46 protein-coding genes and 6 pseudogenes (1 of these 52 running past the window's edge) are annotated in these 57,671 nt (G+C 60.2%); 29 read left to right on the top strand and 23 right to left on the bottom strand.

The features are described 5' to 3' along the window. The 6 genes and pseudogenes from JQ632_RS21630 to JQ632_RS40480 all read left to right on the top strand — a co-directional run. Positions 1 to 553: the 3' portion of a LysR family transcriptional regulator gene (locus JQ632_RS21630; protein ID WP_212404595.1), read on the top strand. It extends 407 nt beyond the left edge of the window; 553 of the gene's 960 nt are visible here — the last part of the coding sequence; its start codon lies off the left edge, out of view; the stop codon is at positions 551 to 553. A 16-nt stretch (positions 554 to 569) separates the two neighbouring features. After that, positions 570 to 1,265 (top strand): peroxiredoxin-like family protein, encoded by a 696-nt coding sequence (locus JQ632_RS21625; protein ID WP_249152393.1) that lies wholly within the window; start codon positions 570 to 572, stop codon positions 1,263 to 1,265. A 487-nt stretch (positions 1,266 to 1,752) separates the two neighbouring features. Beyond that, on the top strand, positions 1,753 to 2,388 hold the full coding sequence (locus tag JQ632_RS21620; RefSeq protein ID WP_409363503.1) for a nitroreductase family protein: 636 nt from the start codon (positions 1,753 to 1,755) through the stop codon (positions 2,386 to 2,388). A 21-nt stretch (positions 2,389 to 2,409) separates the two neighbouring features. Further along, the gene (locus tag JQ632_RS21615) at positions 2,410 to 2,955 is read left to right on the top strand and encodes a carboxymuconolactone decarboxylase family protein (protein WP_212404592.1); all 546 of its coding nucleotides are present in this window, start codon (positions 2,410 to 2,412) and stop codon (positions 2,953 to 2,955) included. 344 nt (positions 2,956 to 3,299) lie between these two features. Next, a complete protein-coding gene (locus JQ632_RS21610; RefSeq protein ID WP_212404591.1) occupies positions 3,300 to 4,217 on the top strand; it encodes an NADP-dependent oxidoreductase in 918 nt (305 codons plus the stop codon). A 507-nt stretch (positions 4,218 to 4,724) separates the two neighbouring features. Next, a pseudogene (locus JQ632_RS40480) lies at positions 4,725 to 4,895 on the top strand (glutathione S-transferase family protein); the annotation flags it as partial. A gap of 421 nt (positions 4,896 to 5,316) precedes the next feature. On the opposite strand, the gene JQ632_RS21600 reads toward JQ632_RS40480, so the two are convergent. Beyond that, entirely contained in the window at positions 5,317 to 5,919 is a 603-nt protein-coding gene (locus JQ632_RS21600; RefSeq protein WP_212404589.1) for a sulfite oxidase-like oxidoreductase, read from the bottom strand. Between the two features lie 152 nt (positions 5,920 to 6,071). Beyond that, on the bottom strand, positions 6,072 to 6,623 hold the full coding sequence (locus JQ632_RS21595; protein ID WP_212404588.1) for a PAS domain-containing protein: 552 nt from the start codon (positions 6,621 to 6,623) through the stop codon (positions 6,072 to 6,074). 553 nt (positions 6,624 to 7,176) lie between these two features. Here JQ632_RS21595 and JQ632_RS21590 point away from each other — a divergent pair. Together JQ632_RS21590 and JQ632_RS21585 are read left to right on the top strand one after the other, a co-directional pair. After that, positions 7,177 to 12,021 carry an AAA family ATPase gene (locus JQ632_RS21590; protein ID WP_212404587.1) on the top strand — a complete coding sequence of 1,615 codons (4,845 nt, stop codon included), beginning with the start codon at positions 7,177 to 7,179 and terminating at the stop codon, positions 12,019 to 12,021. Between the two features lie 447 nt (positions 12,022 to 12,468). After that, positions 12,469 to 13,200 (top strand): annotated as a pseudogene (locus JQ632_RS21585) (IS5 family transposase). Between the two features lie 553 nt (positions 13,201 to 13,753). Here the strand turns inward: JQ632_RS21585 and JQ632_RS21580 are convergent. Then, positions 13,754 to 14,155 carry a hypothetical protein gene (locus JQ632_RS21580; protein WP_212404586.1) on the bottom strand — a complete coding sequence of 134 codons (402 nt, stop codon included), beginning with the start codon at positions 14,153 to 14,155 and terminating at the stop codon, positions 13,754 to 13,756. Positions 14,156 to 15,045: 890 nt separating this feature from the next. On the opposite strand from JQ632_RS21580, the gene JQ632_RS21575 reads away from it, so the two are divergent. After that, the gene (locus JQ632_RS21575) at positions 15,046 to 15,408 is read left to right on the top strand and encodes a hypothetical protein (protein WP_212404585.1); all 363 of its coding nucleotides are present in this window, start codon (positions 15,046 to 15,048) and stop codon (positions 15,406 to 15,408) included. 535 nt (positions 15,409 to 15,943) lie between these two features. Here JQ632_RS21575 and JQ632_RS40475 read toward each other — a convergent pair. From JQ632_RS40475 to JQ632_RS21560, 3 genes and pseudogenes are all read right to left on the bottom strand, one after another. After that, positions 15,944 to 16,783, bottom strand: a pseudogene (locus tag JQ632_RS40475) (transposase). Positions 16,784 to 17,080: 297 nt separating this feature from the next. Continuing rightward, positions 17,081 to 17,305: pseudogene (locus JQ632_RS40310) on the bottom strand (hypothetical protein). Then, entirely contained in the window at positions 17,286 to 17,534 is a 249-nt protein-coding gene (locus JQ632_RS21560) for a hypothetical protein (protein ID WP_212404584.1), read from the bottom strand. Before JQ632_RS21560 ends, JQ632_RS40310 begins: the two are co-directional and overlap by 20 nt. 1,139 nt (positions 17,535 to 18,673) lie before the next feature. Here JQ632_RS21560 and JQ632_RS21555 point away from each other — a divergent pair. After that, positions 18,674 to 19,009 (top strand): cupin domain-containing protein, encoded by a 336-nt coding sequence (locus JQ632_RS21555; protein ID WP_212404583.1) that lies wholly within the window; start codon positions 18,674 to 18,676, stop codon positions 19,007 to 19,009. 281 nt (positions 19,010 to 19,290) lie between these two features. Here the strand turns inward: JQ632_RS21555 and JQ632_RS21550 are convergent, their stop codons facing one another. From JQ632_RS21550 to JQ632_RS21530, 5 genes are all read right to left on the bottom strand, one after another. Further along, on the bottom strand, positions 19,291 to 19,761 hold the full coding sequence (locus JQ632_RS21550; RefSeq protein WP_212404582.1) for a carboxymuconolactone decarboxylase family protein: 471 nt from the start codon (positions 19,759 to 19,761) through the stop codon (positions 19,291 to 19,293). A 128-nt stretch (positions 19,762 to 19,889) separates the two neighbouring features. Further along, the gene (locus JQ632_RS21545; protein WP_212404581.1) at positions 19,890 to 20,159 is read right to left on the bottom strand and encodes a hypothetical protein; all 270 of its coding nucleotides are present in this window, start codon (positions 20,157 to 20,159) and stop codon (positions 19,890 to 19,892) included. 59 nt (positions 20,160 to 20,218) lie between these two features. Continuing rightward, entirely contained in the window at positions 20,219 to 20,638 is a 420-nt protein-coding gene (locus JQ632_RS21540; protein ID WP_212404580.1) for a cupin domain-containing protein, read from the bottom strand. A gap of 49 nt (positions 20,639 to 20,687) precedes the next feature. Further along, positions 20,688 to 22,115, bottom strand: a complete 1,428-nt coding sequence (locus JQ632_RS21535; RefSeq protein ID WP_212404579.1) for an MFS transporter — start codon at positions 22,113 to 22,115, stop codon at positions 20,688 to 20,690. A 143-nt stretch (positions 22,116 to 22,258) separates the two neighbouring features. Further along, positions 22,259 to 22,615, bottom strand: a complete 357-nt coding sequence (locus JQ632_RS21530) for a hypothetical protein (RefSeq protein ID WP_212404578.1) — start codon at positions 22,613 to 22,615, stop codon at positions 22,259 to 22,261. Positions 22,616 to 23,163: 548 nt separating this feature from the next. On the opposite strand from JQ632_RS21530, the gene JQ632_RS21525 reads away from it, so the two are divergent. The 4 genes from JQ632_RS21525 to JQ632_RS39525 all read left to right on the top strand — a co-directional run bounded on the left by JQ632_RS21525 (position 23,164) and on the right by JQ632_RS39525 (position 26,485). After that, positions 23,164 to 23,784 (top strand): redoxin domain-containing protein, encoded by a 621-nt coding sequence (locus JQ632_RS21525; protein WP_249152391.1) that lies wholly within the window; start codon positions 23,164 to 23,166, stop codon positions 23,782 to 23,784. Positions 23,785 to 23,814: 30 nt separating this feature from the next. Next, on the top strand, positions 23,815 to 25,257 hold the full coding sequence (locus JQ632_RS21520) for an MFS transporter (RefSeq protein WP_212404577.1): 1,443 nt from the start codon (positions 23,815 to 23,817) through the stop codon (positions 25,255 to 25,257). Positions 25,258 to 25,635: 378 nt separating this feature from the next. Then, entirely contained in the window at positions 25,636 to 25,989 is a 354-nt protein-coding gene (locus tag JQ632_RS39530) for an AraC family ligand binding domain-containing protein (RefSeq protein ID WP_312015644.1), read from the top strand. A gap of 40 nt (positions 25,990 to 26,029) precedes the next feature. After that, complete coding sequence (locus tag JQ632_RS39525; RefSeq protein WP_249152382.1) at positions 26,030 to 26,485, top strand: AraC family transcriptional regulator; 456 nt, start codon at positions 26,030 to 26,032, stop codon at positions 26,483 to 26,485. Between the two features lie 93 nt (positions 26,486 to 26,578). Here JQ632_RS39525 and JQ632_RS21510 read toward each other — a convergent pair whose 3' ends face one another. Both JQ632_RS21510 and JQ632_RS21505 read right to left on the bottom strand, forming a co-directional pair. Continuing rightward, positions 26,579 to 26,854 carry a DUF1993 family protein gene (locus JQ632_RS21510; protein ID WP_212404576.1) on the bottom strand — a complete coding sequence of 92 codons (276 nt, stop codon included), beginning with the start codon at positions 26,852 to 26,854 and terminating at the stop codon, positions 26,579 to 26,581. A 1-nt stretch (position 26,855) separates the two neighbouring features. After that, positions 26,856 to 27,896 carry a hypothetical protein gene (locus JQ632_RS21505; protein ID WP_249152380.1) on the bottom strand — a complete coding sequence of 347 codons (1,041 nt, stop codon included), beginning with the start codon at positions 27,894 to 27,896 and terminating at the stop codon, positions 26,856 to 26,858. A gap of 851 nt (positions 27,897 to 28,747) precedes the next feature. Here JQ632_RS21505 and JQ632_RS21500 point away from each other — a divergent pair. The 7 genes from JQ632_RS21500 (at position 28,748) to JQ632_RS21470 (ending at position 37,858) form a co-directional block, all read left to right on the top strand. Beyond that, the gene (locus JQ632_RS21500) at positions 28,748 to 29,077 is read left to right on the top strand and encodes a DUF3551 domain-containing protein (protein WP_212404575.1); all 330 of its coding nucleotides are present in this window, start codon (positions 28,748 to 28,750) and stop codon (positions 29,075 to 29,077) included. A 173-nt stretch (positions 29,078 to 29,250) separates the two neighbouring features. Next, complete coding sequence (locus JQ632_RS21495; RefSeq protein WP_212404574.1) at positions 29,251 to 29,694, top strand: hypothetical protein; 444 nt, start codon at positions 29,251 to 29,253, stop codon at positions 29,692 to 29,694. A gap of 126 nt (positions 29,695 to 29,820) precedes the next feature. After that, positions 29,821 to 30,948, top strand: coding sequence for an efflux RND transporter periplasmic adaptor subunit (locus tag JQ632_RS21490; protein WP_409363504.1), 1,128 nt, complete (start codon positions 29,821 to 29,823; stop codon positions 30,946 to 30,948). Then, complete coding sequence (locus tag JQ632_RS21485; protein ID WP_212404573.1) at positions 30,945 to 34,118, top strand: efflux RND transporter permease subunit; 3,174 nt, start codon at positions 30,945 to 30,947, stop codon at positions 34,116 to 34,118. Before JQ632_RS21490 ends, JQ632_RS21485 begins: the two co-directional genes overlap by 4 nt. A 68-nt stretch (positions 34,119 to 34,186) precedes the next feature. Beyond that, positions 34,187 to 35,104 carry an NADP-dependent oxidoreductase gene (locus JQ632_RS21480; RefSeq protein ID WP_212404572.1) on the top strand — a complete coding sequence of 306 codons (918 nt, stop codon included), beginning with the start codon at positions 34,187 to 34,189 and terminating at the stop codon, positions 35,102 to 35,104. A gap of 89 nt (positions 35,105 to 35,193) precedes the next feature. Then, on the top strand, positions 35,194 to 35,649 hold the full coding sequence (locus JQ632_RS21475; protein ID WP_212404571.1) for a (2Fe-2S)-binding protein: 456 nt from the start codon (positions 35,194 to 35,196) through the stop codon (positions 35,647 to 35,649). A 4-nt stretch (positions 35,650 to 35,653) separates the two neighbouring features. Then, positions 35,654 to 37,858 (top strand): xanthine dehydrogenase family protein molybdopterin-binding subunit, encoded by a 2,205-nt coding sequence (locus JQ632_RS21470; RefSeq protein WP_212404570.1) that lies wholly within the window; start codon positions 35,654 to 35,656, stop codon positions 37,856 to 37,858. A 291-nt stretch (positions 37,859 to 38,149) separates the two neighbouring features. Here the strand turns inward: JQ632_RS21470 and JQ632_RS21465 are convergent, their stop codons facing one another. The 3 genes and pseudogenes from JQ632_RS21465 to JQ632_RS21455 all read right to left on the bottom strand — a co-directional run bounded on the left by JQ632_RS21465 (position 38,150) and on the right by JQ632_RS21455 (position 39,506). Then, positions 38,150 to 38,683: a DUF1993 family protein gene (locus JQ632_RS21465; RefSeq protein WP_212404569.1), complete on the bottom strand. Its 534-nt coding sequence runs from the start codon at positions 38,681 to 38,683 to the stop codon at positions 38,150 to 38,152. Positions 38,684 to 38,882: 199 nt separating this feature from the next. Further along, positions 38,883 to 39,026: pseudogene (locus JQ632_RS40090) on the bottom strand (cytochrome C); the annotation flags it as partial. Between the two features lie 102 nt (positions 39,027 to 39,128). Further along, positions 39,129 to 39,506, bottom strand: coding sequence for a c-type cytochrome (locus JQ632_RS21455; protein ID WP_212404568.1), 378 nt, complete (start codon positions 39,504 to 39,506; stop codon positions 39,129 to 39,131). Positions 39,507 to 40,378: 872 nt separating this feature from the next. Here JQ632_RS21455 and egtD point away from each other — a divergent pair. The 3 genes and pseudogenes from egtD (at position 40,379) to JQ632_RS21440 (ending at position 43,103) form a co-directional block, all read left to right on the top strand. Then, a complete protein-coding gene (gene egtD, locus JQ632_RS21450; RefSeq protein WP_212404567.1) occupies positions 40,379 to 41,353 on the top strand; it encodes an L-histidine N(alpha)-methyltransferase in 975 nt (324 codons plus the stop codon). A gap of 117 nt (positions 41,354 to 41,470) precedes the next feature. Further along, positions 41,471 to 41,693: pseudogene (locus tag JQ632_RS21445) on the top strand (S16 family serine protease); the annotation flags it as partial. 456 nt (positions 41,694 to 42,149) lie between these two features. Continuing rightward, positions 42,150 to 43,103, top strand: a complete 954-nt coding sequence (locus tag JQ632_RS21440) for an AraC family transcriptional regulator (RefSeq protein WP_212404566.1) — start codon at positions 42,150 to 42,152, stop codon at positions 43,101 to 43,103. A gap of 3 nt (positions 43,104 to 43,106) precedes the next feature. Here the strand turns inward: JQ632_RS21440 and JQ632_RS21435 are convergent, their stop codons facing one another. The 6 genes from JQ632_RS21435 to JQ632_RS21410 form a co-directional block, all read right to left on the bottom strand. Then, entirely contained in the window at positions 43,107 to 43,526 is a 420-nt protein-coding gene (locus JQ632_RS21435; RefSeq protein WP_212404565.1) for a transaldolase family protein, read from the bottom strand. A gap of 66 nt (positions 43,527 to 43,592) precedes the next feature. Next, the gene (locus JQ632_RS21430; protein ID WP_212404564.1) at positions 43,593 to 44,108 is read right to left on the bottom strand and encodes a hypothetical protein; all 516 of its coding nucleotides are present in this window, start codon (positions 44,106 to 44,108) and stop codon (positions 43,593 to 43,595) included. 359 nt (positions 44,109 to 44,467) lie between these two features. After that, positions 44,468 to 44,623 carry a hypothetical protein gene (locus JQ632_RS21425; RefSeq protein WP_212404563.1) on the bottom strand — a complete coding sequence of 52 codons (156 nt, stop codon included), beginning with the start codon at positions 44,621 to 44,623 and terminating at the stop codon, positions 44,468 to 44,470. A 449-nt stretch (positions 44,624 to 45,072) separates the two neighbouring features. Beyond that, positions 45,073 to 45,243 carry a hypothetical protein gene (locus JQ632_RS21420; protein ID WP_212404562.1) on the bottom strand — a complete coding sequence of 57 codons (171 nt, stop codon included), beginning with the start codon at positions 45,241 to 45,243 and terminating at the stop codon, positions 45,073 to 45,075. Next, positions 45,240 to 46,175 (bottom strand): LysR family transcriptional regulator, encoded by a 936-nt coding sequence (locus JQ632_RS21415; protein ID WP_212404561.1) that lies wholly within the window; start codon positions 46,173 to 46,175, stop codon positions 45,240 to 45,242. The genes JQ632_RS21420 and JQ632_RS21415 overlap by 4 nt, the downstream gene beginning before the upstream one ends. A 122-nt stretch (positions 46,176 to 46,297) precedes the next feature. Then, complete coding sequence (locus tag JQ632_RS21410; protein WP_212404560.1) at positions 46,298 to 47,242, bottom strand: LysR family transcriptional regulator; 945 nt, start codon at positions 47,240 to 47,242, stop codon at positions 46,298 to 46,300. Between the two features lie 444 nt (positions 47,243 to 47,686). On the opposite strand from JQ632_RS21410, the gene JQ632_RS21405 reads away from it, so the two are divergent. Next, positions 47,687 to 53,596, top strand: a complete 5,910-nt coding sequence (locus JQ632_RS21405) for an AAA family ATPase (RefSeq protein WP_212404559.1) — start codon at positions 47,687 to 47,689, stop codon at positions 53,594 to 53,596. Here JQ632_RS21405 and JQ632_RS21400 read toward each other — a convergent pair. After that, positions 53,562 to 53,963 (bottom strand): response regulator, encoded by a 402-nt coding sequence (locus tag JQ632_RS21400; protein WP_312015643.1) that lies wholly within the window; start codon positions 53,961 to 53,963, stop codon positions 53,562 to 53,564. The two genes, JQ632_RS21405 and JQ632_RS21400, sit on opposite strands and share 35 nt — an antisense overlap. Before the next feature lie 1,028 nt (positions 53,964 to 54,991). On the opposite strand from JQ632_RS21400, the gene JQ632_RS21395 reads away from it, so the two are divergent. From JQ632_RS21395 to JQ632_RS21380, 4 genes are all read left to right on the top strand, one after another. Then, positions 54,992 to 55,627: a response regulator transcription factor gene (locus JQ632_RS21395; protein WP_212404626.1), complete on the top strand. Its 636-nt coding sequence runs from the start codon at positions 54,992 to 54,994 to the stop codon at positions 55,625 to 55,627. A 583-nt stretch (positions 55,628 to 56,210) separates the two neighbouring features. Continuing rightward, positions 56,211 to 56,672: a transcriptional regulator gene (locus tag JQ632_RS21390; protein WP_212404558.1), complete on the top strand. Its 462-nt coding sequence runs from the start codon at positions 56,211 to 56,213 to the stop codon at positions 56,670 to 56,672. A gap of 244 nt (positions 56,673 to 56,916) precedes the next feature. Further along, a complete protein-coding gene (locus JQ632_RS21385; protein ID WP_212404557.1) occupies positions 56,917 to 57,225 on the top strand; it encodes a hypothetical protein in 309 nt (102 codons plus the stop codon). A gap of 90 nt (positions 57,226 to 57,315) precedes the next feature. Continuing rightward, positions 57,316 to 57,671: ClpX C4-type zinc finger protein (locus JQ632_RS21380; RefSeq protein WP_312015642.1), on the top strand; the 356-nt coding region annotated here is incomplete at its 3' end.

The following is a 57,671-nucleotide window of genomic DNA, read 5'->3' as shown; positions in this document are numbered from 1 at the left end:
GTTAGAGGGCGAAGTAAATCTCGCCTTGGTTGGTGATCTCGACGATAAGCCAGATCGAATCGACGATTGGGCGCTGTTCGAAGAGCGTTATGTCGCAGTGCTCGCCCCGTCGCATGAACTCGCGGGCCTTCCGGTGATCGGAATGAAAGCGCTTCGCGAAGCTACCATTCTGGATCGCTTCAACTGTGACGTAGCTCCGAAATTTCAGCGTCTCTGCTTTCCCGACACGCTGCCGCATTACAATCATCGCAGCAGCCGGGATCTACACCTGCAACATTTGGCGGCGGCGGGGTTCGGAATCGTCCTCGCCCCGGAGCATATGCCCCGGTTACCCTCTTTAAAGGCTCTTCCGATCGAGGGGGATCCGGTATGGCGAGAGGTCCGGCTTCTCGTCGTGCAGGGCCGCCGCTACTCACCGGCGCTTGACGCCTTCGTAAAGGTCGCGAGGCTGCGCGACTGGTCTCTTCACGCGGGATCGCCTCTCCAAGCTGAGCATCGCGGCCACCTCGAAGCGAGCGGTATGTTCGCGCGATTCGGATCGCCCATTTCTTGAGATGTCCGGTGTGCAGATGAACATCGAATTGGATTTAAGCAAGCCCCTCAATCAGGTGCGTCGCAAGCTTTTGGCCGGGTTCAGTGACACGGACCGGGACGCGTATGCCCATCTCGTCGATTGGCTTCGCAAGACTGATGTCGCGGCGGGCGCATTGCAGGTTGGCGATACGGCGCCGGATTTTCTCCTGCCTGATGTGCATGGACAACTTCATTCGTCCGAGCACCTTCGCGGTGAAGGGCCGCTTGTAGTGAGCTTCTATCGTGGTGGATGGTGTCCATTCTGCAATGCAGAGCTTCGCGCTCTTCAGGCAGTCAAGGCCGAATTTGACAGTCTAAAGGCGAACCTTGTTGTGCTGTCGCCCGAGACCGGTGATTTGCCGAGGCAGCTGAAAAGGCAGTTGAACCTTGACCTGACGGTGCTCGCGGACGTCGACCATGCCGTGGCTATATCCTACGGCGTGCTATTTCGTCTACCTGACGAAGCCAAGGCGCACTACGCGGGGCAAGGTTACGACTTCGGGCGCCGTCATGGGTCGACCGAGTGGATGCTGCCTATCCCGGCGACTTTCGTGGTCGATCAAGGCGGCATCGTCAGAGGCGCCTTCGTCGAGCCCGATTTTACGATCCGCCAAGAACCATCCGACATCCTCAGCAAGGTTCGCCAACTTGCGAGATCTCAGGCTGAGGATGCGGCTGCATTCGACGAATGATGTCGGCCCAGAGGATATCTCCGCTACTAGTGTGATGCTGCGAATTGGACTCGTGTGTTTCTGACAGGCGCGCTGCCGAGATAGAGATCAGCGGTAGCCATTTTGGAGGGCCGATACGCCTGTCAGCATAGCCACGTTGATTTTGCGCCGCCGCTCGATGGCATCGATTCCATAACTAATGGTCATTGGTCCATCGAGTTTGCCCGCAATACTTTCGTTCGTGTGCAAAGGAATTCGGAAGTTACGACCCCACCCCACAAAAACAGGTGGACGATGAAGACAATCGTTGTGACGAACCAGGCGGCGAGCGCGGATAGCCGACGCCGTACGGATCGTCCGACCGCGTTCTATCAGACCCGTCGGGGGTAACCTGGGAAACTACCCATGCCCCTGCATGAGTTGTCGAACGGGCTCCATCGCCACAACATTTTCAGCCCGCGTAGGAAGGACCATGACTAACGGAACCACCACGACTAACGGAATCGCTATGACCAACGGAATCACCATGACCAACGCCGTCATCGAATGTATCCTGAGCCGAAGCGCCGCCAAGTATTACGACCCGGCCGCCACCTTGAGCGACGACCAAATCCGCGAGCTGGTGCGAATCGGCACCACCGCGCCGACATCTTTCCACTTGCAGAACTGGCGCTTCATCGCCGTGCGCACGCCGGAAGCCAAGGCTCGGCTGAGTCCGATCGCTTGGAGTCAGCCCGCGATCACCGAGGCGGCCGTTACCTTCATCGTCTGCGGCCAATTGGCCGACTCTAGTGTAGTACCAGAGCGTTTGGCGCCGCTGGTGGAAGCGGGCATCATGCCGCCGGAGATGGTGCCGGAATGGGAAATCCCGGCTCGCGATCTGTACATGGAGTATCCGCAGCGCCAGCGCGACGAGGCAGTACGCACCGGAACCTTCGGTGCGGCGGCGATGATCTATGCGGCCCGTTCGCTGGGCCTTGGTTCGACGCCGATGATCGGCTTCGATGCCGAAGCGGTGCACCGCGAGTTCGGACTAACCAAGGACGAAGTACCGGTCATGCTGTTGTCCGTAGGGGCGGAGCGTCCGGGAAATTGGCCGCAGAAGCCCCGCCGTCCGGTGGCCGATGTGCTGGATCTCGTTTAATTGTTAGTTACGGAGACCACGATGCCAAGAAGCGCAGCTCTAAAGTCGGAACAGGTGCCGGCCGATTGCAAACCGACTCTCGATGCGTTCACCAAGAACATCGGGTTCACGCCAAATATGATGGCGACCTTCGCGCAGAGCCCGATTGCGTTCAACGCCTGGGCCACCCTGCTTGGCTCCTTGAGCAAGGCGCTCGACGTGAAGACGCGTGACAGCATCGGCCTCGCTGTCTCCGAAGTAAATCGCTGCAACTATTGCCTGACGGTTCACAGCTTTACGGCTGAGCATATGGCAAAGCTGCCGTCTGATGAAATCATTCTCGCTCGAAAGGGCCATGCCACCGACCCGAAGCGGGACGCCGCCGTCCAGTTTGCGCGCAAAGTCATCGAGACCCGAGGCAATGTCAGTGACACCGATCTGAAAGCCGTCCGCGATGCCGGCTACACGGATGCCAACGTCATGGAGATCGTCGCGCTGGTGGCCATGTACTCCCTGACAAACTTTTTCAACAACGTGTTCGATCCCGAGAAGGACTTTCCTGTTGTTACGCCGGCCGGTTCACTCTGAATTCTATCCGATCGCCTCGATCATCTCCGAGCCGGCTTTGGGGATACATGCGATGCGAGCGTAACGGCAAAACCCAGATGCACCCAGGAAAGATTCTTGGGGACGCGTCTGGGCTTTTTGTATGTGCCGACGGCCGCGCGCTGGGGACCGCGCTGCCCTCATTCCTTGAAGGCCTAGCCTGGTGGAAAGCGGCCCGGGCACCGCACCTTTGACTTTCGCGCGCTGCTCGATGGCATCGATTCTATAGCTACGAGTCATTGGATCATCGAGTTTTGCATCGTATTTTTGGTGGTGTGCGAAGGCATTCGAAGGAAGACGACATACCGCACTAAAAAAGGTGGACGATGAAAGCGATAGTGGTGACAGGCCGGGCTGCGGGAACGGCCGGAATGAAGCTGGTGGAGCCGCCCGAGCCGCAGGCGGCGATAAACGACGTCGTCGTTCAGGTTCATGCGTCGGGATTCGTCGGGACTGAGTTGGAGTGGCCCTCGACCTGGACCGATCGCCTCGACCGTGCCCGAACACCGTCGATCCCTGGCCACGAGCTGGCCGGAGTGGTCACCGCCCTCGGCTATGGCACGACAGGGCTGTCGGTCGGACAGCGAGTGTTCGGCCTCGCCGACTGGTATCGCGACGGCACCCTAGCCGAGTACGTGGCAATCGAGGCGCGCAACCTCGCGCCGCTGCCCGGCGACGTCGACTTCACCGTGGGCGCAAGCCTGCCGATCTCGGGCCTGACAGCGTGGCAGGGACTGTTTGAGCACGGCCGCCTTCAGGCAGGGCAGAGCGTCCTCGCGCACGGCGCGGCCGGCGCAGTCGGTTCGATCGTGACCCAGCTCGCACGTGAGGCCGGCGCCTACGTCATCGGCACCGGACGTGCCGCCGACCGTCAGAAGGCGCTCGACTTCGGCGCGCAAGAGTTCGTCGACCTCGCGAACGACCGTCTCGAAGACGTGGGCGGCGTCGACTTAGTGTTCGATCTCATCGGTGGCGACATCGGGAAGCGGTCCGCGCGCATGGTTCGAGCCGGAGGGTCGCTGGTGTCCATCGTCGGGCCAAGCGAGGCACGGCCGGCCGACGGTCTAGCCGTCGACTTCGTTGTCGAGTCCGATCGTGCCCAACTGGCTGAGATCGTCCAGCGGGTGCGGGACGGACGACTGCGGACGAACATCGGCACCGTCTCGACCCTCGATGACGCCGTCGCCGCCTTCAATCCGACCAAGCGGATCAACGGGAAGACGATTATCCGCGTTCGTCCGTGAGTGACACGCGCCTACCGATGCACGCGGCCGACCGGCGCTGTCTAGGCTGTGTATCTATAAAACCGGCGGCGTCATGTGACTGGTGACTACGTTCGCTTTGCTCCTATAGCGACCAAGTTCGTGCGGCAGCGCAGAATGTCGCGATGGGCCACTTCCAGACTCATGCAGCGCAGTGAGGGTGGACCAGCTGTGGATTACGTCGATACGGGCCAAGGTCGCGAAATGCTTCGCAGACCGATCAGGCTGGTAGATCCGATACACGCCGCCTGTGATGGTGCGCGCCTGCGTGGGGTTGTCGCCCGGATGGCGAAGGGTATTCTTTCAGTTAGCGGATCGGTCCTATCCCGAACGGAAAATCGCATGCTCAAGATTTATGGCGCGCCTCACTCCCGTGCGTTTTTGCGTCATCTGGCTCGCAAACGAGATCGGCATTCCCTACGAACTCATTCCTGAAGTTCAGCGTGCCAAACGCGCAATGCAAAGAACCCTGGTCTCTCGAACCCGAACGGACTTGTGCCCGCTATCGATGACGGGGGCTTTGTCATGTGGGAGACCGCGGCGATTAACCTCTATCTCGCCGAGACCTACAAGAACTGCCTATATCCGTCGAAGCCGCAAGGTCGCGGACGGATGCTTCAGTGGGATTCTTTGCGACCACCGAGGTCGAACCGGCGCTGATAACGCTGTTCAGAAATCGGATCTTCTTTCCGCCGGAGCAGCGGACCGAGATCTTGGCCGTTCAGGCAGAAGAAGCCCTGCGAGAGACTCGCGATACTTGAGCATCATCTCGTCAAAACTCAGTTTTTCGGCGGTGGCGATGGACATGGCCGATTTTATGGTTGCGTGCGGTGCGTTCTCGCCCGTCTAAAGTTGGACCTCACGTCCTACCCAAGACTTGATGCTTGGCTGACTGCGAGCCTCAATAGACCGGCGGCGCAGGCAGCTCGCAAATTACGAGAATAGAATTATCGCGGCCATTGCGGGCGCCTCATCCGCTCGCTTCGCGGCGGCACTTACCCAGGTTCACCGCGGCGACCTCGTCCAGAACGACATCAAATCCGCCAATATCCTCGACAACCGGGCGACCGTCCACCGTCCCTCAGCTCGAAGATCGTTGCTCTTTGAACGGGTCGCCGTAAATGTGATATCCGTTAAACTCCCATAAGCCTGGCATTTCGCGATCCAAAAACTCGATGCCGCGCACCCACTTCACGCTCTTATACGCATAGAGGTTTGGCACCACGAGGCGCAGCGGGTAGCCATGCTCAGCCGTGAGGAGTTCGCCGTCATGGCGCAGGGCGAAAATCGTCGTCGGGCGCAGAAAATCCGAGATTGGCAGGTTTGCCGTGTAGTTGTTCTCGCCATGGACGATCACATGCCGCGCCTCCGGCCGCAACTTCACTAGCTTCATCAATTCTGTGGCGAGCAATCCTCCCCAACAGTTGTCGAAGCGGCTCCAGCTGTTGACGCAATGCATGTCCGTAAATATCTCCGTCTGCGGCAGATTGGAAAATTCTTCCCACGAAAGCCGCAGTTGCGCTTCTACTAAGCCGAACACGCGAAAATCCCACGTCCGGGGACGAAAGAGCGGCACCGAGCCCACATGTATGACCGGCCACTTGAGCGTCGGCGACTGTCCTGGGGGCAGCCGCCCAGCGGCGCGCATCTCACGCTCCCATTCGCGTCGGTCCTTCGATTGCACAATTAGCTCCACCACAAGGTATAGCGCGGCCTCGTCGACGCACGTCGTAATTCTGAGGCCGCGGTCAGCCGATTGACGGACACCCAAACATCGGGCTTCCGAGAAGCAACCTATCGAGATGCCCGTCCAGCTCTAAGCGGCGAAGGCGAGCCTCACTGCTCCTCCTCCGAGGTCTTTGAGTTAGAATCCCCTCCAGACTCGGAGGATAGGCCAGGAACAGTCTTGCTAGTATTGTGACGGAAAATGTTGACTGCTCCGATCACTTCGTCCTCGTTGTCGCGAATAGGAAAGACATTGACGAGAGCCAAAAGACGATAACCGTTGGGCTGCTCGCAAATCACATCCGCGTTCCGAACGGTGCCCCCGTTGTTGATCACCACGGAAGGTGGTGCAAGTTCGTGCGGCATCACTTCTCCTGAAGGGTAACGAAGAACGTGTGACCCGCAATACTTTTCCGAGGTTCCCAGAGAGGGCGTGCGTCCCCAACCGGCGATTGCAGCTTTGTTGCACTTGACGACGGTGGCATCCTTTTCGAGGACGTATATCCCTACTGGGATGGAATCCATTGCCGCCTGATCTGCAAGGATTCCTTTTGCGACGAGGTGCCCGTCGACGATTTCTCCTCGGAAGTCGATCTTGTCGAAATCGCCATCCAAGATCATGGTGCTTGTTGCTAAGCCACTCTCAGTCACGCTGGTTGTCATTTTCAACCTCCTTTGCGCGAACGGCTAATATAAACGATGCGCCATTCGGCTCGGTTGTCAAGAGGACGCTTCAGGACTACGCCCAAAGTCCAATCTTGCGTGAACTCTTCCAGTCCTGAGTAACGGGTTTTGCGGAGACAGACCGCAACATCTTCGATAGCGAGATGAGGGCCAGGACGAAGGATAGCGCGCGACGCGGGAAGAACGTGAAAGATCGCGGGTAAAGGCAGTTCACCGTGCAACAGTGCACACAAAACAGGTTCCTAATCGCAGTTGCGGCAGGCAGCGTTGAGGGGCGGCGGAACATGTCCAAGGCGCCACGATCCAAGAAGAGGAGCGTCGCAGATTTCACTTGGCCTTATGAGCAAACGATCCGCTGGGCTAACCGTCTGCGACGGCTTTCCGCGCAGAGCTCGTTGAAAAGTTCCAGCTCCTAGAAAGATCGAACCAACTTTACAGTCGGCGCGGCCATCGATATTTGGTTCCTGTTGACATCCTTCTAGCGCCTTGTCCAAATGGACCATTCCGAGGTCGTGATGCCGTGGCGACAAGAATGTCACCTATCCCGGGGCTGTCGGGGTACGTGCTGGTGCCCCTGCGGGAAAGCTCGGACTTTACCCTCTACCGCGGCCGAAAGCACGACGACTCCTCACCGGTTCTAGCGATAGCACTTTTTGAACAGCCGTCGCCTCAGAGCATCGGGCGGCTCATGCACGAATACTCGTTCGCGGCCGAACTCGATCCCGCGTGGGCTGCCAAGCCTCTGGCCATTACTCGTCACGAAGGTCGGACGGTACTCCTACTGAAGGACCCCGGCGGTCAGCCGCTGGATCAGATTCTCGAGTGTGACCAGGGGCAACCGCTCGACCTGACTCGCTTCCTTAGCACCGCCATTGGGTTGGCAAGAACGCTCGGTCAAGTCCATCAGCGCGGCTTCATACATAAGGATGTCAAGCCTGCGAATGTCCTCGTCGACAACGCCGGCAATGCGTGGCTCACCGGATTCGGAATCGCGTCCCAACTTCCGCGCGAGCGCCAGTCACCCGAACCTCCCGAGCTCATCGCGGGAACGCTCGCCTACATGGCACCCGAGCAGACAGGACGAATGAACCGTTCGATCGATTCTCGGAGCGACCTCTACTCACTTGGAGTGACGTTTTACGAAATGCTGACCGGGGGTCTTCCATTCACGGCCTCCGACCCGATGGAATGGGTGCACTGTCACATCGCGAAACAACCACCCGCACCCAGTGAGCGAGTGGGAACGGTGCCGGCGTCGATCTCTGCGATCACGATGAAGCTGCTCTCCAAAACGGCGGAGGAGAGGTATCAGACAGCGGTGGGAGTTGAGAGCGATCTTCGACGCTGCCTATCCCAATGGGAGTCCCAGGGATGGATCGATGACTTCACGCCTGGCGCTCGAGACGTCCCGGATCGCCTCAGGATCCCCGAGAAGCTGTACGGGAGGGACCGCGAGCTTGACGGCCTACTCACCGCCTTCGACCGCATCGTTGGCGGTGGCCGAGCGGAGCTGGTGCTGGTCTCCGGATACTCTGGCATCGGCAAGTCCGCAGTCGTCAACGAGCTCCATAAGTCACTCGTGCCGCCACGCGGCTTGTTTGCATCGGGCAAATCCGACCGTGACAAGCGCGACATTCCGTATGCCTCGTTGGCCCAGGCGTTTCAGAGCCTCGTCCGGCGGCTCCTCAGCCAGAATGAGGAAGACCTGCGCAAATGGCAGGACGCACTTCGTGAGGCGCTGGGTCCGAACGGACTGCTCCTTGTCGATCTCGTTCCGGAATTGAGGCATGTCATAGGCGAGCAGCCGCCAGTTCCAGAATTGCCGCCGCGGGAGGCGCAGAAGCGTTTTCAGTTCGTATTTCGACAATTCATCGGCGTATTTGCGCGACCTGAACATCCGCTCGCACTCTTCCTTGATGACATGCAATGGCTGGATATCGCCACACTCGACCTCCTCCAAGATCTGTTGACGCACAACGATCTGCGGAACTTGCTGCTCATTGGTGCTTATCGGGACAACGAGGTCAATGCCATCCACCCCCTGGTACGCAAGCTAGAAGCGATCCGCCAGGCCGGAACGGCTGTGCGGGACATCGTTCTCTCGCCGCTCAGTCGCGACGATCTAGGTAGACTGCTTGTAGACTCCCTTCAATGCAAATTGGCGCGCGCCGCCCCGCTGGCGCAATTGGTTCACGAAAAGACCACCGGCAACCCGTTCTTCGCCATCCAGTTCATTTCTACGCTGGCGGACGATCGCCTGCTGACATTCGATTACCGCGCACGGCGTTGGGTATGGGATCTGCTCCGCATTCGCGCCAAAGGGTTCACGGACAATGTCGCAGAGCTGTTGATCGAGAAGTTGAAGCGCCTTCCGCCGGCAACGCAGAAGGTACTCCAGCAGTTCGCCTGCATGGGCAACAGTGCAGAGTTCGAGACGCTGCGGATCGGGTATCAGGGCTCGCTTGAAAGCATGCACGACCATCTTCTGGAAGCCGTGCGATTGGGCCTCATCATCCGTGCGGACAATTTCTACAGATTCACGCACGACCGTGTCCAGGAAGCCGCCTATTCGCTTATTCCGAAGGACCTGCGCGCTGAGGCTCACCTGCGGACCGGAATGCTCCTTGCTAAGCACACGCCCGCCGAAAAACGTGAGGAAGCGATATTTGAGATCGTGAATCAACTCAACCGGGGCTCTCATCTCATCACCTCTGTCGACGATCGCGAGCGCGTCGCACAGCTTAATTTGATCGCAGGCCGGCGTGCGAAACTCTCGACGGCGTACGACTCGGCGCTCAAGTATCTCAGAGCCGGCAGAGCCCTTCTTGCAGAAGAGACTTGGGAACGTAATCAGCGGCTGATCTACTCGATCGATTATCTGACAGCCGAGTGCGAACTGCTGACCGTCACGGTTTGCCTCGCCGCCGGGGATCCACTCGCGGAAGTGCAAAAGGAATGCGAGAACGGCTTGACATTTGCTAGGCGGGTGCGTTTCGGTCTAGTCATAGAGCGCTGCGGGGCACAACTCGGTTTGATCCTCACCTTGCGCGGGCTAACTGCACAGTTCGGGTGCCTGGATCATGAGGGATACAGCGAAGACGACACCGAACGCCGTTTAGCTAACAGCCCCGATCTATTGCTCGCTGAGTTCTATTACTGGACGCGAAAGCTGCAGGCCCATTTTTTCGCCGGAGACCTTGCGACGGCGGTCGACGCCTCGCTGCACGCGGAACCTCTGCTTTGGACGTCGGCGGCAACGTTCGAGTCAGCGGAGTATCGATTTTATGGCGCGCTGACGCACGCAGCGGTCTGGGATCACGCCACACCAGAGCAGAGATCGTGGCACTTCGAGTCTATTGTGGACCATCACCGGCAACTTCAACTGTGGGCGGAGGTCAACCCCGAAACCTTCGAAGACCGCGTAGCCTTGGTCGGCGCCGAAATCGCCCGCATTGAAGGCAGGGTGCTGAACGCTCAGGAGTTGTACGACAAGGCCATCCGCGAGGCTCACAGGTACGGGTTCGTGCACAACCAGGCAATTGCGAACGAGATTGCTGGTCGATTCTACGCGGAGCGCGGTTACGAGGAGATTGCGGCGACCTATTTGCGGGCGGCGCGGGCCTGCTACCTGCGCTGGGGAGCTAACGGAAAGGTTCGCCAGCTCGAGGAGCTTCATCCACACCTCAAAGTGGACAAATCCATCCCGGATTCCACGGCGACGATGGTGGCACCCAACGAGCAGCTTGATTTGGCTACCGTAATCAGAGTCTCGGAAGCACTGTCCGGCGAGATCGTTTTCGAGAAGTTAATCAACACGCTCATGAGTCTAGCGATCGAACACGCGGGTGCCGATCGCGGTCTCTTGATTCTCTCGCGAGGCGACAAATATCAAGTTGAAGCAGAAGCCACAACCAGCAGCGGCACCGTGAACGTGGTCCTGAAACAGGCACGCGTCACGGCCGCGGACCTACCGAAGTCCGTGTTTCACTACGTCCTTCGGACTAAAGAAAGCGTTCTCCTGCACGATGCGTTCAGTCAGAGATCGTTTTCAACGGATGTCTATATTCGCGACCACAGCTCACGTTCAATGCTCTGCCTGCCGATACTGAAGCAGACCAGGTTGATCGGAATGCTGTACTTGGAGAACAACCTTGCGACTGGGGCGTTTACTCCTGCTCGAATGGTAGTCCTCACGCTGCTCGCTTCCCAGGCGGCTATCTCAATAGAGAACGCCAGCTTGTATCGGGAACTAGCTGAGCGGGAGGCTAGGATCCGACGACTAGTGGATGTCAACATTATTGGCATCTTCGTCTGGGATCTTGACGGTCGGATCATCGATGCAAACGACGCTTTTCTCCGCATCATCGGATACGGCCGCGATGATCTCCTCTCCGGTCAGCTGCGCTGGCGGGATCTGACGCCCACTGACTGGCGTGATGCCGACGACCGACGAGTGGCGGAGTTGGAGACGACCGGAACCGCGCAACCCTATGAGAAGGAGTACCTCCAGAAAAGCGGTGGCCGCGTGCCGGTGCTGGTCGGGGCGGCGACTTTCGGTGAGCGACACGAACAGGGCGTCGCCTTCGTGGTGGATTTAACCGAGCGCAAGCGGGCGGAGGAGGAAATTCGCGAAAGCGAGCGGCGTTACAGCGAGGTGCAGATGGAGCTCGTGCACGCGAATCGAGTCGCAACAATGGGGCAGCTCTCGGCTTCGATTGCGCATGAAGTCATCCAGCCAATCGCAGCGACAATTACCAATGCCCAAGCTGCCTTGCGCTTTCTAAACGCCCAGCGGCCCAATCTGGAGGAGGTCCGGCAGGCGCTCGATGCTGCCGTCAAGGACGGCAACCGAACCATCGACGTTATCGATGGGATCCGCGCCCTAAACAAGAAGGCGCCCCCACGGAAGGACGACCTGGAGATCAACGAGGCGGTGCTTGAGGTCATAGCCCTGACCCGGGCCGAGGTTTTGAAGAACGGCATTTCGGTGCGGACGCAACTTGCGGAGAGCTTGCCACTCATTCGAGCAGATCGGGTCCAACTGCAACAAGTGATTCTTAACTTGATTGTCAACGGCATCGAAGCGATGAGCGGCGTCGGCGAGGGCACGCGGGAGTTGCTGATCAGTACCCGGAAGGCCGAGCCGAACGGCGTGCTCGTCGGGGTGCGAGATTCGGGTCCGGGACTGGCGCCGGCGGCCCTTGAGCGCGTCTTTGACGCCTTTTACACTACAAAGTCCGGCGGCTTGGGTATGGGCCTGTCGATCTGCCGGTCGATCATTGAAGCGCATGGCGGGCGCCTGTGGGCCAGCGCGAACGTGCCCCACGGCGCCACCTTTGAATTCACCGTGTCTGCCCAGCCGGACATTACATCGTGATTGGATCCTTCGCGTCCGCGGCTTGTCTGGTCCGGATGAACGCGACAGCATTGGAGGCTGCGCTTCCAATCGCCCCTTTGACAAGACGCGCCCCATCTTCGCACGACCGCTAGGCGTGGCGTGAGCCTTCACCTACCGTGGCCATTGCTCGCGGTCGATTGCTGGCTTGGGCCCTGGCTCGAGACGGCGCAGCGCCGCCACGAAAACTAGTGCCGCAGCCGAATTCCGCTTAATCTCAAGACGTTCGATTCAGTCCTGTCCGCTCCTCCGGAGCGGCGCAAGAGCGGACATCCGGAGAGGTCCGCCGGGGGGCATTTCCGATGGTTTCAGCGGGGATGTCGGCTGGCTGATGTCCGCTTCTACCCCGTAAGCGTCCAGCCGGGCCTGCCCGGAAGCGTTGCGTCTGGCCAGCCCTCTGTGATTCAAGCTTCCAAACTGGGGGCTCGAATCACGCGCTACGAACTCGCCGATTATGAATGGGTTGCCATCAAGCCCATGCTGCCGAACAAGCCGCGTGGCGTTCCTCTGGTTAACGACCGTCGTGTCCTCAATGGCATCTTCTGGGTCTTGCGCTATGGAGCACCTTGGCGTGATGTGCCCGAGCGTCCGTTGGCGGCGGGCCGGTGTCTGGGGCCGCATCATAGACGCACTTGCTGCTGCCCACGATGTCGCTGTCCAAATGATCTACACCTCGATTGTCCGCGTGCATCAGTATGGAGCCTGCATCACCAGGAATCGGCGCCAATCGATTGGAAGGTCACGCGGCGGCTCGACGAGTAAAATCCATGCGGTGGTCGATAGCAATGGTTTGCCGGTACGGTTGGCGTTGAGCCCCGGCGAGGCCCACGACGTTCGACTCCGGAAAACTGCTCTCTCGCCTGAAGCCCGGGTCAATGCTGCGTGCCGACCGTGGCTATGACGCCGACTGGATAAGAGAGCTGGCCATGAAAAAGGGCGCGTGGGCCAACATCCCCCCGAAGAGCAATCGCAGCGATCCGATCTGCTTTCAGCCCGTACCTTTATCGCGCTCGCAACCAGGTCGAACGGTTCTTCAACAGGATCAAACAATGTCGTTGTGTGGCGAGGCGTTAAGACAGGCTTGCGGGCAACTACCTTGCCTTCGTCCAACTCGCATCTATCCGGCTACGGCTGGCCGCGCGTTACGAGTCCACGCCCTAGATCGGCGCGTCACCTTCGAGGAAGAGAAAGCACGTAAGCCGGGTTTGCCCTCGCATTGGCGGAACACGCTGCTGCGGCCATTAAAGGCTACGTCGCATTCTGGAAAGGTGTGGATGCAAGGTAATGGACTGACCACCGTGCTCACCACCCACTTTAAAGGCCGACGGCAGCTATTGGGGTCGCGGAAAGAACAGTGCTCAGATTCACGCTACTTTGGACGAACCATTAGCATCGGTTTTGATGATTATGCCGCCCAGTCGAATGGCGGCCCATCAGCTGGACCGGACGGAGTTCACCAGGCTTCGTCAATTCAGTGGTCCAGGAAATCGCCATCAACACGGACATGGTGTAACCGCTAGCCCTCCACTCGCCTGAGCAGCGCAAGCAACGTCTCGATGGAAGCGAAGAGCCCAGCCTCCTGGGCAAGGCCCCGCCGCGCAAGATGTTGGCGCCGCCTATCTCCCCCGACTGACGCGCGGGTCTTCCCGGGCGCGACACATCGCTCTTGCGATCAAATCTGCAACTGGATGCCGCCCGAAAATCGAACCGATCCTCACATGGTAGTCCGCGTGTCGAGATTCGCTCGCCGGGCGGCGCTCATTTCGGGCGCGCTAAGAACTGAGGTCGTCAGCAGGAGCCCCGCGCCGAGAAACCAGCAATACCAGGCATCAAGCCCAGTAAAATGAAAAGCGGAGGGGGCAGCGATGGAGATCACACCCAATGCGCTGTCCACCCAGACATGCAGCCAGTAACGGATGATCCGGAGGAGCCCCGTCGCATGCTCCGTGAAAGCCGGCAGCAGCAGTGCCAAGATGCGGGGCACCGCCGAAAGCCACAGTGCGACAGGACCGCTCTTGCCTAGGTTCAGCCGGAATGGCGCAACCATCAAGACGATGGCAACAGGATAGTCTATTAGGTAGGTGTGGATAGACTTTGTAATGAAGCGAAAGGGCATGGGCGCAACTCCTACATGCTGGGCAGCTCGATCGGGCTCTTGGGACATCGAGAGTAGGGGCCGCGCACACGAACGCGGATCGACCGCGTTGTGATCGATGGGCCGCTGCCACCAAGTATCGATGAGGTGTATGAGGAGGGTATTGCCGTCTGCGCGCTGTTAGAAATTCCGGATCGCTATCGTTTTCATTCTCTCCGGCGCCAGGGTCTAGAGCTTTCAGACGCTAAGGCCTCCTGCGCTGTAGCTCAGACAATCGCTCGAGTAGAAATCTCCTTCATTCGAGCGCTCCCGGTTTGTCCATCCTTACTGATGCTAACCTAGGCCGCGAGCCCATAAACTTGGCCACGTGATGCAAGGTCCGCTTTGCCGCGTTGGCAATCAAGCTCGCGTTGCGGCGAAACATGTTGAAGGCCAAGAGGCGACGTAACGCGTCCGGGTAAGCTCGAATCGAGTGGCGGGTCGGGGGGCTTGGTTCGTGCCACCACCAGACCTGAGTTTGCAAGAACAGGTTGGTCGTTACCCAGGTAACCCGATTCCGGCGTTCCAAAACGTTTCTGTAGGCATCCTACCCCGCAAATTGGCGATGTCCTTCCCTCTCTTGTCTCGGTCCGGCATCCGGTCGGCGACGTGCGCACGACAAATCCACCGAAGGAGCGGCGTCATGGTCAAAGTCGGCGCGTTGGCACGCGCAATCTCGATTGGACCAAGGGCGGCAACGGGAGTCTCTGCAGGTGCGGCTGGTGGCATTCCTCGCTACGGCATCACGCGGCGCGGCGGCAAATAACGATCGTCTATCGACTCTATGGCGGGAGGTGATTTCCCTCGCCGGCGTTGGAAGGTCATTCTCGTCGGGTGGTGGATAATCATCTTTAACACGAACAGGAGCTACCATGAAGATTCAAGTCTGCAGCCTCGCGATTGCGCTCGCAATTGCTGTTCCTATCGCAGTGGCCGCCACGGCCAAATCGTCTGCTGCGCCGATCAATGGCACGTCGATCAAGGCGGCGATACCAGCCGTGACGACGGACGTGCGCTATCAGGTGCGGCGGGGTAATCCTTACCCTTCGTACCGGGTTAATAATTCGTACTGGGGCTATCCCGCATATAGTTCGTATTGGGGCTATCCGACCTATAACTCATATTATGGAGCCGACGGCTACGGATATTACACGTCAGGTTGCGTGCCCGCACCGCGCGTCGGCGCCTATGCGACAGCGCCCTGGACCGACACACCGACGTGTCCGCCGTATTGATAAAATCGTCTGCGCTGCCGAAGGCCGGCGCGTGCCTGTAGTGAGTCGGCGCCGACCTTCAGGTGATCCGCGATCAGATCACCGTCTTCGACGACATTCGATGGATTGACGATCATATTGGAGCTCTCCGACCTATTACTATCCCGGGTTCTCTTACGGTCGGTGGTGACCACGGCTGGTGGTGACGCTTGGCAGCGTGCGGCTTACTCGAGCCGCCGCTTGTGTGATGAAAGTGGCCATGGAGCAAACGAGGATGACTGCTGAAATGAACAAGCCTGCTGGGCCGCAGCCAGTCAATCCACGAGATGTCGCATGGGCAATCTAGCGAACTGGCTTTACCTTATCGGATCGCTGTGCTTTGTTCTTGGTACAGTGATCAACATGCTTCCGGTTTAAGGAAGACCAACATGTATCTGAGAGATTTTAGCGTTTCTCGGTCATGCGCACGTCGCTCTTGGGTCGATTCCGTTGAGAAAGCCTGGCAGTAATCGATTGTAATGCCGCGTGCACTCTTTTTGCCGGATCTATGCGGGCCTCAGGGCGGGCATCGGGCCGTCTTCCGAAGGTTCTGGGCGATGGTTGCGAGGAAGAACTCATCACTCGCCGTTTTGGCCTCATAGACGTAGACGGTCGAGCGTGAGAATGCGCATGAGATGCGCAAATAGCATCTCGATCTTTTTACGACGCCGCCGCGAAACCAGCCCCTTCCAAGATCGCGCGATCTCGCGCGACATGTCACAAGTGCTTTTATAGATCGATCGCGGCACGTATCGAGCCGGCTTCTTTGGACAGCACCGAGGCTTTAGACTGCAAGCTTGGCAATCATACTCGCCCGGTAGCGTAGTGTCCCACCATCGATCAATGAGCCGGTCGTCGTCTTGGCCGGGGCAGACGTAAACATCGCTGGTATGGTCCTAGGGTGAAGTCATCGCGTGAGAAGGTACCATCCCGGCATCCCCTTCACCACCGACCAATCGCTTTCTATGTTGTGACGCAAGACGGACTCGCGACGGAAGAGATCGCTCTGCCGGAAGCGGCCGTGCCTTTCTTGGAGAACGTCGAGTGATTCGGCACCGCCCCATCCAGACACGAGCCGGCAGTTCATCGGTAGGCGAAATTGAGATGGACCGCATCGCGCAGCCGCCGCTCCGATCGGATGCCCAAGCAGTATCCGATCAGGAGCATCCGGATCATCAGCTCCGGATCGATCGAAGGCCGACCAATGCTACTCTAGAACGGGCGCCAGGTCCCGCCTGATCTCTTGAAGGTCAACAAACCTATCGAAGACGGCAGTGGGAGGGGCGGCGGGGATCTGCTTCTCGGGCGAGAACTCATAGAACAACGCGGCCTGTTCGACTTGCCGATGCCCCATCATGATCTTCAGTTCTGCCAATTAGACAGACTGAATCATTGACCTTCTGCGTCGCAACAGCCGCCTTGTTCAACAGAATCGGTGGTCGGCCCAACGATCCTGTGGCGTCCGGTTTCCAGCAAAGCCGACATGGCGGCGGCTCTCGCGTTGTTTAGCTCAGCGCGCCACTTCCGGACTCATGCACCGCAAACAAGGACTTATTCGATCGGCAGGCCTTGGTGGCTATCAAACGGTCCCAGTCAGTAATCGCGGCTTTTGGGACCAAGTGGTTCAACGCATCTGGGGAGGCGGCTTTCCACCCTAAGCTCCTCTGCTATCCTGTCCGCCGACCATGCAGCGCGAGCGCCAGGCGTTCTGCCGGATGCAGGTTCATCCACTCGGCGAGCTGCGGCGCGCCGATCAGGCGGGACTGCATCGAGATGTCGCGAAGTCCGAGGTGGTGACGGTCTGATCGTGGCAATTTGCCGGAGAGAAGAGATTGCAGAGCACGGCGCGATGATCTTGATCACGACTGGAGAGCCCCATCGCCGGGATGGGCATTTGCCCGGATGATCTTGATAGCCTTGGCCACCGTGCGGGGATCTAGGCCTAGCGCTTGGATCACTTCCTTCTTCTTGCAGCCGAGATTGCGCTTGAGGTAGCCGCGCACACGCTCGACGTTGAATGCCTCCAGCTCCTTGGAGCCGGGGCGCAGCTTCAGCGTTTCAATGGTACAGAAATCGAGGAACATGGTTGAAGCTTCCCACTCGGTCATGCACGCCATTCGCCTTCAGCGTTCAGCTGATCGGGCGGATGTTTTGGCCGCATCAACATGCGAAGCGTTCTCAGATCGCCGCTCGTAGTCGTCGGCAAGCGCCTTAAGCTGCGCCGCAATCGCTGAGTCGGTCATGGTCCTGGCTGCGCGGAGCAAAGTCCGTGCTGTCTCCAAATATGCCTTGCCTCGTTGTGAGATCTGGACCATCACAAAGCCCTCGCGCGGTTCTCTGGCAGCCGGTTGAAAGTGATCTGGAGCCAGCCCACCCAATTGCGGTTACTTTCGCTGCGAGCTCTGAAGCGATCGACGCACTTCTTGGAACAAAGAGGCGTTCGCCACGAGTAGTGCCAGACGAGACCAAACTTGCCATCACAAACTGCGCATCGCGCGGCATTGCCAGTTCTAAGACGTTCGGAGCGGTTTGGCATTGCAGTCTCCTCTTGGCTTTATCGCAGATGTTTGTCGATCATCCTTTTTCACGATCGCACTTTATGAGCCCGTGCGCTCTTCCAACGCATGCAGCCTAGGAAGATCTCGATGAGCAACTCAATTGAACGTCGGTAGTCGTCACATCATCTAAATGGTGTCACGGAGCGATACGAAGGTTTAGGGCGCTTCTCCTTAAGGCCGACCACTTCCGCAATGGGTCTTGGCCGTGTGAGAACGCCAAGAGGCTCGAGCGTGATAGAAGAAGTTATCCGTCCAAGACCGTTCTAGGGCTCAAGCTCGCAAGCGCCTTATGGCGATGTCTTTCCCTCTCTTACCTCTATCGGCATCCGGTCGACGATGTGGCGCACGACAAATCCACCGTAAGAGCGGCGTCATGGTCAAGGACGGCGGCGCGCGTTAGCACGCGCAACCTCGATTGGTCCAAGAGCGGCAACGGTTTAGAATTCTCTGTAGATGCGGCGGGTAGCATTCCTCGCTACGGCATCACGCGGCGCGGCGGCAATAACGATCCTCTATCGACTCTATGGCGAGAGGTGATTTCCCTCGCCGGCGTTGCCAGGGCATTTTCGTCGGGTGGTGGATAGTCATCGTTAACACGATCAGGAGGCTACAATGTCAGTCCAGCAGCCGTTCTCACGCCGCCCCACGGCGGCGAGACGGTGACCTCGAGCGGGGGCTCGAGCGTCGAGATGAAAGTAGAGAGCGGCCAGTCCGGAGGCGACTATGGCGCTGTCCTGTGGACGGTGCGGGCCGGGGAGGAGCCGCCGCTGCACACCCACTCGCGCGAGGACGAGCTGGTCTACGTGGTGCAGGGGCAGCTAATCGCGCGGGTCGGCGATGCCCGCGTCGAGGTGGGGCCAGGCGCCTACGCTGCTCTTCCTCGCGGTGTGCCGCCTACGATCGAGGTGGTCGGCGACCAGGCGACCCTGCTGCTCAGCTTCGTGCCGGGTGGGCTGGGGCGCTTTTTGGTCCCACGAGACGGCGAGCAGCTCGACCCGGCCGCTTTCGGCCTGTCGTTCCCCTAGGGGTCGGGCACGCGGCGCGCGACGTTAGTGACCGTGCGCCGCGAGGAGGAGGAAAACCCCCCGCTGCCATGCGGCCGGGCTGGGACGGACGGTCGGTGAATGCCCTGCAGCCTGCCGTTCACCGTTTCACAAAATAAGCGCGCGCCTTGTATTGGCGGGCCGGATCGGTCTCGATCCGGCGCGCGGCTTGAACCGCAAGCCAAAGGCGCTTTCTCAATCCGGCATTTGCCGCGCTCGAGAAAGATGGCGCGGTGAAATGATCGGCGGCGCGTTGATTCCAGTCAAGTCTGTGTTTGGGTTGCCTGCGTTGAACGGCGTTCGGCCACCGGCTTGCGGAAGCTTATCGCCATCCGATTCCAGGCGTTCATTGTCGATATCGTGAGCGTTAGATCGACAAGTTCAAGGTCATTGAAATACCGCGCGACCTGATCGTAGTCCTCGTCTGGAACATGCGTATCAGAAATGCGCGTAATGCTCTCTGCATATGCGAGCGCTGCGCGCTCACGCGGAGTGAATAATTCGGTTTCGTGCCAGACGGTCAAGCAATGAAGCCGCTGCGAATTTTCTCCATCACGCAATGCCTCGTGCGAGTGAAGATCGACGCAGTACGCGCACCCATTGATCTGCGAGACCCTCAGCTTGACAAGATGGCGCAGAGACGCCTCGATACTTGATTGTTCCACGTACGCGTTCAGAGTCATCATGAGCTTCACCGCTTCCGGGGCGACGGCCCAATACTTTAGTCTCAGCATTTCAGACTCCTGTTGAGTGCCATTTCTCTGTTCATCACGTGGTCCTATTCCAACGTGGCGCCGTGCGCTCGAATGTCAGGTGAGTTGTTGCTTGCCTGACTCCGCATCCGCCGCTATCGCGCTACCAATCAGCTAGGGACCTCATCGAGTTCAAGCTCATCGGTCGACGGTTCCAGGAGCGCACCAACCTTTCCAAGCAACCCACCGAACACGAGAAACACTACAGGTGTGTACTCGTAGCTCACGACGCTCGACGACCACGTGGAAAGATCATCGGCGGTTTCGCCCTGACCTATCATCGCCTTCGATCGGTTCGCTTCGGTCGAGCCGAGCATCAGGAACGTAGTCGAAGTAGGTTTTGTGAGGGATTTGGAGGCCGCCCCCTCGAGCGAAAGCATTATTCCTGTCCATCGTTATCTCCTCGTGGACCATCGTTCCTCTCAATGCGTCTGAGGGTTTATTTGATGGGCGTGGTAAGAGGATTGTCATTGGTGTCGAGGACGAAAACAGCGAGCAGCTTTGCCGGCTCGGTTTTGCTCGCGTTGCGGCTGATCGAATGGATCGCACCCGGTGTTTCGGACCAGCTTTCGCCAGCGCGATAGATGCGCGTCTCGCCGTCGTTCACCCTCGACTCGATCGCGCCCGAGATCACATAGACGTAGATGAAAGCCGACTTCGCGTGGGTGTGGGACGGAGAGGCCGCGCCCGGCGGGTAATCGACCTCCACCGCGAGCAGCGACTTGCCAGGGATATTGGGAATGGCCGCCTCGAAGTTCTTCGTGACGGTTTCCGTTTTGCCGTCATGGGCCGAGACGGGGCCGGCTATCGGGATAGCGAGGGCCGCGCAGGCGGCAGCGATGATGGTGCGGGTCTTCATGGGCTTGCTCCTTCTGCCGATAGGTTGGTCCTGTTCCGCGCCGAACGGGTCAGTCGGGCGGGATGAAGTCGACGTGGGACCCCGGCCCGATAATGAACACCGCGAGCGTGGCGAGAACCAAGGCGACCGCGGCGTCAGCCATCGCCATGCGGAATGAACAGCTGGGGACCGCTCTGCTGCAGGACGCCGCCGGGCAGGGCGATAACGAAGAGCGACCCGGCGCGCGAGACCGCGCTGTTGACGCCAGACGCGTTCCGGCGCGATCGGACTCGACGGAGGTGAGAACGAGAGTCGTCAACGGCGCGATCGCCTGGCTCATGCCCAGCGCCAGCAACAGGATGGGAGGGAATATATCCGTCCAATAAGTCGCGTTCGAACCGACACGGAGCGCGATGGCGCATCCCAAGGCGACGACGGCGCTGCCGGCGAACAATGGCAAGCGCCGGCCGAACCGGCGGCAAAGCATGCCGGCGAGCGGCGAGATGACCGTAATCAGCACTTGCAGGGGAATGAAGGCTAGGCCCGCCACCAGCGTTGGCAGGTGCGCGCCCCGCATCATCACGAAAGGGATCAAGGTTAGCATGACCGTGAACAGCCCGTAGAGGAGCACAGTGAAAAGGTTCGCGCCGACGACCGACCGCGAGGCGAAGAGGGACGGGGCAGCAGGGGCGTTGTGGCCTAATTGCCGTTCGTTCACGATGAGGCCGAATAGGCCGCCCAGACCGACGATCAGGTTGACGAGCACCCAAAGGTTCAGACCGGAGCCGTTGGTCAGGCCGGTCAGCCCCGCGTCCAACCCGCTCCCGACTGCCGAAAGAACCGCGCCACGGACGTCGACCCGGGCGCGGTTGGTCGGGGAGTCCTTGGGTATCCACGCGGTGCCGGCGGCCAGCGCACCAGCGACCACGGGCAGTAGCATCAGAAAGGTCGCCCGCCAGGACCCGTGATCGAGGTTCGCGCCGACGATCGCGGGTGCGACGCCGCTGGCGACAGCCGCCGCGGCGGACCAGATGCCGACCGCAGGAGCTTTCGTGTCGGCGGGAAAGGCCCGCCCGAGCACGGAAAAGCCGTTGGGCAGGATCACGGCTTCGCGCAAGCCTTGCAGGAACCGGCCGACGATGAACGACGCGAAACTTGGTGCGAAACCAATCGCGGCCGCGCTCAGGCCATAAAAAGCGATCCCTGCGAGGAAGATCCGCTTCTGTCCGAACCGGTCACCCAGAGCGCCGGCGATCAAGGTCAGGGCCGCGAGCGGCCGGAACTCGGCGTTTATCACCCACTGCAGGTCGAGCGGCGATAGGCGCATGTCTCGGCCAATCGCCGCGAGCGCGACCGTGACGAGGGAACTGCTGACGAACACGAGGCAGCTGCCCAGGCTCAACGCGGCGAGCACCTTGGTGCTGCCCTGCGCACCGACGGCCTTAGGCTTGGAGAGCGCCAGGCTGCGGTCAGTCAGGATCAGGGAGGCGCTGCTCACGACCCAATCCCTCAGGTTAGGTTGCGCGAGCGGCGGCGCGCGAGATCATTGGAGGGCAGCTTGTAGCCGCGCCGCCGTGTCCGTTCGCCGATCACTCCTCGCAACATCAATTCCACCTCAAGCAGCCCCCCTCTAAACGGTCGTCACTTACGGCCCGCGCTGCACCGCCCGATGTGACGGCGACGCCAAAGAGGACGCGTCTCCACCAACCGCTCGGCTAACTTGCGGACGCAGATCTCACAGAGAATGTCGAATGCATCGATCAGCAATCCCTTGTTGTGTATCTTTTTATCCGAAATGGGATAGGTATTCGGGGCATCCCCGGCATCAGCTCCGCTCTCCAAATGGAGGGCGGTGTCGACGTGGATGTGCCTCGGGTCTAGTGGGGAATTGAGCGCCAGATCGAAAAGATGATCATCCTTGATACGATACTCGCAGTCGTATTCTTTATTCACGAGTCGAGAAACCGCCCTCACGACACCAGCTACTTCTAATCTCATCTGAAACTCCTGGTGAAGCTCCTGGCGCCTCTTGGGGGATGCTACGCCGGCGGCATTTCACTCGGGAAATATCTGACTGTTATGGTTTCCATTCCCACGCGTTTACCGCGGCTTTGAGGTGTCGACGGCGTGCGTAGAGACGGCTGCTGCTCTGGTCTCGGCGAAGAGCGTGTCGCCTCTCCGCAACGCACCTGGAAAATCAGGCGGGCTACGCATCAAGCGTACTGCCGTCGGGCAACACCGGTGACACGTCATCGACGCCATGCCCACTTATCAGTTCAGGAGAGCAGATAGCCACGCGTTGCGCACGCCGCGACGGGATTGATGGCCGATATGGCGACCGAACGGGCTTAGAAGTCTCTGCAGATGCGGTTAGTGGCATTTCTCGTTACGGCATCACGTGGCGCGGCTAGCGGCAATAACGATCGTGTATCGACACTATAGCGAGAGGTGATTTCCCTCGCTGGCCTTCCTAGGTCATTCTCCAAACCCTCGTAGACCTTCGATGCCGCGACCAAACGCGATGCCGAATCGACCAAGGGACTCGAATGCAAAGCAGCGACGTAATTGAGTCGTCACGCCTCTCGGAGGTGGATCAGCAAAGTTACGTTATTCCCGGATACGACGGCCGTCCTTGCGAGGACTGCTGGCGCTTTGAGCGCCCGGCATTTCAACAACGAGGACCAATTGTAATGCTGCAAAATGGCGATGTCTTTCCCTCTCTTACCTTTGCTCGCGTCGGTGGTGGCGAAATCCATTTGCCTGCCGATCTGGCAGGTTGGTTCGGTGTGGTCCTATTCCACCGCGGTTCCTGGTGTCCGTACTGCAACGCCCAGCTTGCCGCTTTCGCGCGAGCGGCGGACAAATTCGCTGGGGAAGGCATCAAGGTCGTCTCGGTATCGGTAGACGATCGAGAAAAGTCGGAGATGCTCGTCGAAAAGCACAAGCTCGGCTTTCCGGTCGCTTACGGCGCCAACGCGCGAGCGGTTTCCGCGGTCACCGGCGCCTTCGTCAATGACGATCCCGTGTGTCTCCAGGCAACGGGCTTCGTCCTCAATCCCGAATGCCGGGTGGTGACGGCCGTCTATTCGACCCGCGCGATCGGCCGTCTGATGCCTGATGATGTGCTCGGTTTTGTCCGCCACCTCAAATCTTTAGCAAAGAACTGAAGACCAGCGGACTAGCGGGGAGGTCAATGAATGGCACAGCCGTTCGTAGAGCCGTGCAGCCGCGGCGTTATCGATGCGGAATCGGGCCCGGGAGAACTCGGGCGGGGAGAGCCGGGTCGACACCGGAGCATGGTGCTGGCCGCCTGCGTGCTCGCATCCTCGATGGCTTTCATCGATGGGACGGCGCTTCCGGTCGCGTTGCCGAGATTGCGCGCGGATCTCGGTGCGGACCTCGCCTCCGTTCAATGGGTTCTCAACGGGTATATGCTGGCACTTGCCTCGCTGACATTGATCGGCGGTGCGCTCGCCGATGTTTACGGCAAGGCGCGCATGCTCGCGCTCGGTTGCGTCTTGTTCGGTCTGGCGTCCGCGGCTTGCGCGCTGGCGCCTTCGCCCGCCTGGTTGATCGCCGCGCGCGTCGTTCAGGGAGCGGCAGCTGCAATCGTTACCCCTGCCAGTCTCGCCCTGATCGGGGCCACTTACCCGCGCACGGAGCGAAATCGAGCAATCGGCGTATGGGCCGCGGCATCGGCTCTCACCACCGCCGGAGGTCCCGTCCTTGGCGGCTGGTTGACCGAGACCCTGGGCTGGCCATTCGTGTTCTGGATCAACCAGCCACTCGCGCTCGTAGCAGTGGGAGTTCTGCTGGTCTTCGCGCCCAAAGATGGACGCATTCAGCGCCGGTTCGACGTGATCGGCGCCGCCATCCTGGCTTCGGCGCTCGGGGCACTCGCCTGGGCGCTCAGCCAGATCGGACCTACTGAAGCTCAGGGCGCCGCGGACGCTCCGGCTCGGACAGGCACGGCGCTCGCGATCGTCGCCGGGCTCGGCATTGTCGGGCTCGCTGTCTACGCGTTCTGGGAGTGCAGAAGCGAACACCCGATGACGCCACCCCGCCTTGTTGAGAACCACGCCTTCCTCGGGCTGAACGTCGCGACCCTGATGATCTATACGGGGATTTCGATTATGTTCTTTCTGCTGCCTTTTGATCTCGTCGATCGCCGCGCCCTATCGTCGACCGATGCCGGGCTGGCATTCCTGCCCTTCACGCCGGGCGTGGGACTCCTGTCGAATGTCTTCGGCGGATTGGCGGACAAGATTGGCGCGCGGACTATGCTCATCGTGGGACCGGCAGGTGCTGCACTAGCATATGTTTGGATGGCGCTCAGTCAGAAGGAATCCTTGATTGTTGGCGTTATCGCACCCATGACGCTGCTTGGCCTGTCTTTCGCAGTGCTCGTGGCACCGCTCACCGCGTCCGTCATGTCGAGCGTTGATCAGACGAACGAGGGGCTCGCCTCCGGCATCAACAATGCGGCGAGCCGGATCGCGCAGCTTATCGGCGTGGCACTGGCCGCCGGTGTCGCGTCTTTCGAGTCTGGCTACGAGGTCGGTCTCGCCGTAGCCGCCGCGGCCTCGGTCGGCGGCGCCTTTACGGCCGCAATAACCCCGACGCCGGACGCCATCTTATAAGGCGTATTCGATGCGAACCGATCGCCATGCGAGCATGATTTAGGAATCTCTTGCCTGCGTTGGCGAGCGTTGCGCCGCCAGGATGACGTATAAATAAGGCAACCCCGACTTCATCTTCCAGCTCTCGGATGCCACATCTGATCGTCGGTTCCCGAACCCGAGTTCGGCGACGGCGGACAAACGTAGCTTTCGACGTTAAACATTCGACCCCGCCCATCAGGATACAATCTCCGGTGCGACCTTTGGGCGGCCGAACTTGCGCATACTCTCAGTCGCGGATTTCCATAACTGCACACCAGTGACCGGTATTCACTTCAACATTAGCCTCTCACTAGAGCAGGTAGGGATGGACATAGACAACACGGTCTGGGCAACAGGATGGTCGACCAAGTCATCGTGCAATGGTACCAAGTCGTGTCAACGATGTGTGGCCGATCGACGTATATGACACGCCAAGCGCAGAGACCTATGCCATTCAGGATTCTTCGCAGGACCTTCCCCCGGGGCGAGGCCGTCGGATTGCACGCGCACAAAGAATCACAAGTAATCTTTGCTGCTTCGGGAACGCTGCAGGTCTACACCGCATCTGGACGCTGGTTCGTCCCGCCCCAACTTGCGCTCTGGATGCCAGCCGGCATACCTCATCGGGTCGATATGCTTTCCGATACCGAATTGCGGATGATCTACTGGCACCCATCGGCTTTACAGAAGTGGCGCCGGAAAGGCCATTAGTTACATATTCGCCCTGACGGTTACACCGCTTCTACGGGAATTGATCCTCGCCGCCTTCAAGGTCGATATTTCGTCCAAAAAAGCCGAGCTTGCCGTCCGATTGATTCTTCACGAGCTTACCGAGACACCCGACGTTCCGGTGTTCCTTCCGATGCCAACAAGCACGATCGGAAGACGCGTCGCTGATCTGGCTTTAGCGGATTCGCAGATGCAGCTCGGCGTCAGCGACCTTGCCCGTCGCGCGGCAACGTCGATTCGCACGATCAGCCGCATTTTCCCGCTTGAAACTGGATTGAGCTTCAAGGCCTGGCGACAAAGAGCAAGAATAGCGCTCGCGATCGATCAACTCTCGGCGGGGCGTTCAATCTCGAGAGTCGCGGCAGATGTCGGCTTCAGCAGCACGGCGGCGTTCTCGTTTGCCTTCGGGCAAGTAACGAAAATGACACCGACTGCCTTTCTTCATAATCTCCCGATTCTGGTAGTCCCGCCGACATGAAAAAGCGGGAGCGCGCTTAGGTGGCTATAGCGTAGAACGTAGTACCCATCATGCCGCAGGCCTGCGAAGCGGCGGAGCATGAAGCGGATCGAGTCAGGATTTCCCAGTTCTCTCAACAGGGTCGACCCCGAGCTTCGCACCGGAAAAGTGGCCGATCATCACGTTGAAGGCCTCGGCCCTTGCCGTGCGCCGTGTAGTTACCGCCGTTCTGCTGAATGAGGTTCCAGGGTAGTTGCGCTTCCCGATATTGACCCCGAAGTGCCGAAGGATCGCGTGCGCATTTGAGATGTGGAAGAAGAGGTCAGGCAGCACCAGGTGCCGGATGTAGTCGTCGCCGCTGAACCATCCGCGCACGATAGGCAGTCGCAAGTCACAAAGCCAATGCACCGATCCTAACGCCGGACATTCCCGCGATGATCGCGGCCGCGACGATGGCGCTCATAGCGACGCAGACACCCCAAAAGCGATCGGCATTACGTTGATCGACACCGTGTGCCATCAGCACCACTCTCAGTCCTGAAGCAAGGTGGCTCAGGACGAAGAAGGCGCCGAGCGCGTAGTGAGGCAGCAGACGAATATTCCATGCGTCATGAATGAGCCCAGTCGGGGCTCCGATCGCGAAATTCCAATCCGTCGGTATGCCGAGGAAGCTTCGCGCGTAGACGAAGACCGAATTCATGTGGCCGAGAATGAACACTGAGAGATAGGCTCCCGAAGCGACCTGATAGGTCCGCTGGAAGTCATGCGCAGCGGCGCTCCAGCGCCATGCCAGAAAGAGGCCGGTGCCGATCTGGAAAAGCATGGCCGCCACCAACAACGGTTCGCCTACGGCAGAGCGATAAACCACGCGTCCGATCTTCATAACGGCCGCATGCGCATCCGGTCCTATCAAGCCAAACAGATGATTGGTGAGATGAAATACCACATATATGGACAGGACTGCGGCCGTTACCCCGTGGACAACCCGCCACCCCCCGACTGCAGGCACAGTTGCAGCAACCGGATCTCGGGCAGATTGCGACCAGATCGTGATAGCGAGCCAGATCGCGCACCAGACGACCTCGTCGGGAATAGGGCTCTTGATCATGGCCTGGACAACGCCGAGAAAGACATAGAGCGTTGGCGACACAACGCTGGCATAGGCGAGGCGTCTTGAGCCGGGATCGGACGTGGGTCGGCAAGCCAGAGCGATCCCAAGAAACGGCACGACGAACGCAACGACCAGGATGAAGATCGCGCTGGCGATTGCGAGCGGTGGCAAGCTTACCGCTTGCGTGCCGACGATGGTATGAAAAGCATTGAGCAGAAATGGATAACAAATCGCTGCCGCAGCGGGAGTTAGAGCCACATAGTCAAAGCGCTTCTCAAGAAACGTTCTGCGATTCTGCGGGCGAACGAATACTTCCATCATCAACCTATAGAGTCACAACAAAGAAACCGATGTGCGAGACGACGTCCAAGACAGGTTTGAAAACTTGCCTTCGCTTATCGCCTTGCGGCCGTGCATCGATTCTTGATTGTTTCGATGACCATATAAACTCACACTCTGTCAAAGCGCGCTCACGAAAAGGAAGGCAGAGCGTTCATCGCTTCTCCATTTTCGTCCTATTTCCCGGCCGGCTTTCGTGGGCCGAAAATGCCGCTCTGGCTTACAAGGATAATACGCGAGGTGTCTCTTTTTGTTTTGGCGATCTCCGTCGTCGTTGAGACAGTGAATGCTCCGATCGGTATCAAAGCAAGGGGCGAAGGTAGCTTCAGCCGAAGCTTCCGCACAGGCTGGTTATCTCTTGAGGGAACTTCGAGTGCGTTGACGTGCAAAATGACCAATTTGTCCAAGAGGCGCTAGATCGTGAAAATGTATTTGAGTTATTGATGCGGGTTATGAATGACCCACAGTGCCGTTCGCGTTTCTTGCCGCTATCGTGCACCATATACGAGCTTCTCTCGGGGCTTACGGCCCGAACCTCGGGCACCAGTTGTGCAAGCCGCGACGGCGTTCATTGCCGATTCAGCGACTGAACACGGCTTAGAAGTCTCTGCAGAATAGAACCGTCGGTTTCGAGGTGCGATGTGGCCCGTGGCATTCCTCGCTACGGCATCACGCTGCGCGGCAAGCGGCAATAACAATCGTCTATCGACTCTATGGCGAGAGGTGATTTCCCTTGCCGGTGTTGCAAGGTCACTCTCCAAAGCATCGTCGTGCGGAAACTTTGCACGTGGATCAAATAGTGCACAACGCAGGCAAGGTGAAAGAAGGCTCATATGAACACCACCGTGTTGAAAGCAATGACCATCCCCGCTGCGACGTTGGTCGTGGCGATTGCACTGGGTGGACTGTTCGCACCAGCTGCGGTACGCGCCGGTGAATATTGTAGCGAAGATGGTTATAGTTTCGCGCGGGACTGCAGCTTCAGTTCGATGGAGCAATGCAAGGCAGCGATATCCGGCACGTACGCCGCGTGCCTCAGCGATCCGTTCCCGAAGGACGACAGTATCGAGACGATCAACCACAACTCGGATACCTATTTGCTCTGCCGTCCCATCGCGCGTCCATCGCAAGCAGCGCAGCCGGCCGCCAAGGCCGACAAGTAGAGCAAACACTCGAAGGACAGACCATAACGACACTCGAAGCACCAAATCGAAGAACTCATCTGGCGTCAGCCGCTCCGGCCCGACTGTTCGTCTCCGAACTGAGCGGAGACCGCATTCACTCGATAAATCCAGTCGGATGAGACCGCAAGACCATCGTCACCGATGGCATCGTCGTGGATGCGGAGGCAAGTCACATCTATCGGATCAACATGGGTATAGAGTCCAGGCTCGATATGCAAAGCAACGATGCAATTGAAGTCGTCGCGCCTCTTGGCGGCGGGATCAGCGAAGTTACCCTTTTCCCAGATGCGGCTGCCGTTTTTGCGGGCACTGCGGGTGTATTGTTGGAACCGGGCCGGATTTTTCACGCCGCCGGACGGCATCTATCATGGCTTGAGAGCGCCGTCGCCCTGTTCGTGGGGAAGATCGAGATCCCTGTGATTTGCAGAGATGGTGGAATTGCCGGCGTGCTGTGCCGCAACTCACCGCTGGCCAGCGCCTCGCGCTCTACTCCGCTGATGCAAGATCAAGACACCGGCGTCGGAACAGCGGTGCGAGTGCTGCTGCTGCCTGTATCGAGACCGACCGGCAGTAACAGTGCGACCTGTCCAATTTAATTGCAACATTCTAGGTCTCTTGGAGAGACGAAAGTGAGCGCGACTGACAGAACGGAGTATCCGGCTCCGGCGACCCGGCTCGATCGCGGTCCGTTTCGCCGCCTTCTACGATGCGGCGGCGCGCCGATCGGTATGCTGTTCGCGCTGGCGCTCGCTGGCTGCGACGGGAAGGCGCAATCGCAGGTGGCCGCGCCTCCGCCGCCGGTGACGGTGGCCCAACCGGTCAAACAGACCGTCACCGACTGGGACGAGTTCACCGGCCGCTTTCAGGCGGTCGAAGAGGTCCAGGTCCGCGCGCGCGTCGGCGGCTTTGTCACCAATGTCGAATTCAAGGACGGCGACATCGTGCATGCCGGCGACCTGCTCTACATCATCGACCCGCGGCCGTTCGAGGCGGTGGCCGAGCAAGCCAATGGCCAGCTTGCCGACGCCCGGGCAAAGACCGAGCTTGCAAAGCGCGAGCTCGATCGCGGCCTGACCCTTGTCCAGACCAGCGCGGTCTCCCAACAGGTCGTCGACCAGCGCCGCGAGGCACTGCAGGCCGCGCACGCCGCCGAGATCCAGGCGGAGGGCGCGCTGAAGGCAGCCCAGCTCAATATTGAATTCACCCATGTGGTGGCGCCAATCAGCGGCCGCGTCAGCCGCCATCTCGTGAGTGTCGGCAATCTCGTCAGCGGCAGTGACAATGGCGCATCCACATTGCTGACCACCATCGTCTCAATGGACCCCATCTACATCTATTTTGATGTCGACGAGGCGACCTACCTGAAGAACAACAAGCTGTGGTTCGAGGGCAGGCGACCGAGCTCTCGCGATACGCCCAATCCAGTGCGGGTGGCGCTGACCGGTGAAAACAAGCCTTCGCACGAAGGCCACATGGATTTCATCGACAACCGGCTCGATGTCTCCACCGCCACGCTGCGCAGCCGCGCGATCATCCCGAACCACGATCTGTCCATCCTGCCCGGCCAGTTCGGCCGCGTCCGGCTGATTGGCTCTTCGCCCTATGAGGCGCTTCTTTTGCCAGATACCGCGATCGCGACCGACCAGTCGCGCAAGATAGTGTTCGTGGTCAACGATGACAACACTGTGGAATCGCGCGCGGTCGAACTCGGTCCGCTGGATCAGGGCCTGCGAGTAGTCCGCACAGGGCTGAAGCCGGAGGATCGTGTCATCATCGACGGCCTGCAGCGTGCCCGCGTCGGCGCCAAGGTGAGCCCGCACAAGGGCGAGATCAGCGGCAACAAGTCATGAATCTCGGACGTCTTTCCGTCAACCAGCCCATTCTGGCGATGGTACTGTCGATCGTGCTCCTGATTGTGGGCACGATCGCCTACCAGACGCTGCCGGTCTCGGAATATCCGCAGGTCGTACCGCCGACCGTCACGGTTACCACGCAATATCCGGGCGCCTCGGCCCAGACCGTATCCGACACGGTCGCAGCTCCCATCGAGCAGGAGATCAACGGCGTCGAGGACATGCTGTACCTGTACAGCCAAGCGACCTCAAACGGCCAGCTCACCATCACCGTGACCTTCAAGCTCGGCACCGATCTGGACAAGGCCCAGGTGCTGGTCCAGAACCGCGTCGCCATCGCGCAGCCGCGGCTGCCCGAGGAGGTGCAGCGCAACGGCGTCGTCACCCGCAAGAACTCGCCGGACATCCTGATGGTCGTTTTCATGCTGTCGCCCGACGACAGCTTCGACCAGCTCTACATCTCGAACTATACGCTGCTGCAGGTGCGCGACCAGCTGTTGCGGCTCGACGGCGTCGGCGACATCCAGATGTTTGGCGCACGCGACTACTCGATGCGGCTCTGGCTCGACCCCGACAAGATCGCCAATCTCGGCATGACCTCAAGCGACGTCATTGCCGCGGTCCGGGCCCAGAACCTGCAGATTGCCGGCGGCCAGATCGCGGAGCCGCCGATTGCGGATCGCGCATTCCAACCGAACCTCGTCTTCACTGGTCGCCTCAAAGATATCACGCAGTTCGAGGACATCGTGGTGAAGGCTAGCTCCGACGGTCGTACCGTGCGGCTGCGCGACGTCGCGCGGATCGAGCTTGGCGCGCTGGCCTACACCACCAACAGCTTCATACTGCGTAAGTCAGCCGTCGCGATGGTGGTGACGCAACGGCCCGGATCGAACGCGCTCGCCACCGCGAAGCATATCTCCGACACGATGGCGCAGCTCAAGACGAACTTCCCAAAGGGGCTCGATTACAATATCGGCTACAACCCCACTGAGTTCATCGCCCAATCGGTCCATGAGTTGATCAAGAGCATCTACGAGGCGATGGCGCTCGTCGTGATCGTGGTGCTGGTGTTCCTTCAAGATTGGCGGCCTGCAATCATCCCGATTGTCGCAATTCCGGTGTCGCTGGTCGGCACCTTTGCAGCGATGGCCGCGCTCGGCTTCGGCATCAACAACCTCACGCTGTTCGGGCTCGTGCTTGCGGTCGGCATCGTGGTCGACGATGCTATTGTGGTTGTCGAGAATGTCGAGCGACATCTCCAGCTCGGTATGAGCCGGCGCGAGGCGGCGCTCAAGACGATGGAGGAGGTTGGCGGCGCACTGCTGTCGATCGCGCTCGTGCTCTGCGCGGTGTTCGTGCCGACCGCGTTCCTCGGCGGCATCTCCGGGCGGTTCTTCCAGCAATTCGCCGTCACCATCGCGGTCGCGACCGCGATTTCGTGCTTCTGCTCGCTGACGCTGTCGCCAGCACTGGCCTCGAAAATCCTTACTCCGCACGAGGAGAAACGTCGGCCGGCGCGCTGGAACATCATTGCGCGTGGCTGGGACAGCTTCACCGTGCTTTTCAACCGCATCTTCGATCGCCTGGCGCACGGTTACGCGGCCGCCGCCAACTTCGTGATCCGCCATACGGTGGTGATGCTTGCAATCTATCTCGCGCTGATCGGCAGCGCCGGCTGGCTGCTCGCCACCACCTCGCAGGGTTTCATTCCCGCGCAGGATCGCGGTTACCTTATCATCTCGGCGCAATTGCCAGGAGCCGCATCGCTGGTGCGGACCACCGCGGTGGTGCACGAAATCGAGCGGATTGCGCTGGATACGCCGGGTATCGTCCGTGTCGCGGCGTTTGCCGGCTTCTCCGGCGCGACCCGTACGCAGGCGAGCAACGCCGCGGCTCTGTTCCCCGTCTTCGATGAGCCGGAGGCGCGGGTCAGGAAGGGGCTGACCGCCAGCGTGATCACTGCCAATCTGCGCAAGCGGTTGTCGGCGATCCAGGGCGCCTTCATCATCGTCATTCCACCGCCCGCAGTACCAGGCATCGGCACCGGCGGCGGCTTCGCCATCCGCATCCAAGATCGACAAGGGCGCGGCCCCGAGCTGCTCGGAGCCGCCACCGACGAACTCGTCGCCGCCGCGCGGAAGTGGCCAAACCTGACCTCGGTGTTCTCGCCGTTCACGACAAATACGCCGCAGCTGTTCGTCGATATCGATCGCGTTAAGGCGCAGAAGCTCGGCGTCCCCATCACCAACATCACCGACACGATCGAGACTTACTTCGGCTCGACCTATGTCAACGATTTCAACCTGTTCGGACGCACCTATCACGTCACTGCGCAGGCCGATCAGCCGTTCCGGAAAGAACCGGCCGATCTGGCGCGGCTGCGTACCCGCAACGCGGCCGGCGACATGGTGATGCTCGGCAGCATCGTCGACTTCAAGGACATCTCGGGACCCGATCGTGTCGCGCGCTACAATCTCTACTCAGCATCCGAGCTCCAGGGTGAGCCGGCACCGGGCGTGAGCTCGAAGACCGCGCTCAACACCATCAAGCAACTGGCCGACAAGACATTACCGAGCGGCTTTTCCTTCGAATGGACCGATCTGTCCTATCAACAGGTGACGGGTGGCAATGCCGGACTATATGTGTTCCCGATCTGTGTGCTGTTCGTCTATCTGGTGCTGGCGGCGCAATATGGCAGCTGGACGCTGCCGCTCGCGGTACTCCTGATCGTGCCGATGTGCCTGTTCGCAGCCACCATCGGCGTGCGCATCATGGGCCAGGACATTAACATCCTGACACAGATCGGCTTCGTGGTGCTGGTGGGGCTTGCGGCCAAGAACGCGATCCTGATCGTCGAGTTCGCGCGCGATATCGAGCTTGAAGGCAAACCGCGCCTGGAGGCGGTGATCGAGGCCTGCCGGTTGCGACTGCGGCCGATCCTGATGACCTCGTTCGCCTTCATCCTCGGCGTGCTGCCGCTCGTCTTCTCAACCGGCTCCGGATCGGAGATGCGCCAGGCGGTCGGCGTCGCCGTGTTCTTCGGCATGCTCGGCGTCACACTGTTCGGCCTGATCTTCACGCCGATCTTCTACGTGGTGGTGCGCAACCTCGCGGAAGGCAAGAAGGAGGGCAACACAACCCAAACGATGGCGGCCGCGGCGGAGTGAGTTGCGGTGACGCCGATGCGCGATGAAGCCGGAACACTACTAAAGAGAATGACCGAGGAGAAATTTTCATGAAGGCAATCGTTGTGACGGACCAAGCTGCGGGAACGGCCGGGATGAAGCTGGTGGAGCGGCCCGAGCCGCAGGCAGCGATAAACGACGTCGTAGTTCAGGTTCATGCGTCGGGATTCACCTGGGATGAGCTGACCTGGCCCCCGACCTGGACCGACCGCCTCGATCGTGACCGAACACCGTCGATCCCTGGGCACGAACTGGCCGGAGTGGTCACCGCGCTCGGCTATGGCACGACAGGACTGTCGGTGGGACAGCGGGTGTTCGGCCTCACGGACTGGACTCGCGACGGCACCCTGGCCGAGTATGTGGCGGTCGAGGCGCGCAACCTCGCGCCGCTGCCGGGCGATGTCGATTTCACGGTGGGCGCGAGCCTGCCGATGCCGGGCCTGACCGCATGGCAGGGACTGTTCGAGCACGGCCGCCTTCGGGCAGGGCAGAGCGTACTCGCGCACGGCGCGGCCGGAGTAGTCGGTTCGATGGTAGCCCAGCTCGCACGTGAGGCCGGTGCCTACGTCATCGGCACCGGACGCTCCGCCGACCGTCAGGCGGTGCTCAACTTCGGCGCGCAAGAGTTCGTCGACCTTGAGAACGACGCGCTGGAAGACGTCGGCCCAGTCGATCTGGTTTTCGATGTCCTTGGGGGCGATATCGGGAAGTGGTCCGCGCGCCAGATTCGAGCCGGAGGAACGCTGGTAACCATTGCCGGCCCGACCGAGGCACGTCCCGCCAACGGCTTGGCGGTCGATTTCGTCGTCGAGTCCGATCGTGCCCAACTGGGTGAGATCGTCCAGAGGGTGCGGGACGGACGACTGCAGACGAACATCAGTGCAGTCTCGTCCCTCGACGATGCCGTCGCCGCCCTGAACTCGACTGAGCGACGTAAGGGGAAGACAATCATCTGCGTTCGTCCGTAGGGACACGTGCCCATTGATGCATCTAGTCGGCCGGCGCGGTCTGGGTCGACCGGCTGCGTCCCATCAGCAGTAGTCACCGAGAGGCATCCATGGCTTTCACGCTAAAGATCAACGGCACACCCCATGAGGTCGATGTCGACGGCGACACCCCGCTGCTGTGGGTGTTACGCGATGTGCTCGGTATGACCGGGACCAAGTTCGGCTGCGGCCAGGCCCTGTGCGGCGCCTGCACCGTGCATGTTGACGGCCATGCGGTCCGCTCCTGCCAGACGCCGGTCGACAGCGTCGGCGACGGCGCGGTCACCACGATCGAGGCGATCGGCCGGACGCCGATGGGCGCGGCCTTGCAGAAGGCGTGGCTGGAGCTGGAGGTGGTGCAGTGCGGCTACTGCCAGTCCGGCCAGATCATGTCGGCGACGGCGCTGCTGAAGGACACTCCGAAGCCGACGGATAACGAAATCGACGCGGCTATGTCGGGCAATGTCTGCCGATGCGGCACCTATCAGCGCATCCGCGCTGCGATCAAGCACGCTGCGGGAGTTTGAGATCATGAGTGAGCTTATTCTGAAAGATCAGGGTGCGGGTCAAACGGCAGTGTCGCGGCGCGCCTTTCTTCAGGGCACAGGTTTGCTGCTTGGTTTTGCGCTGACCGGTGCGAGCACGGAGTCCGTCTTCGCGGCGCCTGCTTCGCAGGTGGTCGAAAACGAGGTCACGGGTACTTTCGCGCCGAATGGATTTATACGGATCAATCCAAGCGCCGCTGTGACCTTGGTCATTCCGATGATCGAGATGGGACAGGGGGTTTACACGTCGCTCTCGATGCTTCTTGCTGAAGAACTGGAAGTGAAGCTTGACCAGATTCAGGTTCAGCATGCGCCGCCCAATCATGCACTTTACGTCAATTCGATCATAGGCATTCAAAATACGGGTGGTTCCGCCTCTGTCCGCGCCTTCTGGACACCGCTGCGGCAGGCGGGGGCGATAGGTCGTAATCTGCTGATTGCGGCAGCCGCAAAGCGCTGGAATGTCGATCCAGCGACTTGCTGCGCCAAGGATGGCGTCGTATTCGATGCGTCAGGCTCGAAGCATCTGAGCTACGGTGAACTTGCGAAGTCCGCGGCGAAATTACCTGTGCCGCCTACGGCAAACGTCAAATTGAAGGATCCGAAGGATTTCACCTTGATCGGCACGCGTGCCAAGCGCGTGGATTCGGCAACAAAGGTCGATGGGCGCGCGCTCTACGGCATCGATACGCGACTGCCGGGTTTGAAGGTCGCGGCGGTTGCTATTTCTCCCGTGCTCGGTGGCAAAGCAAGAAGCCTGGACGAGAAGGCCGCGCTGGCAGTGAAGGGCGTCCGGCAGGTGGTCAATATCGATGAAGCTGTTGCCGTGGTAGCGGATCACATGGGTGCGGCGAAGAAGGGGCTCGAGGCCGCCGCCATCACGTGGGACGACGGGCCGAACGGCAAGGTCAGCAACGCCGATATCGTCAAGCAATTGGAGGAGGAGTCCAAAAATCCGGGCGCTGTTGCCCGTAACGTCGGTGATGTGGGGAAGGCACTTGCGGAGGCAGCGCAACGGGTTGACGCCATCTATCAGGTGCCTTTTCTGGCCCATGCGGCGATGGAGCCGATGAACTGTACCGTTCATCTGCAGAAGGATCGTTGCCACATTTGGGTCGGGACACAGGCGCCTACGATCACGCAGTCTCAGGTGGCCGAATTAACCGGCCTGCCAAAGGATGCGATCAAAATCTACAATCATCTGATTGGCGGTGGCTTCGGCCGAAGGCTGGAAGCCGATGGCACGATCCTCGCCGTCAAAATCGCCAAGCAAGTCGACGGTCCGCTGAAGGTGATCTGGAGCCGCGAGGAAGACATCCAGCACGATATGTATCGGCCGTACTATCTCGATCGGCTCTCGGCTGGACTTGACGCGGCCGGCAAGCCGGTTGCCTGGACGCATCGGATCGCCGGCTCCTCAGTCATGGCTCGCTATTATCCCCCTTACTTCAAGGACGGCTTGGACCCCGACGCCATAGAAGCGGCGGCCGAGCCGCCTTATGCACTGTCCAATATCCTCGTCGACTATGTCCAGGTTGAGCCCCCTGGTGTCCGGACGTCTTGGTGGCGCGGTGTCGGACCGACTCACAATGTTTTTGTGGTCGAAAGCTTCATGGATGAGCTCGCGCATGCCGCGAGGCAGGATCCCTTCGCTTATCGCAAGGGATTGCTTGGCCATAGTCCGCGAGCGCTTGCTGTTCTGTCGCTTGCTGCGGAAAAGGCAGGGTGGGGCTCGCCTCTTCCCGAGCGGCATGGCCGGGGGATTTCGGTACAATTCGCATACGGAAGCTACACGTCGCAGGTCGCCGAGGTCGAAGTGGCGGCCGATGGCTCCGTCAAAGTCAAGCGGATCGTCTGTGCGATCGATTGCGGCATGTACGTCAACCCCGATACGATCGAAGCACAGGTTCAGGGTGGAACGCTTTTCGGGCTGACCGCTGCGCTCCATGGCTCGATCACCTTCAAGGATGGACGCGTCGAGCAAGGCAATTTCGACACCTATCTGCCGATGCGTATCGACGAGGTACCGGTGGTGGAGACGCACTTGATTAAGAACGCAGAGGCTCCGGGTGGCGTCGGTGAAGCTCCGACAGCCATTGTCAGTGCTGCAGTGACCAATGCGATCTTCGCCGCGACCGGAAAGCGTGTGCGCCGCCTGCCGATCGATACGGAGTTGCTCAAGCAAGCGTGAAAACCCGCTGCCGGTCATCGCTCAAGCCGGTCTCGACGCGGGCAGCTGCTTGATGTCGCAGCCGACGGCTCCCGCACAGGACGCCGCGATCTCCTATTGCGCCAGGCAACTTATGCGAGCGCGGTCGATCCCAGCGGCTTCCAACTCGCCAACCCGCTCACAGTAGCCTCGAATTCAACCTCACTTTGCAGTGCGCCGATGACCTCTCGCAACTCGCTCACTATCGGTGTGATCTAAACTTGCTTTCTTGTCTTGAAGACCTCGACCCGTGCCGCGCATTGCGCCCGCCTCTCACGAGTAGTCACCGCCGCTTTGCTGAGTGAGACTGCCGAGGTAGTCACGCTTCCCGATCTTCGCTCCGAGGCGCCGAAGGATCGCGTGCGCAATCGTTATGTGGAAGAAGAAGTCCGGCAGCACTAGGTGTCGGATGTAGTCGTCACCGCCGAACCACCCGCGCACGATAGGCGGCGTCAGTTCGTATGTGTGGGACTGCGCGCCGGCAATCTCGTCCGGCTGCACGTTTTGGAGGAAACCGCGAGTCTCAAGGAGCCGCGCCTTCAATGCCGGATACACCATCGGGGTCTTACGCGGTGTCGGCGGGTTGTGTTGCATCAACTTCGCCATGTGCGCCTCAACCTTGTTGCAGCTTACGGAGAACTGTTCTCCGAAGGTCAGCATGTCGGACGCGAGCCGCTCGCCAAGAATCCTCCCGGGCTCGAACCCCTTGGTCCGTTCGAGTGCTTGGGCGTCGTCGAGATAGTCGTCCATCACGTTCAGTCCATGTACCATGACAGAAACAGTGATGTCATAAACCGAGAAGGACACGCTGACCTCCACGCGCTCGTTGTGGTGTGAACGTCGGTCGGACCCGATAGGTCCCGAAACGAACGGTTACAATAACTCCATCTGTCTCACGGCTTGCCGCATCAGTTAAGCGGGACTCGACATTGGCGTCCGCAAAGCGGCAGCAAGAGAAGAGCGTCTACGCATGCGGCCGCCTACTAACGCAGGACGGGATATCCGTTCACGTAAATCCAGGGTTGCCAGGGTGCGTTCCCTTGCTGTCTTTCACCATGACGAACCAACCCTTGAGCTTGTCGGCGTGGCTTACTGTGCCGGTGGTCATCTCGTTCGTCGAGGTCGCGAAGACCTCTTTCACCAGAACGGCGCCGTCCGGGAATTACCCAGTCCTCCGGTCGGCGTCGATCGCCCCCGCGGACGCATAGACGGCGTGCATTTCCTTCGAGCCTTGGTCTCGCTCAACGAGCCGCTACTTCAACGTAGCAAGATAGGCAACGAGGTCGGTCCGGTCCGTCGGATTCTTCAGCCCAGCGTAGGGCATCGTGTTTCCGGGAACCACCTTCTGCGGCGATTCCAGATACGCATCGAGGATCTTCGCATCCCATACAATATCGGAGTTCTTCATCGCGCCACTGTAGCGGAAGCTGGGAACCGTACCCGCCTTCCTGCCGATGATTCCTCCCAGGCCCGGCCCGACGCGATCGGCTTGATCCGTAGCGTGGCACGTTGCGCAAGCCTTGAATACGGTTTTTCCGTGCTCGGCGTCCTGCGCGTAGCCTGGATTTGCGGTCGCTCCTGCAAATACGAACGCCGCGATAATCGCGCCAACTTTTCCTGCGTCTTTCATTGGGAACATCCTTTTTTAGATCGGGATCAGAAGCGGCGCGGCCGCGCAACGTAATCGTTGAGATCGTCGCCGGGCCGAAGCGCGAGTGCCCCCAGCGAGCCTGCCGGGTTGTATCCGCACTGAACGTGTGGTTGGTCTGATAGACGCGGCTATCGTGGGGCCCTGTCCGGGCCGCCGTCGTCGGCGCAATGTCCGCGCCTGTCGCGTTGGCGATCTCGTCGATCTTCTTCGAAGGCCAGGCTGACAGTCCTCGGTAATTTCATCGGGGCTCCTTTGCTGCCGCGCGCGTCACGGCGGCTCGGCGCAATAGGTTCAATCCTTGTCGAGGCGGCCGCGTGTGGTCGGCCCAGCAGATCCAAAGATCGGATACAGCGGACGAAATTTGAAATTCCCTTTGGACATGCATTCGATAGGCGTGAGGTATCGTCGTCCAAAAGCGCTGTGCGCATCTGCGTCCGGCCCGTCCACGATCAGTCGTCGAAGAGTGCGCCGTACTCGAGGTCTCCGGCGGCGTAGGAGGACACGAAAGGGCACTTCGCGATCACTCTTCCCCATCGCGTCGCAACGCTTCGAGAGGCCATGCGCCGGCCGCGATCCGTACCTTGGCCGGACAGTTCTTGCAGCACCTCCGTGCGGAGCAGGGCGACGCGGCTTTTAGTACGCGACTGGAAGCGCGCCGTCGCCTAAGGGCATGTCAAGCCGGCTCATTGCCGGGTTGTCCCGGATACGGCCACGGCAGGCTGTGTGGGCTGTGTGTCTGGACGAATGGCGACGGATTGCGGATTCGCGGTGCGATCCGCGGAGTTACGTTCCCGCCGCGGCGGCGTGCGCCCGCGGCAATCCCGTTTGGGCCATTGAAGGAACACGCGCCGATGCACGATCTGACTGCTGCGCCGTCCCATAGCGACCACAACCTCTTTCGCTCCGACGTTGTCGACGGACTGTCCTGCCTTCAAAAGACGATCCCGTACCGCTGGCTGTATGACGAACGGGGTTCCGACTTGTTCGAGGAGATCACGCGCCTCGAGGAGTATTATCCGACGCGCGCGGAGACAGCGATCCTGCGAGCGCGCCAACCTGAACTGCGAGAGTTCGCCGGCCCGGGACCTATCCTGATCGAGTACGGCGCGGGTGCGGGAGTGAAGACCGAACTCATGCTGGGCTCGCTCGCGGAGCCGCGAGGCTATGTCCCCATCGACGTCGCGCACGAGTACCTGCTACAGACGGCGCACCGTATGGAACGCCGCTTTCGCTCTCTATGGGTGCGGCCAGTCGAACGCGACTTCCTGAGCGCATTCGAGATGCCCACGGACATTCCCGCGGGCCGGCGCGTCGGCTTCTTCAGTGGCTCGACGATTGGAAACCTCGACGCCGCGGAGGCCGAGGCTTTCCTCTTGCAGATGTTGCGCCATGTTGGACCCGACGGCGCCGCGATCGTCGGCGTTGACCTCGTGAAGCAGGTCGAGACGCTGCTCCGCGCCTACGACGACAGCGAAGGGGTCACGGCGCAGTTCAACCTCAACCTGCTCGCCCGCATCAACAGGGAACTCGGGGGCGACTTCCACCTGGATCGCTTTCGGCACGTCGCGAGGTGGAACGACTCCGAAAGAGCGGTCGAGATGCACCTGATCAGCCTCACAGACCAGTGGGCCTCGATCGGTCAGCGCCGATTCCACTTTGGGGAGGGCGAGACTATCTGTACAGAGAGTTCGAGGAAATACGATCACGAAAGATTGGGCGCACTCGCGGAGCGTGCAGGCTGGCGCGTGTCGCAGGCCTGGGAGGACGATAAGCGGCTGTTCAGTGTGTTCGCGCTCTCGCCTCGGGCGGCGCGGAGTCCGCGCTGACATGCCACCTCGCGATGTAGCCGCAAAACCACAAGTCGGGAGAGGCTCGATGCAGGGAACGGGCACGTCAACTGGATCCTTTCCGCTGCGATTGGAACGCTCGCGCGCGCCGAGGGAAGCGTGCTCGAAGAAAGCGACATCCACATCCACGTGCCCGGAGGCGCGATGCCAAAGAACGGACCGAGCGCCGGGGGCGCGATGTTCGCACCCCTCGTGTCTCCCGTCACTGGTTGGAATGTCCGAAGCGACACGGCCATAACGGGGGAAATCTCGCAGCGGGGCCTTGTGTTACCCCGTAGGCGGGATCAAGGAGAAGCTCGCCGCTGCGGCCGCGGGCTTGGCCGCACGGCACTCGCGGTGACAGCACGACCTGTGCGTCCGACACCCGTGCGTCGTAATCGGTAGGCACGAACCCGGCTCCGCGATCTAGGCTCGGGTCTCCTGCTGACCCGCGTCGATATGCGTTCGCGTGAATTCATAAACGTTCGCCGGTCGCTGAAACGCTCAGCCGGATTATTCATGTTGCGGCTGAATAAATCTAATTCGGCTGCAACCACTACTCGGTCAGCCGCAACTGGCTATTTGTTCACTGTCTTCAGTCGAAGGCAACGATCCTAGATCAGCTTGGAGCACGGCAGGACCCTTCGCCAAGTTGCGCAGGCTGGCTGCCTGCGTGAGATGGCATCGTCCCGCTGTCCCGGAACTGAGCTGATGTGGACCTGAATACCATAAAGGGCTTCTGAACGTGGCAGGTGAGCCGTTCTGGCGTATATCGCAACAAGACCTCGACAAGTTGATGACCACGTTGGACATCACCTTCGTCAGGCTTTCGGAGTGCGCGCTTGCCGCGGGTGCCCACCTGGCGGTTAGCCGCGCGGAAACCCCCACCATCCACTACTGCCTTCGAGGCGCCGGGTTCGTCCTCCTGGACGACGAAACGCCCATACGCCTGACGCCGCACACGCTGGTGATCGTCCCGCCTTCGCGAGCAATGACAATCGCCGCGACGGAGCGCCCGACCGCACCACGGAACGTCGGCAAGTACGGCGAAGGCGCCTTCGCGCCGGGCTCGTCGCACCGGCATACCGTCGGAGACGGCGAGCCGACACTGGTGCTTGCGTGCGGGAGCTTCCGAGCCAACTACGGGCCAGGACTGGACTTGTTCTCATCCCTTGCAACGCCCATTGTTGAGACGTTCGACGTGCACGACCAGCTTGACCAGGTGATGGCCTACGCAATGGCCGAGCTCGCGGCCCAGGACGTCGGCGGAGGGCCGATGTCGGCGGCGCTGCTGAAGCTCGTGCTGCTCGCGCTGCTTCGCCGTTGCCTAGTCTCGACGAAAGCGTGGGTGGAGCGGTTTTCGATCTTGAGCGACCCGCCGATCGCACGCGCTTTCGCCGAGATGGCCTCGCGCCCGTCCCTTCCGCACACCGTTCAAAGTCTGTCGCACGCTGTCGGTCTTAGCCGCTCAGCTTTCATGGCGCGGTTCTCCGCCGCCTTGGGAGAGTCGCCCATATCACTGCTGCGCCGCGTGAGGATGCGCCACGCTGCTGACCTGCTCGCAGCCAACGCGCTGTCGATCGACCAGGTCGCCCTAAACGCCGGCTACCAGAGCCGGAGCAGCTTTACGCGCACTTTCCGCAGGTACTACGGCAGCGACCCGTCAGAATACCGCTCCAAAGCGCAGCGCGCCCCGTCCTCAAGCGCGGCCCTGGTCGAAGATGCGATCGAGGAATCCGACGCCGCGTGAGATTCAATCCTCGAGTGCGTAGGCGCCGCCGCGGCGACCGCGGTGCGCTGGACGCGACTGGAATCGGCGCACCCAGGCGTCAAGGTTCGCCGCAGCACGTATTCCCACCCACGTCGATGCGGGTTTATTGAGCACGCGTTCGAGCCCGACGCCTCGCCGCTTGTAGGCGTCGGTGATCTGGTGGGCCCTCGCGACCGATGCCACGACATTGAAGGACAGGTTGGCATCCGCCTCACCCGACCCGAGCCGCAAGAGCTCGACGTCAACCGAGACTGCGGGCCGGTCGGCAGTCGCGGCAGCGTCGCCGCTCTGTCTTCGTCCCCATGCCAACGCCTCGTCGACAACATCGCCGTATTCGGGAGTGTCGAGCCGCGCCGTATGAGCAAACAAAAAGGCCGCGATGGGTGCGCCCCAGCCAAGCACGAGCCAGACCTGGTTGAGGGAGTCGCTGCGTAGCAGCTTATTGCACGCTTCTCAACTTGTGGAGCATCATAATAGAGAGTCGACAGTCCATCGTTTCGAGCCGGCGAGACCCAGGAATAGGGCGCAGCACATCGCGGCGAATACAGAGTAGTCGAATGGCGACTTGATCCCAAACGAGATCGCCATGGCTGAGCCGAATAGGAAGAGGAGGCCCGCGCTGCCGAAAGCCGCCCACCGCAGCGCGAGTCCGAGGACCAGCGTAACGCCAAATAGGAGCTCCAGCACCGTCGCGGCCGTGCCGAGAAAGGGTATCATCCATGCTGGTGCGAACGCATTTACCTTGGCCGCGTAGTCCAAAAATCGCTCGAATGTTCCCCAGGAAACTCCGGGCCCGCCTGGATTGCCGTAGAACCCGAGCCGGTCGCTGACCGACAACAGGAACGAGACCCCCAGTGCGGCGCGGCTTCCCAGCGAAAGAAGATCGAGGGCAAGAGAAGCTCGTTGCTCCGCGGATTGCAGCTTGAGGTGCTGGCCACGCGAAGTGCGCAGGACGCCGCGAAGCGCCTCGATTGTTGTCATCATGGCGCACGACTACGGGTGGTTGTAGGCAAGAACCTTGGGAGCGAGACGGCGACAGCCAGGCCGACGGTGCTCGACAACTTCATGGGGGTCCCCTTTGCTGATCGCGCAGCATACGGCGCAACGCCTTCAATCCCCGTCGATGCGGCCGCGCGTGTTCGGCCTGCCCAGCGGACCTCAGCATCGGACGCGGTCGGCGAAATAAGAAATTCCCTTTGGACATGCATTCGATAGGCGCGAGGTATCGTCGTCCAAAAGCACCGCGCGCGCTCGCGTCCCGTCCGTCTGCGATCAGTTGTCGAGGAGTGTGCCGTACTCGGGGTGTCGGGTCGCGTGGGAAGACATGAAAGGGCACCTCGCGATCACTCTTTCCCGTCGTGTCGCGACGCTTCGAAAACGCTAAGCGCCGGCCACCCCAGGCCGGACGGCTCTTGCGGCACCTTGGTATGGAGCGGGATGACCCGTTCGTCTTCGACGTTGTAGTAGGCGACTGCGAGCGCGCCGTCGCCGAGGGGCATTTCGCCGGCTCATGGCCGGATTATCTCGGATGTCGCTTCTATCTCCCTCGCCCAAGCCGACAAAGTTAGTAGGCGCGTGAGCGATAGTCTGCCGGCCTCAGCCGCGGCGAGCGGGGCAAGCCGTGTGTCTGGACGAACGGCGACGAATTGTGAATTCGTGGCGCGAACCGCGGACTTACCTTTCCGCCGCGGGAATTCCCTCGTCTCGGGTGTCACGGTGGCGAGGGCCGCCGACGCTCTCGAACTCATCCTTCGCGGACTGGAGGACGGACAGCTCAGCGATGCAGAACAGACACCGGTCGCCTCGCGACATACTCAGGACGAGGGGTCCTTTGCAGCGCAGCTGCTCGAAGGAGTGGAGAGGAGATGGCCTCGGCGTCTGGCGGAAGGAAGTCTGGTGCGGTATCCTCGACCTTCAACGAGTGCGACGCCACGTCTGTATCGCGCAGTCAGCCCACCGAGTGAGAGTATGCCTCCCAGTCCAAGGCGCTGAACGTCGTTAATAGCTCGGCGCGAATCCGGGCGAGTGTCTTGTCGGTCTGGTCTGGCACCGGTAAGTTCTCATTCCGCGGATCGATCGTCTGGAAGCGGTCGACCGCCGGCGTGCGGTTCGTGGTCATTCCGCCGCGCTCGCAATCTCTGGGAGCGTTGCGTGCGACATCTCCCGATGGGGGACTTCGACCGACCAGTCGCGAAGCCGCGCGACCTTGACGAAAGCGTCCAGTGCTGGCGAGTAGCGGCGCCCCTGCACAGCCAGCAGCCGCACCTCCCGCGAAACCGGGTCGCCTTCGAGCGGAATGGTCTTGAGCGTCGGAAGGCGCGGCATATGCTCGGGCGCGAGTATCACGCCGAAGCCAGCCGCGGCCATGTGCTGCAGGTGCAAGTCGTGACCGCTACAGTGACCCAGGCGGGGCGGTTCCTCGGGGAAATACGACCGTTGGATCTTCGGCGCGACGTCGCATCCGGCGCGTTCTAGCAAGACGGTCTCGCGGAGGTCGTCGATGCCGATCGAGGAACGGTTTGCGAGCCGATGTGTCGGCGCGAGAACCGCGACGTAGCGTTCCTCGAACAGCAACCAGTCGTCGATGCGGGCGGGAATGTCCTGCACGTCCCCGACCATTGCGGCGTTGATCTCCCCCTCAAGCAAGAGGTCGACGAGCTTCTCCGCTGTGTCCTCGCGCAGCTCGACGTGAAGTCCAGCGACGAACTTTGCGATCTCCGCGATCAGATCGAGGATGAGCGACGCCGAGATAGAGGGGGCGAGGCCGATCTTCAGTGGCGCGACCTCCTTGCGGTGGAACTCCTTGGCTCTACGACGTGCCGTCTCTGCCGAGGCCAGTGTGTGCGCCAGCATCGGAAGGACTTCCTTCCCAAGGTCGGTGAGCTGCGTCAGCTGGCGCTCGCGGTAGATCAACTCGCCGCCGAGCTCCTGCTCGAGCTTCTGCACCCCCTTTGTCAGCGCGGGCTGCGTAACATTGCATTGCTCGGCCGCGCGGGTGAAATTGAGTGTGGACGCGAGGGCGAGGAAGTAGCGAACTTGATAAAGCTCCATGTTGTTCTCCGTTAAGTTGCTTCAACTATACTGACGAGCCGTTGCACTCGACGACGTGACGGGGCGGGCCGCAATTGTGGCGCATGGATGCCACTTGCATGCACGCGTTGGAACGGCTCGGTCTATTGGTTTGGACGCACGGACACGCTTTCTGGAGGCCCCGAGAAGCGGGCTAGTTCGCGGCGAGGTGGGCGAAGCTCTCTGAATAGGAAGTCCGCAAATGCTCGTGCGGCAGGCTTGATGGTCTTGCCGCCGACGAAGAGCGCATTCACTTCCATCGAGCCAAAATCCCAGTCAGGCAGCACCCGCACGAGCTGCCCGGCCTCGAGCTCTGCCCGGGCGCTGTTTTCGCTCGACGCGGCAATCCCCAGCCCGGTGACGGCGCTTGCCGTAACTCCTTCGTTGATGGTGATAGCGAGCTGGCTGTCAACGCGCACGGAGGTGACGCGGCCGTCCTTGCGGAAGGAGAAGGTTGGCGAGGGGTGCGCCGGACCGATGATCACCGCGTGGTGCGCGAGGTCCGACGGCATCGTGGGCGTGCCGCGCTCCCTTAGGTAGTCTGGGGAGGCCATGAGTATCCTCGGCAGATGTATGATTTTGCGCGCCATCGCGCTCGAGTCGGGCAGGGGGCCGAACCGGAACGCCACGTCGATGCCCTCGGTCACGAGGTCTTGGTAGCGGTCGTTCGCCACGAGCTCGATCTTCAGCGCCGCGTGCTGCTTCAAAAACGCGGGAAGCCGCGGGATGATCTCTCTGAGCACGAAACTTGACGATGTGCCGACGCGGAGCGAGCCGCGCAACTCTCCCGTTCCGCGCGCCTCGTGGTCGGCCTCGTCGAGTGCCGCCAGGATCGCCTCGACGCGCATTAGGTATGTCGCGCCGGCCTCGGTCAGCGTCACCGCTCGCGTGGTGCGGCTGAAGAGCGTGGCGCCGAGCTCCTCCTCGAGCGCGGCGATCAGCCGGGATGCAGACGGCTGCGACAGGCCGAGCTCGCGGCCAGCACTGGAGAAGTTCCCGACGCGCGCGGCGCGAACAAACAGTCTGAGTGTTGAGAGCCGATCGTTCATCGCTCAGCGCGCTCTGGGCGGACAACACGGAGGCCGGAGCCAGCGCGAACTGTCAGGATCGAATCGAGCGCGGCGGCGACCACCACCGCAGCGTGGACGGCGGCGATGCCAAGCCCCGTGCTCGTCTGAAGCGAAAAAGATCGACTTGCCTGCTTCAAGTTCCGTCATCCCTTCTGCGTCGCAGTTGCGCTCCGTGTTCCCTTGAGAACAGCGGGTATGGCCTGCGTGCGCCGCCGTAGCGAGTAAAGCCGGGCAAATCGCTGCAAACTGCTGCTAAAGAGAAGCGAGATTCACGTCCGCCGCATCCGGCAAGACTATGGAACGGCTGGCATTTCTCAGGCGATGGAGTACGATTTCTCCAGGCTGGAGAGAGGCCGCGCGTGTGGCGCACTAAGAGCTTGAACAAGCGACTTCAAGCCGACGCCTGAGGCCGGAATCTGACAGATGGTGCAGCAGTCGCCCAACGTCGCCTACTCGGAAGCTAGCTCTCAGGTGTTGTGGGAGGACGGCGAGCGCGTGTTCAGCCGTGGCTGGCGACTGGACGACAATGGCAACCGGCTGGCCGTGTTGCTTGTTGCCCCTGCCGCCGACCACCCGTCCCGGTCAAGACTCGATCGCCTCACGCACGAATACGAGCTGAAAGATGAGCTCGACAGCGCATGGGCGGCGCGGCCGCTGGCCCTCATGCGCGACGCCGGTCGGACCGTGCTGGTGCTCGATGATCTGGGTGGCGAGCCGCTCGACCGTTTGCTCGGTGGGCCAATGGAGGTAGGACGCTTTTTGCGCCTGGCCATTGCTGTTACCGCGGCTCTTGGCAAGCTTCATCAGCGCGGGCTCATCCACAAGGACATCAAGCCAGCCAATATTGTGGTGAACTGCGCGGATGGATACGTGCGGCTCACCGGGTTTGGCATCGCATCGCGTCTGTCCCGCGAGCGGCAGGCCCCCGAGCCGCCCGAGACGATCGCCGGTACGCTTGCCTATATGGCGCCCGAACAAACCGGGCGGATGAACCGCTCGATCGACGCCCGCAGCGATCTCTACGCCCTCGGCGTCACTCTGTACCAGATGCTCACGGGCGTTCTGCCCTTAACGGCGGCCGATCCCACGGAGTGGGTGCATTGCCATATTGCCAGAAAGCCGGTGCCACCTGTGGAGCGGTTAGAGAGTATCCCAGCGCCAGTCTCGGCGATCATCATGAAACTGCTCGCCAAGACACCCGAGGATCGTTACCAGACTGCCGGTGGTGTCGAGCGCGATCTGCGATGCTGTCTGGCGGAATGGGAAGCGCGCCGCCGCATCGATGACTTCCCGCTCGGCCTGCAGGACACGCCGAACCAGCTGCTGATCCCCGAAAAGCTGTACGGACGAGATCGTGAGATCGCGACGTTGCTTTCCTGCTTCGATCGCATCATCAAGACCGGTGTGCCGGAGTTGGTGCTGGTCTCAGGATATTCCGGCATCGGCAAGTCCTCAGTCGTCGACGAACTACACAAGGCGCTCGTGCCGCAGCGCAGCCTGTTCGCGTCTGGCAAATTCGACCAGTACAAGCGCGATATCCCTTACGCGACACTGGTGCAGGCTTTTCAAAGTCTCGTCCGGTCTCTCCTCAGCAAGAGCGAATCCGAGTTGGCAAGCTGGCGCCACGCGCTTCTAGAGGCGCTGGGATCGAACGGGCGGCTCATGATCGACCTCATACCTGAACTCAAGCTAATCATCGGGGACCAGCCACCGGTTCCTACGTTGCCGCCACAGCAGGCACAAAGCCGTTTTCAACTCGTATTTCGGCGCTTCATTGGCGCATTTGCCCGCTCGAGCCAGCCACTGGCGCTCTTCCTCGACGACCTGCAGTGGGTCGATGCGGCGACGCTTGATCTGCTAGAGGACCTGTTGCGGCCAGATTTGGAGCACCTCATGCTGATCGGTGCCTATCGCGACAACGAAGTTGCTGCGGCCCATCCGCTAACGAGAAAGCTCGATGCCATCAAGACTGCCGGCGGAAAGGTCGCAGAGATCAAGCTGTCGCCGCTCACCCAAGAGCACCTTGGGCAGTTGGTTGCGGACGCACTTCGCTGCGAGTTAGAGCGCGCAGAGCCGCTTGCGAAGCTGGTACAACTGAAGACCGGCGGAAATCCGTTTTTCGCCGTTCAGTTCCTGTCTTCGCTCGTCGAGGAAGGATTACTCAAATTCGATCATGATGGCGCGCGCTGGTCCTGGGATATCGACCGCATTGAAGCCAAGGGCTACACCGATAACGTCGCTGATCTTATGATCGGGAAGCTAACCCGCCTGCCGACCGAGGCTCAGAATGCATTGCAGCAGATGGCTTGTCTTGGAAACATTGCCGAGAGCACAGTACTTTCGATGGTACTCGGGATTTCGGAGGAGCAGCTCGATACGACTCTGTGGCCGGCCCGCGATCAGGAGTTGGTCGAGCGTGTGGCAGCCGCTTACCGATTCGTCCACGATCGCGTTCAGGAGGCCGCCTATGGGTTGATCGCGGAGCAACTGCGCGGCGAGGCGCACCTTCGAATAGGGAGACTGCTCGCGGCGCGGACATCTCCGGAGAAGCGTGACGAGGCGACCTTTGAAATCGTTAATCAGCTCAACCGAGGTCTTGGTTTGATCACATCGGTCGATGAACGCGAGCAGGCCGCGGAATTGAACTTGGCAGCAGGCCGGCGCGCCAAAGCATCGGCTGCCTACGTTTCGGCGCTCAGTTACTTTATCGCCGGTCGAGGCCTGTTGGCAGAGGGGTGCTGGGAGCACCGGTGGGAGCTCATCTTCGCACTCGACCTGCATCGTGCCGAATGCGAGCTCTTGACTGGCGCGCTCTCGGACGCAGAAAACCACTTGGCTGCATTATCTGCTCGCGTCACGGATATGGCTGATCGAGCGGGTGTGGCGCGCCTCGGAATCGACCTTTACCTCACGCTCAATCAGCCCAGCCGCTCGGTCGCCGTCGGTCTCGAGTACCTATGGTACCTCGGCATCAACTGGTCGCCGCATCCGACGGATGAGGAGGCGCGCCAAGCGTATCAGTGTGTCTGGTCGGAGCTCGGCCGGCGCGCGACCGAGGAGCTGATCGCCCTTCCCTTGATGACCGACCCGGCGTCCCTCGCCGAGCTAGATGTCCTGAACCGGCTCTCTTCGCCGGCACAATACACTGACCTCAACCTCTACACGCTCGTCGTCTGCCAAATGCTGCGTCTTACCTTGGATCGTGGCAACAGCGACGCGTCTGCCGTCGCCTATGGCCGGCTTGGAATGATCGCCGGGCTGCGGTTCGGCGAGTACGAGGGCGCGTACCGCGTCGGGCAACTCGCTTGTGAGCTCGTCGAGCAGCGTGGACTATGGCGTTTCCAGGCGGGTGTGTACCTGAATTTCGGAAATATGGTCATGCCTTGGACAAGGCATATCAGAACATGCTGCGAACTCATTGGCCGCGCATTTGATGCGGCGCAGAAAACCGGCGACCTCGTGTATGCGGGGATCTGCTCCGGGCTGAGGGTCCTGAATCTTCTTGCGGTCGGTGATGCGCTTGCCGACATCGAACGTGAAGCTGAGAGGGTACACTTAGGCCACATACAGCTTGGCACAAACCTCGAAATCATCGGTGTGGCACTCGCTATCGTGCGAATGCTGCGCGGCGCAACAGCAAGGTTCGGCTCCTTAGATGACGGGCAGTTTGATGAGCAGCGAATCGAACGCGATTTCGCGAACACTTCGGACGTGACGGCCGGCCAATGCTTGTATTGGATTTGCAAGTTGCAGGCCCGTTTTTTGGCTGGTGACTATGCGACGGCGGTTGATGCTGCATCGAGGGCGCTGCCGCTTCTGAGCATGTCCCTCACGATCATGGAGGCGGCCGACTATCACTTCTACGGCGCCTTGTCGTACGCGGCGTTTAGCGATTCGATGCCCGCCGGCCAGCGGACGCCGACTCTGGAGGCCTTGGCCCCTCATTACCGTCAGCTCGCCAGCTGGGCCGCGGCCTGTCCGGAAAACTTCGAAGACCGCGCAGCGTTGGTTAGTGCGGAGATTGCCCGGATTGATGGCCGCGCGTTCGATGCCATGAACCTTTACGAGCAAGCCATCCGTTCGGCACAGGCAAACGGCTTTGTCCACAACGAGGCGCTCGCCAAAGAGCTGGCGGCGCGCTTTTACACCGCGTGCGGCTTCGATCAAATCGCGCACCTATATCTGCGGAACGCCCGGGACTGCTATCTGCGCTGGGGTGCGGATGGCAAGGTGCGCCAACTCGATGCGATGTATCCGCTCCTTAGAATGGAAGAGCCCACACCTGTTCCGACTAGCACAATCGCAGCGTCTGTCGAGCAACTCGACCTCGCAACGGTGATCAAGGTTTCGCAGACCATATCAAGCGAGATCGTGCTGGAGAAGCTGCTCGAAATGCTTATGCGTACGGCGCTTGAACAGGCCGGCGCCGAACGAGGCTTGTTGATTCTTTCACGCGGAGCCGAGCAGCGGATCGCCGCCGAAGCCACGACCGATGGCGATTTGGTGACCGTGCATCCGCGCGACGAGGGCGTGGCTGCGACAGTGCTGCCGGAGTCGGTGCTCCACTATGTCCTGCGCACTCGGGAAAGCGTTATTCTCAACGATGCGTCATCTCACAATCTATTTTCTGCCGATCCCTACATCGTTGAGAATTATCTCCGTTCTATTCTCTGTTTTCCGTTAATCAACCAGGGAAGGCTTGCAGGCATTCTCTACCTGGAGAACAATCTGACACCCGGAGCCTTTACGCCCGATCGCGTCGCTTTGCTAACGGTGCTTGCGTCGCAGGCGGCGATCTCGCTCGAAAACTCGCGGCTTTATGACGATCTCGCGGATCGGGAAAGGAAGATTCGGCGTTTGGTCGACGCTAACATCATCGGGATCTTCATCGCCGACCGCCGAGGCTGGATTATTGAAGCCAATGACGCGTTTCTGCGTCTCGTAGGATATCGCCGTGAAGACTTGGTTTCGGGCCGCATGCGCTGGACCGAGCTGTCCCCGCCCGAATGGCGAGAGCGCGACGTACTCACCCAGGCTGAACTAAACTCAACCGGCATCGTTCAGCCGTTTGAGAAGGAGTATTTTCGGAAAGACGGCAGCCGCGTTCCGGTGCTTGTGGGCGCCGCGGTGTTCGAGGAAAGAGGCGACCGCCTTGCGTTCGTGCTCGATTTGACCGAACGCAAACGGGCCGAGGAGACGCTGCGGGCGAGCGAAGCGAAGTTTCGAGCAGCCATCGACGGGATAGCCGGACTCGTTGCAATCATGGCTCCGAGCGGCGAGCTCGACTCTGTCAATAGCCCACTCACCGAGTATTTCGGCCGGACTGTTGAAGAGCTGAAGAACTGGGGGACAAGCGATGCTGTACATCCTGAAGACCTCCCCCGTGTCCTTGAAGCTTATGCGAGGTCACTCGCCGCTGGTACTCCCTTCCATCACGAACTACGCCTGAGGCGCTTTGACGGTGAATATCGATGGTTTGAAAATCGCGGCGCTCCAATTCGCGACGAGTCCGGGCGTATCACACGTTGGTATTGTCTGCTAACTGACATCGACGATCGCACACAAGCGTTGGCGCGGTTGCAGCAGATGCAATCGGATTTCGCTCACATGAACCGCGTGAGCGTGATGGGAGAATTGGCCGCCTCACTTTCACATGAAATCACGCAGCCGATTGCCAGCGCGCGCAATAACGCGCGGGCGGCTCAGAATTTCCTGAAGATGCAGCCGCCGGACCTGGGCGAGGTCAGAGAAGCGCTTTCCTGTGTCGTCGGAGATGCAGACCGGGCCGGAGAAATCATCGATGGCATCCGAGAGCAAATTAAGAAGGCGCCGCCGCGAAAAGAGTGTTTTGATCTCAACGTGGCAATCCACGAAGTGATCGTGTTGGTTCGAAGCGTAACGCTCAGAAATGGTGTTTCGGTCAAGACCCGGCTTGCAGAGCGACTACTTCCGGTTCTGGGGGATCGCGTTCAGCTGCAACAGGTCTTGGTGAATCTAATTCTCAATGCGGCTGAAGCAATGGGTTCGATGGAGGAGGGGCCGAGAGAGCTGTTGATCAGCACAAAGGAGAACCAAGCAGGCGTCCTCGTGGCCGTGCACGATTCCGGGCCGGGCATTGATCCGGCGCATCTCGATCGAGTCTTCGACGCCTTCTACACCACGAAGTTCGGTGGAACAGGCATGGGGCTGTCGATATGCCGCTCTATCATCCACGCTCATGGCGGCAAGCTGTGGGCGGAGGCGAACGAACCCCGCGGAGCCTTGTTCCAGTTCACCTTGCCGGGAGCAGAACGGCAGCTTACGCCCCCTCCTCAGGCGAGCCTGCCGACCTGAGAGCAGCGCAAACACATCGTGTAAGATGGTCCTCATTCACCGGCTTACGCAGGTAACACAAGACCCCATCTTTCAGGGCGCGAGCCCGGTCAGCATCATTGGGAAACGCCGTCACGAGGATTGTCGGTATCGCATTGCCCGTGGCCATAAGGCGCCGGTATAGTTCGAGCCCGGTCATGGCAGGCATATGGATGTCAGCGATCAGGCATGCTGTTTCGGCAAGCCGCGGCGAGCCGAGAAAATCGGCTGCAGACGAGAAGATTTCGACCGTATAGCCCAGCGATCTCATGAGCCTGTACATCGACTCACGAAAGAGCTGATCATCTTCAACGACCGAAACCAGTACCTTTTTCATCATACCGCCCATGGCCGTTCGCTGGACGCGTCTACGGGCAGACAACTATCCAATCGTAGTGGCGCTCCGCGCCGAATTGGTTGGCAGCTCAGAGAATGCCACCGGCGTGCCGCCTGTGCCCCGTAAACTTTGGTTTATCTGGACGATGATTGCGGAGCCAATCCGGCATGGCTTGTGATCGAAGCGGCCGCCGGACGAAAGCAGTCGCGGGATCGCAACGGGCGAACGTTAGGACGCGTCCGAGCGTCCTAAGCCTTCGTATCATCGTCCTGCCCCCTTTGGATGCCTGGGCTTAACCCGCGCTCAATTGAGCCGTTGGTGACATTCCTCTTAGTCTTAGTGCATCCGAAATGCGCACAGGCCAAAAGGAGAAAACAATGCCTTACCGCCTAGAAAGTCACGGTTCTGACAAGGCCATGCGATGCGCAGTGTGTGAGGGCAAGTTTGGTCTCGTCCGGCACTATTCGTGGCGAACGCCGCTTTGTTCGAGGAAGTGCGTCGATCGCTTCAAGGAGCGCCGCCAAAGTGACCGCACTTGGATGGGCTGGTTCCAAATCGTTTTTGACCAGCCGCCCGAAAACCGCGCGAGGACGTCATGACGAGTCACCACACCGAAGCAAGTGAATGTTTGAAGAGTGCTCAGACTTTGCTTCGCGGATGCCGAAACCATGACGGACCAAGCGATTGCGGCTCTGCTTAAGGCTCTTGCCGACGACTACGAGCGGCGAGCCGAGAAGGCGTCGCTCAATGCCAAGCATTGACCGGTCCGCTGCTAGCGCTGCACGAGTAGCATACGTGAGCTGATGGACAGGTTCCCTCAGCGCCATCGGGCCGACCAGAGATCGAACTTTAGCCCAGAGTCGGCCCGAGCGTCGGAGGGGGCGACCTGTGTCCGCGCGTAAGCTTTGGTGTACTCGGCGCGCATCCTTCAGAAAAAGGGGCTGTTCAGGTTCCGGGATTGGGATTAGAAATGCGCGGTGTTGCCAGACCTGCAAACCAAGATGCAGGCTGATTTTCGCGATCTCTTCCGAGTGGCAGCGATGTCTGACGCAACCTCAACCGTGTTGGTCATCGACGACGATCCGAATCTCCGCGCGTCGGTCGGGCGCCTGCTGCGATCACTCGGCATTAACGTTCAGCTATTTGCCTCCATTTCCGACTTCCTCAGATCCGATCCACCAGATTCCCCTACCTGCCTGGTGCTCGATATCAGATTGCCCGACCAAAGCGGCCTCGATTTCCAGCGCGAGCTAGCTGCGGCAAACAGGGAGATCCCGATCATCTTCGTCACGGGCCACGGCGACATACCCATGTCTGTACAGGCAATGAAGCGTGGTGCGATCGAGTTCCTGACCAAGCCGTACCGCGACCAGGATCTTCTGGATGCCATTCAGCTAGGCTTGGCCCGCGATCGTGCGCGGCGGGAGAGTGACAAGGACTTGGTCTCGCTTAAGAAGCGTTTCGCCTCCCTGAGCCCGCGGGAGCGCGAGATCGTAATTCAAGTGGCGCGCGGCCGCTTGAGCAAACAGATTGCCCACGATATCGGCATCGCCGAAGCCACGGTGAAGGTGCATCGCAGCAGGGCGATGCAGAAGATGCAGGCCGGTTCGCTTCCAGAACTCGGCCGGATGGCTGACAAGCTCAAGCTGGTGTCTGACACGCCGCAACGCTCTTAAGGTATGGGTTTTGAGCGAGTTTATTCGCGTGGCCGGATGAGTTAAGCAGTTGCGCAATCTCCAAGGCAAATGACGAGAAGAGGCCCGCGGGCACTACGCCGCCGCGCGGGCCCGGTTCCGCTGCGATTCTCCGCACTGAGTTCCAGAGCAAACTAAGACTGGGCTGCTGTGCACCTGGAGGTCAGCATCGATTGAATCGTTATCATGGAAGGACCATCGACCTTTCGTACGTCGGTATGGCGCGAATGTACGGAGGGAGATTGCATTACCGAATCCGAATACAGCCAAGCATACGCCGACCTCAAGTTGTTCTCCTGGATGACCATCGTGATTTCCACCTGGCGCTGCCATCGCGAAATGATCAAGTCTACGGTATTCCCTGACTTGGTCCCGCCATAGCACTTACAATCTGCCACCCAATTGAAGCCGTCTTCCGGCTTGTAAATCTAGGTTTAGGCAACGCAACCAAATCGGTCATTGCGCGCCACCTGTGTGGAATAGCGCGCAGCACTCCAAATCGTCAGATTACGGGTTACTAGCATCTTTGCGGGGACTAGCCCCCGTCAAAGTAGGCGAGGTCAGTATGCGATCGACGGCAGCTTTCGGACGCTTGGAGCAATTTTATCAAGACCCGGAGCTTGACGTCGGACGCGTTATCCAGCGTCCGGCTGCGGCCAGGCCACTTTTCGAGAAACGAACCGAACCAACCGGCGTAACGTCAACGGAAGTTTCGTTCGGATCGTTTCGCCTGCTTCGAACACAGTTCCTTTTGTTGGAAGGCGACAAGCCCGTGCCTCTCGGAAGTCGCGCCCTGGAAATCCTGATTGCTTTGCTTGAACGCCACGGCGAGTTGGTCAGCAAGCAGGATTTGATGGCTCGCGTTTGGCCCAATGTTTTCGTTGGGCCCGCCAATCTTACGGTTCATATATCAGCGCTGCGTCGCGCGTTGCGTGACGGTCAGGATGGGAATCGCTTCATCGTCAATATCCCCGGACGTGGCTACCGTTTCGTGGCCTCAGTCGCGATATCGGCTCACGAGAACTGAGCGCAACAGTTTACTAGCTAGAAACTGCAGGCGACCGGGTCCGCTGTCGATTGGGTGGCCTTCAAATCGTTAAGAGGGCGCCGGCGGCGGCCCTCTGCCGGCCGCCGAAACCCTCACACGTCTCTTCTAAGCCAAGGTTTATGTGGCGCAACCACAGCCGTACTCCGAACAACCCACGTACAATAGAAAATAGACCGGCTGAATGTAAGTCTCCTCGCAACGACTTGCGTTCTGGAGGCCGCTCATGAGGATCATAGCTGTTCTCATCGCTTCTGCTCTGATCAATGCATCTACAATTCCTGGGTTTGCGGCGGAGTCCACGTTAGACAAGGATGTTGATGCCGCTCGCGCGGTCTCGGCGACTGTCCAAAGCAAATCGGATAACGCGGCCGACAACGGGGAGACTTGTCGGGCCTACGCCGCCTCATTTTATAAGTCCGAGATGCTGCGGCAAGCCGCTGTCGGCCGCATCGACGGCGCGCGGATGTTTATTGCGCTCGATTCCGTGATCAACGCTTTCAGAGACCTGCTGGCGACGAAATGTGGCAGCTGACCCTCACCATTCTTTGACGGTCACGAGGCACGAGGTCCGCAGATGATCATGTTCCCGTTTATGACCACTTGCATGTGGTTTGAGGCCGCCATGACGGTTCAGTCAATCTCCAACAATGCGCTCCGCAAGCTGGTCGAGGGGTCGACCGTATTCACCTGCGACGAATGCGTCGAACTGTGCATGGACATCATCCGTGAGGAGAACAAGTCCTCGCTGGTGAAGTCGCGCGACGGCATCCCGACTCCGAAGGAAATCTGCAAGGTGCTGGACGACTACGTGATCGGCCAGAGCCACGCAAAGAAGGTTCTGTCGGTCGCGGTCCACAACCACTACAAGCGCCTCAACCACCAGACCAAGCACAACGACGTTGAGCTCGCGAAGTCGAACATCCTGCTGATCGGTCCGACCGGCTCGGGCAAGACGCTGCTCGCGCAGACGCTCGCCCG

Origin of the sequence: Bradyrhizobium liaoningense (genome assembly GCF_018130955.1) — a bacterium.
GTDB classification, from domain to species: domain Bacteria; phylum Pseudomonadota; class Alphaproteobacteria; order Rhizobiales; family Xanthobacteraceae; genus Bradyrhizobium; species Bradyrhizobium liaoningense_C.
Note: the sequence above shows the minus strand (reverse complement) of the source record. Positions and strands in the feature narration are given on the sequence as shown.

What these genes read in the sequence shown, in the direction of transcription:
- JQ632_RS21470 (WP_212404570.1), top strand. Translation starts at nt 35,654, where the DNA reads ATGAGTGAGCTTATTCTGAAAGATCAGGGTGCGGGTCAAACGGCAGTG.
- JQ632_RS21385 (WP_212404557.1), top strand. Translation starts at nt 56,917, where the DNA reads ATGAGGATCATAGCTGTTCTCATCGCTTCTGCTCTGATCAATGCATCT.
- JQ632_RS21390 (WP_212404558.1), top strand. Translation starts at nt 56,211, where the DNA reads ATGCGATCGACGGCAGCTTTCGGACGCTTGGAGCAATTTTATCAAGAC.
- JQ632_RS21475 (WP_212404571.1), top strand. Translation starts at nt 35,194, where the DNA reads ATGGCTTTCACGCTAAAGATCAACGGCACACCCCATGAGGTCGATGTC.
- JQ632_RS21610 (WP_212404591.1), top strand. Translation starts at nt 3,300, where the DNA reads ATGAAAGCGATAGTGGTGACAGGCCGGGCTGCGGGAACGGCCGGAATG.
- JQ632_RS21530 (WP_212404578.1), bottom strand. Translation starts at nt 22,615, where the DNA reads ATGAGATTAGAAGTAGCTGGTGTCGTGAGGGCGGTTTCTCGACTCGTG.
- egtD (WP_212404567.1), top strand. Translation starts at nt 40,379, where the DNA reads ATGCACGATCTGACTGCTGCGCCGTCCCATAGCGACCACAACCTCTTT.
- JQ632_RS21550 (WP_212404582.1), bottom strand. Translation starts at nt 19,761, where the DNA reads ATGCTGAGACTAAAGTATTGGGCCGTCGCCCCGGAAGCGGTGAAGCTC.
- JQ632_RS21405 (WP_212404559.1), top strand. Translation starts at nt 47,687, where the DNA reads ATGGTGCAGCAGTCGCCCAACGTCGCCTACTCGGAAGCTAGCTCTCAG.
- JQ632_RS21485 (WP_212404573.1), top strand. Translation starts at nt 30,945, where the DNA reads ATGAATCTCGGACGTCTTTCCGTCAACCAGCCCATTCTGGCGATGGTA.
- JQ632_RS21625 (WP_249152393.1), top strand. Translation starts at nt 570, where the DNA reads ATGAACATCGAATTGGATTTAAGCAAGCCCCTCAATCAGGTGCGTCGC.
- JQ632_RS21520 (WP_212404577.1), top strand. Translation starts at nt 23,815, where the DNA reads ATGGCACAGCCGTTCGTAGAGCCGTGCAGCCGCGGCGTTATCGATGCG.
- JQ632_RS21555 (WP_212404583.1), top strand. Translation starts at nt 18,674, where the DNA reads ATGAAAGTAGAGAGCGGCCAGTCCGGAGGCGACTATGGCGCTGTCCTG.
- JQ632_RS21415 (WP_212404561.1), bottom strand. Translation starts at nt 46,175, where the DNA reads ATGGAGCTTTATCAAGTTCGCTACTTCCTCGCCCTCGCGTCCACACTC.
- JQ632_RS21430 (WP_212404564.1), bottom strand. Translation starts at nt 44,108, where the DNA reads ATGATGACAACAATCGAGGCGCTTCGCGGCGTCCTGCGCACTTCGCGT.
- JQ632_RS21480 (WP_212404572.1), top strand. Translation starts at nt 34,187, where the DNA reads ATGAAGGCAATCGTTGTGACGGACCAAGCTGCGGGAACGGCCGGGATG.
- JQ632_RS21620 (WP_409363503.1), top strand. Translation starts at nt 1,753, where the DNA reads ATGACCAACGGAATCACCATGACCAACGCCGTCATCGAATGTATCCTG.
- JQ632_RS21615 (WP_212404592.1), top strand. Translation starts at nt 2,410, where the DNA reads ATGCCAAGAAGCGCAGCTCTAAAGTCGGAACAGGTGCCGGCCGATTGC.
- JQ632_RS21560 (WP_212404584.1), bottom strand. Translation starts at nt 17,534, where the DNA reads ATGACCGAGTGGGAAGCTTCAACCATGTTCCTCGATTTCTGTACCATT.
- JQ632_RS21400 (WP_312015643.1), bottom strand. Translation starts at nt 53,963, where the DNA reads ATGGGCGGTATGATGAAAAAGGTACTGGTTTCGGTCGTTGAAGATGAT.
- JQ632_RS21410 (WP_212404560.1), bottom strand. Translation starts at nt 47,242, where the DNA reads ATGAACGATCGGCTCTCAACACTCAGACTGTTTGTTCGCGCCGCGCGC.
- JQ632_RS21540 (WP_212404580.1), bottom strand. Translation starts at nt 20,638, where the DNA reads ATGAAGACCCGCACCATCATCGCTGCCGCCTGCGCGGCCCTCGCTATC.
- JQ632_RS21505 (WP_249152380.1), bottom strand. Translation starts at nt 27,896, where the DNA reads ATGATGGAAGTATTCGTTCGCCCGCAGAATCGCAGAACGTTTCTTGAG.
- JQ632_RS21590 (WP_212404587.1), top strand. Translation starts at nt 7,177, where the DNA reads ATGTCACCTATCCCGGGGCTGTCGGGGTACGTGCTGGTGCCCCTGCGG.
- JQ632_RS21580 (WP_212404586.1), bottom strand. Translation starts at nt 14,155, where the DNA reads ATGCCCTTTCGCTTCATTACAAAGTCTATCCACACCTACCTAATAGAC.
- JQ632_RS21595 (WP_212404588.1), bottom strand. Translation starts at nt 6,623, where the DNA reads ATGACAACCAGCGTGACTGAGAGTGGCTTAGCAACAAGCACCATGATC.
- JQ632_RS39530 (WP_312015644.1), top strand. Translation starts at nt 25,636, where the DNA reads ATGGTCGACCAAGTCATCGTGCAATGGTACCAAGTCGTGTCAACGATG.
- JQ632_RS21420 (WP_212404562.1), bottom strand. Translation starts at nt 45,243, where the DNA reads ATGACCACGAACCGCACGCCGGCGGTCGACCGCTTCCAGACGATCGAT.
- JQ632_RS21440 (WP_212404566.1), top strand. Translation starts at nt 42,150, where the DNA reads ATGACCACGTTGGACATCACCTTCGTCAGGCTTTCGGAGTGCGCGCTT.
- JQ632_RS21455 (WP_212404568.1), bottom strand. Translation starts at nt 39,506, where the DNA reads ATGAAAGACGCAGGAAAAGTTGGCGCGATTATCGCGGCGTTCGTATTT.
- JQ632_RS21545 (WP_212404581.1), bottom strand. Translation starts at nt 20,159, where the DNA reads ATGCTTTCGCTCGAGGGGGCGGCCTCCAAATCCCTCACAAAACCTACT.
- JQ632_RS21575 (WP_212404585.1), top strand. Translation starts at nt 15,046, where the DNA reads ATGAAGATTCAAGTCTGCAGCCTCGCGATTGCGCTCGCAATTGCTGTT.
- JQ632_RS21425 (WP_212404563.1), bottom strand. Translation starts at nt 44,623, where the DNA reads ATGCCCCTCGGCGACGGCGCGCTCGCAGTCGCCTACTACAACGTCGAA.
- JQ632_RS21500 (WP_212404575.1), top strand. Translation starts at nt 28,748, where the DNA reads ATGAACACCACCGTGTTGAAAGCAATGACCATCCCCGCTGCGACGTTG.
- JQ632_RS21525 (WP_249152391.1), top strand. Translation starts at nt 23,164, where the DNA reads ATGCAAAGCAGCGACGTAATTGAGTCGTCACGCCTCTCGGAGGTGGAT.
- JQ632_RS21395 (WP_212404626.1), top strand. Translation starts at nt 54,992, where the DNA reads ATGTCTGACGCAACCTCAACCGTGTTGGTCATCGACGACGATCCGAAT.